A 57,671-nucleotide genomic window follows, 5' to 3' on the forward strand; every position below is an offset into this window, starting at 1 on the left:
GTCAGTTTGAAGTGAGCTGGACTTTCAGAGGAGGCATGGACCTAAGAGATGAAGTAATGGGAACGGAAGGAACCATATGGCTCAATAGTTTTTTAAGAACAGGTTTTGAAATGTTTACCACTGGTAAAGGTGGAGAAGCTTATGTTGCTGAGAAAGCAGAATCTACTACTGGATGGTTATTTCCAGTAGGAGACGAGGCTCATGAGCTTGGATATCCCCATATGTTTACAGATATGTTCTCTGCCATTGAAGAAGGTAGAGAGCCTCAAGAGACTTTCTATGATGGTTATGTGGTAAATGCCATTTTGGATGCTGCCCTGAAATCTGCCATAACAAAGTTATGGGAACCAATTATCCTGGAAGACTGGAGAGGAAATCCTGAAGATGCGATTGAAAAACAGTGGAATTCTTACAACGAAGAATACTATTTAATAAAAGAGGAAGTCCTTCCTAATGGAGATATAAAACTTATCCTAAAGGGGAAAAAGGATGGAAAAATAATTCAAAAAGTCACGAAAAAAAATTAAAGATAGAGGATGTATATAGGAAATAAAGGAACATATGAACATAGCTATGATGCCATTGTAATTGGCTCAGGAATTAGCGGAGGTTGGGCCGCTAAGGAACTATGTGAAAAAGGCCTTAAGACTCTCGTCTTAGAGCGGGGAAAAATGGTAGATCATATAAAAGACTATCCCACCGCAAGTATGCATCAATGGGAGTTTCCGCATAGAGGAATAATGCCCTATAAAGATCAGTTAGAAAATCCTGTAATTAATAGATGTTATGCCTATAGTGAGGCAACAGAACACTTTTTCGTCAAAGACAAAGATCATCCCTACCAACAAGAAAAACCTTTTGACTGGATAAGAGGCTACCAAGTTGGTGGAAAATCCCTTCTATGGGCCAGGTGGACACAGAGGTGGAGTGATCTTGACTTTGAAGCAAATGCCAAAGAAGGGATTGCGGTAGATTGGCCCATTCGCTATAAAGATCTTGCCCCATGGTATAGCTATGTAGAAAAATTTGCAGGGATAAGTGGTAATAAGGATGGCTTGCCGCAAATACCGGATGGAGAATTCTTACCGCCAATGGAAATGAACTGTCTGGAGAAACATGTTAAAGAGCAACTGACCAAAAAATTTAAGGACAGGCATCTCATTATTTCAAGGACCGCTAATTTAACCCAAAGGCATGAAGGGCGGGGCCCATGTCAGTATAGAAGCCTTTGCAATAGAGGTTGCCCTTTTGGGGGCTATTTTAGCAGCAATTCCTCTACCCTACCAGCGGCCGAAAAAACTGGTAATATGACTATTCGACCCTTTTCCGTGGTAGAATCTATAATATACGACGAGAATAAGGGAAAAGCCATCGGGGTACGAATCATAGATACCAACACAAAAGAAGTTATGGAGTACTTCTCTAAAATAATTTTTGTTAACGGCTCCACTATTAACTCCACTCTTATTCTTATGAATTCCATTTCTTCTAGGTTTCCAAATGGTCTGGGCAATGATTCAGGAGAATTGGGGCATAATCTGATGGATCATAATTACAATGCTATTATCAATGGTGAGTTTGATGGTTTTCAAGATAAATATTATTCTGGGCGAAGACCAACAGGAACTTACTTAGCGAGGTTCAGAAACTTTGGGGAGGACCAACAAAAAGATTTCTTACGAGGTTATGCGTACGCAGGCGGAGCATCCAGAGCTCCTATGTCAGAAATAAGCGATACTGCCGTAGGAAGTCCTTTAAAAAAGGATCTTACACAACTTGGGCCTTGGAAATTTAACCTCAGAGGGATGGGGGAATGTCTTCCATATCACGATAATAAGATAAGTCTAAGCAAGACAGAGAAAGACGAATGGGGAATCCCCCAACTAATAATCGATGCAGAATATAAACAGAATGAAAAAAATATGGTAAAAGATATGATTTCTTCTGGAGTAGAAATGTTAGAAAAACTGAATTTTAAAAATATTGAAGGCGTGGAAGACACCCGAAATATTGGTCTTAACATTCATGAAATGGGAACTGCAAGAATGGGAAAAGATCCTAAAACTTCAGTCTTAAACAAGTATAATCAAGTTTGGGGGGCGGAGAATGTATTTGTGACTGACGGGGCTTGTATGACCTCCAGTGCTTGTCAGAACCCCTCCATCACTTATATGGCAATTACCGCCAGGGCAGCAGATTATGCAGTAAATGAATTAAAAAAAATGAACCTATAACTAAACATATGAAAAGGAAATCGTTTCTAAATAATATAGGTCTACTTGGTGGTGGCCTTTTGCTGCTTCCGGGCAGTAGCCTTCTGCAAGGTTGTGAATATCAGCCAAGCGAAAGACGAACCTTAAAAGAAGAAGATATCCCCTTGTTAGATGAAATAGGAGAAACTATTATTCCAACCTCAGAGTCCTCACCAGGTGCCAAGGCGGTTAAAATAGGGGCTTTTATGTATAGCATTTATAAGGATTGTATGCCGCCAGAGAATCAGGCTATTTTCCTGTCTGGATTAAACGATCTGGATTTCAGAGCTGCTACTTTATACAAAACCTCTTTTTTGGAGATATCCGCTGATGAAAAGCTTGAACTTCTAGAAAAATTACAACTTGAAGCAATTGCTCTCGGAGAAAGTCAAGAGGGAGCAGACAAACCTGTGCCACATTATTTTGATCTCTTCAAAAGTTTAACTTCCTACGGATATTTTACCTCTGAAGTTGGGATGACCATGGCAAGAAATTATTTGCCAATACCGGGCAAATTTGAAGCTTGTATTAATTATAATAAAGGAGATCGCCCTTGGGCTACCTAATATGGATTTTTTTGGTACAACTTATATAATAATAGGCGGCACAACAGGTATGGGCCTTGAAGCCGCCATGGCTTTAAATAGTCGAGGTGCAAATGTTGCCGTTCTCGGAAGAAATCTAGATAGCGTTAAGAAAGCCAAGGCTGCTTTGGGTCCTAATGCACTTGTCTTAAGCGGAGATGCAACAGACCCAAATGCTGCTGAAGAATTAATAAAAAAAGCACACCAAAGCTTTGGAGTTGTCGACGGTTTATTTCACGTGGCAGGTGGAAGTGGCAGAAAATGGGGAGATGGACCCATAGATAAGCTAAGTTTAGAAGGGTGGAATAAAACACTAGAGCTAAACCTTACCTCTTTAATGCTGTCTAACAAAGCTATCATCTCCTATTTTTTAGAGCAACAGCGAGAGGGTGTAATTTTAAACATGGGATCCGTTTTAGGAGAATCTCCCTCCCCTAAGTTTTTTGTTACCCACGCCTATGCAGCAGCCAAATCAGCAATAGTTGGTTTTACTAAATCTATTGCTTCGTATTATGCACGTAATAACATTAGGATAAATGTAATATCTCCTAGTCTATTTGTTACCCCAATGGCAAAAAGAGCAGCAGAGAATGAAGATATCTTATCCTTCCTTAAAACAAAACAACCTTTGGATGGCGGAAGACCCGGAAAACCCTCTGATATCATTGGGGCGGTACTAATGTTTCTTCATCCTTCTAATAAATTTATTACAGGGCAGATTTTATCTATAGACGGAGGTTGGTCTATCAGTGAAGGACAATACCCTAATTAAGACTTAGTAATTATGCACTTTCTGGGAGTCGATATCGGGGGTACAAAAATCAAATATGTTTTATTTGACGAAGAGCTTGTAATTATTGAGAAAAACCAACTTTTAACCAAAGACAATTCTCAAGGCCTTCCACTTTGGAAGAGTACAATTTTAGACTTATTAGATAATAAAGCAGCAGCTTATTCAGGAAATCTTCTATGTGGCATATCCGCCCCGGGCTTAGTAGATAAAGAGAATAAAATGATTCTTCATATGCCTGAGCGACTAAGAGGTATAGAAGGGTTTAACTGGTCTGAAAACACAACTCAAAATATAAGTGTAATTAATGATGGTCATGCGGCTGCATTAGCCGAATACGAGTCTTTTTACAAGAATACACCTATAAAAAACATGTTGCTCTTAACCCTTGGGACAGGTGTCGGTGGCGGTATTATTTTAGATGGCGAAATATATCAAGGCGCTATGCAACGGGCTGGTCATGTTGGACATATGACTATAGATCATGCAGGGCAACCAACAATGACAAATATGCCAGGTAGTTTAGAGCAGGCACTGGGAAATTTTTCCATTGAAACCAGATCTCATGGCAAATATAAAAGCGTTCATCAATTAGTAAAAGCCTATAAAAATGGAGACCCTCTTGCCACCTTTTGGTGGTTGTCTTCCGTACAAAAACTTGCAACCGCGCTGGCCTCTTTAACTAATATTCTTGCGCCAGACATTATTGTTTTAGGAGGAGGTATCGCCGCTGGAGCAAAAAAGTCTCTACTAAGCCCATTAAAAGACTTTATGCAATTGTATGAGTGGCGCCCAGGAAAATATAAAACAAAAATAAAAACTGTAAAACACGGCAGTTATGCAGGGGCCATTGGTGCTGCCTTTTTTGCCAAAAACCAGAACAATAAAAAATGAGTATTACACAAGAATATCTAAGTAAGGCGAAAGATATTATCTCCTCCGTAGAACAACAAAAAACTGTAATCAGGGAGGTGGCAAATATATTTGCACAATCTATACTTGAAGGCAGAATGGTTCACCTTTTTGGTTCTGGTCATAGCAGAATATTGGTAGAAGAAATGTGGCCTAGATATGGTTCTTTTCCAGGATTTAATCCAATCGTTGAACTTTCACTAACATTTCACAATTTGGTGGTTGGTGCAAACGGTCAAAGGCAGGCAATGTTTTTGGAAAATGTTTCAGGTCTCGCTGCCAAAATACTTCGGAATTTTGATACCGATATCAAAGATACTGCGTTGATTATATCTTCTAGCGGTTGCAATGTTGTCCCCATAGAGATGGCAGAAGAATTTCAAAAACAAAATATAAAGGTAGTGGCCCTAGTGAGTAGAAAACATCTGGAGGGTAGTTCTTCTAAGAGAGAGGACGGAAAAAAATTGACCGACTTTGCAGATATTGTTTTGGATACCGGCGCTCCCCTAGGAGATGCAATGATATATCTTGATGGTTTAGATTCTCCTGTGGCCCCTGGGTCTACCCTGGGAGGCGTATTGCTTATTAATTCCTTGAAAGCCGAAATAGCCAATATTCTTCTCCTTAATGGCAAAATTCCGAAAGTATTAAGTAGCGGAAAAATTGTAGGAGAAAAAAGAGCATCAGAGCTATTTGAATCGGCTTACGATGAACACGCCCATCTAATGTCGAGATTGTACGAAAATGTTGGATCCATAAAATCATAGACATGCATTTTACTAAAAACATAACAAAAACCTATTCTACCGATATCCTTATTATTGGAAGTGGTAGTGCTGGATCTGTAGCGGCCATAGCCGCTTCTATGGGCAAGCACAAAGTGACTCTAGTTGAGCGCTATGGCTTTCCAGGTGGAACTTCAACACAAATGTTAGATACCTTCTATGGGTTTTTCACCCCTTCGGAAGAACCCAAAAAAATTGTAGGAGGTGTCCCGGACTTAATTGTAAATACACTCGCAAAATCTGGAGATGTTTTTCTTCGTCCAAACTCCTACGGTGCGGGGACTGGTGTCAACTATAATCCGGAACGCCTAAAATTAGTATGGGATTCTGCCTTTATACAGGCTGGTGTACAAACCTTTTATCACACCTCTTTAGTTGCTGTAGAAAAATCTGATTCTGAATCTAATTGTGTGTTTTTTAATAAGGGGATTGGCTTTTTTGTTATTAAGTCCAAAAGAATAATTGATGCCAGCGGGGATGGGGATTACGCGCATTGGGCGGGGATAGCTTATGAGAAAGCTGGAGAATTTGAACCGGCACAAAGCATGACTACGACTTTTCGAATGTCGAATGTAGACCTAAACAAATACAAAGAGGCAGGTGGTAAACAGATGATGAAGTCAAAAATGGCGAATGCCTATCAGACAGGTAGCTATCCGTTACCCAGAAAAGAAGGTTCGGCTCATGAAATGTGTCAGCAAAACTGTATATCAACGGTGGCCGTAAAGGTTACAGATGTAGATCCTTTGGATGTGGAAGGTATTACTCTTGCCGAAATAGAAGGGAGAAGACAGGCGTTTATTTTTGAAGAGTTTTTTAGAGAAGAGATTCCTGGTTATGAGAATTCCAAAATCATTGGTTTATCAAGCCAAATTGGCGTGCGTGAGACTCGAAGAGTTTATGGGGAATATCGTTTAACCAAAGAAGATTGCATGGAGGCCAGACGTTTTAAAGATGAAGTATTTCTCTGTGGGGCGCCTATTGAAGATCACAGAAAATCCCTTGACGGGAAGGAAGAAACTTTTTGGCAATACGTACCTAATGGGGGCACCTATGGTGTGCCGTACAGAACCTTAATCCCAAAGAATACTCTTAATACATGGGTAATTGGGAGGTGCTTTTCTGCCACACATGATGCCCATGCTTCTTGTCGTTCCATGGCACAAACCATGAGTATGGGACAAGCTGCTGGCTTTGCGGCAGTACAATCCTTAGACTATGACCAGGATGCAAATAACATCGATATTATTAAATTGAGAAAAAAATTAAAAGATCAAGGGGCTGTTTTAGAAACACCTTTAAAAAATGCAGATACTAGGCGTAATGGCTGGGCCAATAACTTTAAATAAAGACAATGGATTTTTTTAGAACTGTCTTGGGGGATCTCCCTACTTCAAAAATGGGGTTCACTTATTCGCACGAACATATCGTAATAGAAGATAGTTATATAACCGCAGCTAATCCCAAATTTTTGCTTAACAATACCGCCCTAATTTCAAAAGAGCTGCAAGCCTTCTATACGGCTGGCGGAAGAACAGTGGTAGATACCATGCCCTCTAATTGCGGCAGAAATGTTTTAAAATTGGCCGATGTTAGTCGTGCTAGTAAGGTGCAAATTATCGTTCCTACCGGGATTCATTTAGAAGTCTATTATCCAGAAAATCATTGGCGATATACATATTCCGAAGATGAGCTCACCAGGCTTTTTATTGCCGACATAGAAGAAGGAATAGATGAATTTGACTATTCAGGTCCCTTTGTAAAAAGGACTAAGCACAAGGCTGGACTTATAAAATTGGCTACCGGAGACGAAATATTTACCAAGCATCAAGAGAAAATATTTAATGCCGTAGTAAATGCACATTTGGAAACAGGGGCCCCAATTCTAACCCACACGAATTTTGGAAGGCAGGCCTTAGAACAGGCATTATTATTTAAGAAACTTGGGGCAAATGTAGAACACATTGTATTATCTCACGTAGATAGGGCAAAAGAAGTTGGCTATAATAGGGCTGTTCTTGACACCGGGGTAAAGGTAGAATATGACAGCGCCTTCCGATGGAAAAATCCCGAGCCTAATTACACCCTAAACCTATTAAAAGAATTATTGCCAGAATACCACAAACAGATAACCATGGGGATGGATATGGCTAAAAACAGCTATTGGAAAAGCTATGGTGGATCACCTGGACTTAACTTTCTTATAGAAACAATTCCTGCCTTTCTTAAGAAAAATAACATGGAAGAGTATCTGGACTTCATTTTTCATAAAAACCCCAGAAGCCTCTTCGCTTTTATGGACAGAACTTATAGAAAGTAGCTATTTCTTATAGGTACTGTTGACGTATTACAGTACAACTCGCTGTACAAAGTGAGTCCCTTTTTACTGGTTTTAAATCTGGCTGAAATATGTAAAACAGGATCTCCGCTTTTTAAGGATAAATTTTTAGCTATTTCACTAGTGGCCTTTTCTGCCCTAAGCTCTTGTTCAGATCCCATTATTTCAATTAAAAACTCTTGTTGAAGTGTTTTAAAAAAAGACCCCTCAACGAAATCATCCGCCTTAAGAACTTTTAAGGATTTAACAGAATACCAATTATGTTCTAACATTACGGCCTGCTTATTCATAAAACGTATTCGCTGAAAGTAGACACATTTACCTTTTTTTTCCGCCTCGGTTAGAGGAAATCCAATAGCGTCATCCCAATCTTGAATTCTTGGTTCTAGGAGAACAACGGTTCTGACTTGATAGTTAGTGACTTCTGAAAACCCTTTTACTGTTAAAAGCCCCAAGGCTTTTCTCCTTTGCAAAACCTTACTGCCCTTTCCTTGTTCTTTTTGAATATAGCCTTCTTTTAGCAATTCATCCAAAGCTTTTCTAACAGTGGTTCTGGTAGTTCCAAAATGTCTGCATATTTCATTTTCTGAAGGCAAATAGCTACCTATTGGATACTTCCCCGTCTGTATGCGTTTTCGAATATACTCCTGAATTTCTAAATATTTTTTTTGCTTCTTCAAAGCCTAGTTTTCCTTAATAAGTTACGAATAAAATTACAAGCCTTTTCGTTGATGCAATACGTCGGCAGCAATAATATTCCCGGGAGAACTTCCAAATTCTACGCGTATATAATTTAAAATATCTGCTATTTCCGTATCGCTCAAATTCTTATAGGCAGGCATCTCCCCTTCGTAGATTATCCCATCTACTTCAATTGGTTTACTTAGGCCCAACAGCATTACGTCGATTAACCTGCTCTTATCTCCTGACACCCAATCACTATTGATCATTGGAGGGATTTGACCCAAATTACCTTTCCCGTCTGGCCTATGGCAGGCTGCACAGTGAGTAAAGTACAATTTTTGGCCAGACATTATTTCGTCGTCACTGGCGTTTCTGTTCCAATTTTCATCAAGTAGAGCAAAGGGTTCTGGGTTCTCTTTTAAGAACATGAAGGTCTCATCTTTATTTGCGCTGCTAACAAATGATTTAGGAGCCACTTCTATCCTAAGTATTTTATCCCCATTTCTCTTTGGAAGAGAATCGTACATCCACGGCTGGTGACCTGGATGCCAATCTAAATTGCTATTGCTTACATATATTTCACCTCTACTCCCTACCTCAACATCACGAAGGCGGCCAAATGTTTTTTGGAGAAAAATTTTCTCGTCCTTTACTCCTCCATTAGAATCTAATTTTAGTACTCTAATTGATTGTGCTTTTAAAGTTACCAACAGCAGACTATTTTCCCATTCTGGAATTTGCTTATAGTTGTAATAGGCTAGTCCGGCTGTACCCAAGGTTGGTGTCCAAGCATAAATAGGTTCCCTAATAGAATGTTCCTTACAAAATTCCTTTTCAGGTTCTAAATCACAGAAGCCATGTACATCTGGCCAGCCATAGTTGTTCCCTTTTTGAATAATATTAATTTCGTCATCCGTAAGTGGTCCGTGTTCAGAAATGTATACTTTTTCATTCGCCTCGGTGATACCCTGAATATTTCTGTGCCCTACACTCCACACTGCAGAATTCGGTTGAATATTATCAGCTGGTAATGATCCATCTAAATTTATTCGAAGAACTTTCCCATTTAGGGTATTAATGTCCTGTGTCTGCTTATTATTTCCAACATCTCCCGTACCAATCCAAAGTATTAAATCTTCTGTAATCATCATTCGCGAACCATTGTGAAATGTATTGCCGGGAATACTATCTAAAATAACTAAGGGTTCTACGAGTTCATCCTTTGCCAAGGTAAATCGGACTATTTTGGATGCAATTATATCATTGAAATCCTTATCCTTTTGGGCGTATACATAGTGTACAAAGAGATGGGGGGTTTTTTTAAACTCAGGATGTAAAACCATACTGGCCAAACCTGTAGATTTTCTGTAGTAAACATCCGGAATTTTCCACATTACTTGTTTTTGACCGCTCCTTAAATGTACTCGGTTTATTGTTCCTTTCTGCTCCGTGAACCAAAGCCAATTATCTGGCCCCTCTTCAATATCCCATGGTACTTCTAAAGAATCTACTACTTCCGAAATCAATAATATCGTAGAATCTAGTTCCAGTTGAGCAATATAATTTCTATTTGGAATATCCGGGATTTTCTTTGTACAACCCGTTACGAGTATAATAAAAAGTAGTAACCCAACAAACTTTGTGCTCTTATCCATAATTCTTTTACGCAAGTACATTTTTCCAGTACAAGTTATGATTTTAATATCGTAAATTAGATGCTAGTTATACTTAAAAAAATAACATTACTATGGGTGAAATAAAAGATTTAGCAGAGGTACATAATTTAGTCTCCGATATATTTCATTATCCCAAAACCGCCGAAGAATGGGAGAAGTATAAATTAAGTGATGATCAGGTTTCACATTTTCATGAATACGGCTATGTTTCTGGGATAAAATTGCTGGAAGAGGATCAAATTGAAGTCCTTCGAAAAGAATTGGCAGAAATTAGAGATCCAAATCATCCAGGGCATCATTTATTCTACGAGTTTCACAGCAATGAATCTGAAGACTCCAACTCTGTTCTCTTTCATTCACTGGGACATTGGAGAATCTCCAAAGCCTTCCATGATGTCTTATGGAACCCGGCTTTTGTAATGGCTGCCCACCAATTACTAGAGTATAAGCCTGTACGTTTTTGGCACGACCAACTATTTAGCAAGCCCGCGAAACATGGAGGTGTTGTTGCCTGGCATCAGGATTACTCCTATTGGACCAGAACTGTGGCCATGCAACATCTAACTTGTTGGACTGGCTTAGATGATGCTTCAACAGAAAATGGATGCCTCCACTATATCCCAAAAAGTCATCTCTGGGGTCTTTTAGACGCCCCCTCTTTGGCGGGAGATATGAATGGCTTAATGGCCTATTTAACAGAGGAGCAAAAAGCAGAATTTAAACCCGTCCCTATAGAATTAAAAAAGGGGTATGGCACTTTCCACCATCCACTAATGGTTCACGGATCATACGAAAATAAATCCGAAATAAGTAGACGAGCTTTTGTATTAAACGTCTTTGCCGATGGCACAGTAAGTAATACTGACGATGAGTTATTGAAAGGAGTACCACCAATACCAAAAGGAAAGCAAATGCAGGGAAAGTTTTTTCCCTTGCTTTATAAAAATAAATAAAGAAGTCTTAGCAGTCCGTCTTACTCATCGAAGTGATAAAGGTCTGCCAACTTATAAACCAGAAAATTAATTATCTCGGTATCCGATGATCCTTTTCGAAACATTAAATAGGCATTTTCAAGTTGCTCTTGTTTAAAATAATCTAAATCGTCCGATCCATATTCACTAAAAGCATTCCACGATTTTAGCCCTTCTAACATTTCCCAGTGGGCTTCATATCTAAGTTTTGCGTTGGCCAATTCCTTTTTATAGTCCGATTTGTCCGTTCTGTTTTTCGAGTCTTTTAGCAGTCTATTATAGTCCGCTAACAGCCGCTTATCTGCATTTTGGGCTTCTTTTATTAACTTGTAATAGGCCCTAGAAACATAAGAATCATATAACTCAATAAACAGAGAAGCTCTTTCTCTATCTTTAGAACTCATGGTAGCTAACACAACTTCTTCTGTTGAGGAATATAATTCCTCAGCCGGTTCTGCTTCTGTCAATGGAGTTTTCTGTAGGGAGTTAAGCCAAGCTTCCGATTGAACCGTTTCTTTCCAAACTCTTCTGTATTCTTTTTTAAAATAGTTCTCGGAAGTACTACAAGAAGATAAGTTGACAATAAATACAAATAATAAAATATAGGGAAATCCCTTATTTCGATTTCTTTTTTTCATTTTCACAAAAAGTATTATAATTCAAAAATTATAGCACAATTATATCCCCTTGTTCTAAGAGAGAATACTCCTGGCAAGAAACAAAAAGAAACAAACTAAAAAAAAGAAATCACTTTAAAGGGGGTATTTCGTCGATGATTTATTAAAACGCCATTTAAATCAGATAGAGAAATCTTATTCAAAGAAGTGGTATAATCAAAAGACGTTTACAAATATTTTTCAATAAGTTGCTTTGTAGCAACTATTCCATCGGAATTACTCAGGTAACCTTCTTTACCTTGCATCTGGTAAATGCCACCTTCGTATTCAACACCGATATACCCGCTAAAATTAGCGTTTTTAATAATCTCAAACATCTTAGAAAAATCAATTTCGGTTTCCTTGCCTTCAGAGTCGAATTTGTGGGTCTTCGCGCTAACTCCTTTTGCATAAGGCATTAATTCTTGTACCCCTAAATACATATCATAAGTCTCTAAACATTTGGTATTCATATAACCTGCCAGGTCCATGGTCTCTGGTTTTGTACGTTTTAAGCAAAAATTACCAAAGTCGGGTAACACCCCAGCTCTTTTGTGATTTACTTCTTTCATAATACCCGCCAGCCACTTACCATTACAAGAATGTCCCACGTGGTTTTCTACAATTATATTCATATTGTTTTGCTCTCCAAAGTCTAGCAAACTACTATAACCTTCCAGAGCTGCAGCAGCAACTTCTTCTGCAGTCCCTTCTTGTTGTAAACTTCCAAGATTTACTCTAATTGAACTGCATCCTAAAATGTTTGCCGCATCAACCCACTTATAATGACTTTCAACTGCATGTTTACGCTTTTCTTTATCCAAATTCGCAATATTTTCATCATCAACCATTATCAGATGATTTGCGACCCCGAGATCTTCGGTACGCATTTTTAACTCTTTAAAAAAAGAAGCATCTTTAGCCTTATCTGCAAAAAACATAGAAACATATTCTACAGCGTTTATACCAAATTGCTCTTTTGCCCTTGCCGGAAACTCTAGCGTATTATGCTTGCCAGTAAAAAACTCAGAAGCAAAGGAAAATTGAGCTAAAGAAATTTCAATATCCAAGTCCTTAGAATATTCCGTAAACATGGAATACGGCATGCCACTTAACAATCCTGTTGATAGACCTCCCAGGCCCAATTGTTTTAAAAATGTTCTCCTCTTTCCCATATTCCAACTTTTTTTGAATGATTTACTATTTGGTTTAATTTTCAAATTTCCCAACCCATCGAATGGCGTTTTCTAGTATTTTTAAGTGTGTATTATCTTCAAAACTGACCGCAGAGTGTCCTAGCGAAGAATAAACAATTCTTGCATCCCCAAGTTGATGGTACCAAACCACGGGATGGTCTTCTCCCATACCCCAATCCTTATCCGATACCAATAGTGGCACGTTTCCATTTGGATCAATGTTGGTTTCGTCTAGGGTATACAATACTTTAAAACCATTTTTTCGAGGACTGTCGTAAAACATATACCATTCTTCTCTTAATTGCCAGCTCTCAGGCAAGTTCGTACTCAATGTTCTATTTTCTGCTTCTAAAAGCATTTCTCCTAGTTGGAACTGCTGCTTTATTGGGTGATGTGAAAACTGTGCCCCTAAAATTTCCTTTTCATACCAATCCCATTGATGGGAATTGTCTCCTGAGGCATGTATACCAATAAACCCCCCTCCTTTACCTATAAAATTTTTAAAACTTTCGCGCTGTTCTTCATTTAAAACTTTACCACTACAATTATTCCAAATAACCACATCAAATAAGGCTAATTGTTCATTATTAAATATGGCACCGTTATCTGTAGCATATATTTTCCACCCATTGTCTTGGGCTATTTTTTCATAAGCCGGTACGGATGCCTCAATGGCCTCTCCATGTCTAAATCCATTTGTTTTCGAAAATACTAAAACTGTTTTCCCAGAAATATCACTCGAAACCACTGGTGGGTTGCTGTCATAAAAATTAATTCCATAACGTGCCTTATAGATAAAAACGCCAAGAGAAAGAAAAACCAAAATCCCTAACCCAAAGAGACTCCAGAGAACTAGTTTTATTTTTTTCCACATAATACTATCCTTGTTTCTTTACTTCAAAAATCCATTTAACTAATGGTTGTTTAAGAATTCCAGCCAATCCATTATCGCCACAAGAGAGCCATCCTCTTCGTCAGATGACTTGAAAACCACATACAAATCTTGCATTCCTTCCAAAGGCTTGCTGAAATTTAAGGACAACTCTCTTAGACCAAATTCTGTTATTCCAACTTCTATTGGAATTATCCCTAGGAGTTCTCCATCCATAGCACCCAACCGAAATTCTACCTCTCCTCCTGCCACAAAGCCTGAAGCCATAGCGAAGGCACAGTTTACCCCGGTTACCCCGGTCATATCCAAAGTCTTAAATGCTAAATAACTGTCTTTCGGACCAATGGCAATGGAGAGATCCTCGTCTACACCTGGTGCAGTTCCTGCAGGCACATTCATTCTTGTTGATGTGCCTTCGTCAAAACTTTCAGCTTCTAACCTCGGAAAACGAAGTAAAATTGTTTCCTGTGCATTTAAGCCTTCTATTTCTCCCCCTCCCTTATCCGTGTAGCTAGCAGTTAATACATAAGTGCCTTTTGTCTGAGTTCTCAGATGCTCGTCGCTTCTAAAAACACCCCTAACCGGATATTTAGATTTTGGCGAGTTTGCGGTTGAAGAAAGGCTTAAAATATACTCCGCCATTTGTTTTGCCTCTGCCCGACTTAAGTCTGGATGTGCGGCCATGGTAATTTCTCCCCAATTTCCGCTGCCGCCATTAATGATTTTGTTTGCCAGCTCATTTGGAGCTTTGGTATCTGAGACATATCGCTCTGCGATATCTGTATAAGAAGGTCCAATAGATTTTTCATTAACCTTATGACAGGCAACACAATCGGATGAATTCACCAAACTCTCCCCAATAGTCGCGTATGCAGCATCGGCCATTTCGGAATGTTCTTTTGCGGCAATTACTTTATCAGCTCCTTGTTGTAAATAGTCAAATGTAACAACAACCTGAGAGGCGTCTAATGTATTATCGGACAACTTTCCATCTTCTGCATCGCTCACATCTACTTTATATTCTAATTCAACTGGTGTAGAAGGCCAATAAAAACTACTATTCCCTTTTAGAATTTTCCAGGATAGTTGTGGTAATTCATTCCCAACTAAAATTTCTGTTTCGGAACTTCCAATTTTACCCTCCTTGTCTGTTACTTCCAATCTTACCTTATACTTTCCAGATTCTTCAAACGTATAGGAAGTATTACTATCATAGGATTCTACATCCTTATCTCCAAAGGTCCATTTATAGGTTAGTTGGTCTCCATCATAGTCTATAGAATTCCTGGCAGAGAATTGCACTTCTAAAGGATCAGCTCCTATTGTTTTATCTGCTGTAATTACGGCTTTAGGAGAACGATTCCCTTTAATAAAATCTATACGTGACAGGGTAGCATTGGTATTATGAGAAAACCAACCCGTTCCATATTCTAAAAAGTACAATGCTCCATCCGGTCCAAATGCCATATCAATAATGTTATTAAACTTAATGTTTGGAACAATACGTGTCATTTTATCAAAAGAACCATCTTCCTTCATACTTACAGCAAATATCCAACCACGCATCCAATCATAGGCCAGGAGTTTTCCATCAAAATAATCAGGCCAACTACTTGGGTTTCCAGCATACTTATCACTGTAATAAATTGGACCCGCCATGGCGTTACGAGAACCTGTGCCTAAGGCAGGGAATTTCTCAGAAGTACTGTAAGGATAATATATCATTGCCGGCTGTGATGGGGGTAATTCTTTTAAACCAGTGTTATTTGGGGATTCGTTTATTGGTTTTAAGGTATCATATAGAATTCCCGTAGATTTTTTCACATAATCTCTGGTATTATAGGCTTGATTATCAGCTATTATATATGGCCAACCAAAATTACCAGCTCTTTGGGCCTGGTTAATTTCGTCGTATCCCTTTGGACCCAAACCGATGGAGTCATTGTTGGCATCCGGACCAACTTCTCCCCAATACAAAAATCCTGTTTTAGAATCTACTGATATTCTATAAGGATTTCTATTTCCCATAACATAAATCTCTGGTCTTGTTTTAGGATCATCGTCATTAAAAAGATTGCCCTGAGGAATACTATAGGTGCCGTCTGGCTCTGGTTTAATCCTTAGAATTTTTCCTCTCAAATCATTGGTGTTCGCCGATGACTTCTGTGCGTCCCAAGGATATCTATCTGGTCTATTGTCTAAAGGAGCATAACCATCGGCCCTCGGACTTGTATTATCTCCCGTTGCTATGAAAAGGTTGCCATTTGGCCCAAACTCTATTGAACCTGCAGAATGGCAACACTCTTCCCTTTGGGTTAATACCTGTAGTAGAATTTTTTCAGTCGATAAATCTAGAACATTGTTCTTAAGTTCGAAACGAGATAAGTTTTGTACATCTTTACCTTTATTTTCTGAATAATACATATATATCCAATTGTTTTCTTGGTAATTTGGATCTACTGCCAATCCTAACAAACCGTCTTCAAGGCCAGAGAAAACATCTAGTGTTAGAATAAGGGTGTCCCTTCCTTTAGTTAAATCATATAGATGCACGCCTCCTTTTCTTTCTATGTATAAAATTTTATCCTCCCCAATAAAATCAAGCTCCATTGGTTCATTTAAATTTTGTTTATAGGTAAGTCTATTGAAACGGTTTTCTTCAGGAACCAATTCGGCATAGGCCTTACTGTAATCTACTGGCTGGCCTAAACCAATTGCATATTTAATTCCTCCTAATAAATGGCTCAAAAATTTTGGTTCAGAAAATTGTTCTACGGTGTGGCCCATTCCTGTATAAAAGGCCTTGCCGCCATCGAATTCTTTATACCATGCGATGGGATGGTTTCCACCATTAGTGCCCCCTTGGTACGTAGACTCATCTACGGTTAGCAACACCTTGTTATCTAAGTTCATTGCCTTGTAATTATACCACTCATCAGCAATAGTCCATGAACTTGGCAAAGAATCTGTAGAAAGATGATTTGCTTGGACCACATTAACTTTTCCTTCTTGAACATTGGGATTCATTGGATGACTGTCGAAATAGGCTCCAACCAATTCTCCGTACCATGGCCAGCCGTATTCCGTATCGGTGGCAGAATGTATTCCTACAAATCCCCCTCCCGCCTGAATAAATCGCTCCATCTGACTCTGTGCCACAGGATCGAGGACATTACCTGTAGTGTTTAAAAAGATGATTGTCATAAACTCTTTCAGATAATCTTCATTAAAGTCCTCCGCGTTCTCCGAAGCAACAACAGTAAAATTGTTCTTTCTTCCTAATTCTTCTATAGCTTTAACACCTGCCTTAATAGATTCGTGCCTAAATCCCTCTGTCTTTGAGAATACCAACACCTTCACCTCAGCTGGTTGTAACATAAAATATGCACCAATAACAACCACGGCAATTATACCTGCTAGGGCGACTAAAATCCATTTAAACTTTTTTCTCATCCTTTGGTAAATTTATATTTGAGTGATTTTCACTCAAATATAAAGAATCTCTTTAAATATTTAATTAAGAAGTTTATATTCGTTTAGGAAATGCAAATCAAGTATAAATAATGGCCCAGTTAAATGAAGATGCTTTACGTAAACTTGATAATGACCTTCAAGGCTATATTCCTCAAATATCCATTAATTTAGTTATCTTCCGATTTAATGGGGAAGCCCTTGAGGTTCCCGGCGTATTGGTAGGCGACAAAAACTCATGGACCATCCCAGGCGGTTTTATAGACCAATCCGAAAACTTAGAAGATGCAGCCAGAAGAATATTAAAGGAGCAGATTGGCTCCGAAAAACTTCTATTAAAACAATTTGGATGTTTTGGGAATACCAGTCGTAACTTTGGAGCAGAAATCGAAAATTTTACAAACCACCAGCTTCCTAATTCTATCATAGATTGGTTTTCAAGGCGTTTTATTACCATTGGTTACTACACTGTGGCGCCTCCAGAGTTAAAAATTCTTAATGCAAGCCCTCTTTTCTTCAGTACGAAATGGGTTTGTGTTAAAGACACAAATACCCTAGCCTTAGATCATGCCAATCTAGTTAATGAGGCCTTAAAAATATTACGTTCCGACTTACTCAGCAAACCTTTATTAATAGATTTTCTGCCCGATAGTTTTACCATTCCTGAATTACAAAAACTTTATGAGGCTATTTTAGGGAGAACTGTTGATAGGGGTAACTTTCGACAGCGAATGCTAAAGCAAAATATCTTGACAAAACTAGGAGTCACTAAGAAAAAAACAAGTCGAAGACCTCCCATTCTGTATACTTTAAACAAACAGGAATACTTAAAATCGCTAACTGAAGATATTAAACTAGGTTTTTAGTTAAAAGTAAACTCCTTTCTTCATGATAAGATTCCCGCACCCTATTTCTAAGCCTTGTATTTTGCGTTCCAAAAAGAGCCAATGATAAAAGCTGTATAACTCTTTGAGATAATTTTTAACCGTTATCTTAGTAGAAACTCGAAAAACGGCTAAATCCAATGGGAAATACATATGTTGACCTAAATACCCTAAAGTATTTACTTTATTCTGTTCATGACTTAAATAGTGTACTTAAAAATTCTCGCTTTGCAGACTATGACAACGCTTCTGTAGACCTTTTTATTAATGCTACCAAAGACTTTGCAGACAAGGAGCTATTTCCATTCTTTAAAGAAATGGACGAAAAACCCGCCCATTTCAAAGATGGTAAAATCGTGGTACACCCACAAGTAAGAGAGTACATGAAAAAGGGTGGACAAATGGGTCTTATTTCGGCCCTTTTTGATTATGAAATAGGAGGCTTGCAAATGCCCAGTATGGTGGTTACTGCGGCTGCATATATTCAGGAAACCGCAAATAATCATTTGCCGGGATATATTGGATTAACCCTAGGTGCAGCAGAATTAATTATCCATTTCGGGTCCGAAAATTTAAAGGAGTCCTATGTTCCCAAAATGCTCACCGGAGAATGGGGAGGAACCATGTGCTTAACAGAGCCACAGGCAGGAAGTTCCTTGTCGGACATCGTAACAACTGCCATTCCAGATGGCAACCAATATACTATAAGCGGGCAAAAGATTTTTATTTCCGGCGGAGATTACGAGGGTGCTGAAAACATTGTTCATTTAGTATTGGCTCGTATTAAAGGAGCGCCATTGGGTACTAAAGGAATTTCCCTTTTTGTTGTTCCTAAAAACAGATTAAACAACGAAGGCGGTCTGGTTTCTAACGACGTAAACACCTTGGCAGATTTTGAAAAGATGGGCCAAAAAGGCTATTGCACTACACATCTTTCTTTTGGAGACAAAAAAGATTGCAAAGGATGGTTGGTTGGCGAAGCCAATCAGGGCTTAAAATATATGTTCCTTATGATGAATGGGGCTCGTATAGGTGTTGGTAGAGGGGCTGCCGCCATAACCATGGCCGCTTACCAAACCTCCTTGGCTTATGCCAAAGAAAGGCCACAAGGAAGAGCCCTATCTAGTACAGGAAAAAAAGATGCCTCAGAAAAACAAACGCTTATCATAAATCATCCTGATGTTAAAAGAATGCTGTTGCTACAAAAGGTGGTGGTAGAAGGAGGGCTGAGTCTAATCTTACTCGCGTGTAAATACCAAGATTTATCATTGACCCACCCAGAAGCGTCGGAGCGGACTAAATATATGTATCTTCTGGAAGTACTTACACCAATAGCAAAGACCTATCCTTCTGAAATGGGAGCCATTGCCGTTAGTAATGGTTTGCAAGTCTTGGGTGGCTATGGCTTTTGTACCGATTTTATTCTGCAGCAATACTATCGTGACATTAGAATTTTTTCTATCTATGAAGGGACTACTGGAATTCAGTCATTAGACCTTTTGGGCAGAAAAATTACCATGGATCACGGGAAAGCCCTTGAATTATTGTCTATAGAAATTATGACGAGCATTAAAGCCGCTAAGGAAACTGAAGGACTCTCAGAATATGCAAAAAGTTTAGAAGCAAAACTAGGCCTGGTGAAAAAAGTACTAGCTTTCCTACTTCCCTTTGCCCAACAAGGGGATTATAAGCGTTATCTTTCTGATGCCAGTATTTTTATGGAATTTATGGGGAACATCATTATAGCGTGGTTATGGTTAGATATGGCCAGACAAGCCAAAATGGATCTTCTTTCCAAAGAGATTACTTATAAGGAGGAATTCTATTTATCGAAAATTCACGCCATGAAGTTTTATTATAAATATGAGCTTCCCAAAACAAAATACTTAGCTGACGTGCTAATGAATAAAGAAGTCTTAACAGTAGATATGGAGCCTAGTTTATTTGAATAAAGAGCTTATTTAATCCCTACCTAAAAGATAAAAATATGAATACGATTAAATCTAAATTTAGCCTTGAAGGAAAGGTGGCCATAGTAACTGGATCTAGTAAGGGTATTGGTAAGTCTATTGCACAAGGTCTGGCGGAACATGGAGCTAAGGTTGTAGTTAGTAGCAGGAAACAAGAAGCTGTAGCCTTGGTAGTTGAAGAATTTAAGCAAGAAGGACTAGAGGCAATTGGTATAGCATGCCATATTGCAGATTCCGGACAGCGCGAGAATTTGGTTGCTAAAACACTTGAAAAATTCGGAAGAATAGATGTCCTAGTAAATAACGCTGCAATTAACCCTTTTTATGGCCCATTGGAAGGAGCTGATGATGTTGTTTTTGATAAGATAATGGATGTCAATGTAAAGGCCCCATGGTTGCTTTCTAATTTAGTTTTACCTCATATGAAAAGTACGGGAGGTAGTATTATAAATATTTCCTCGGTAGAAGGACTACGACCAGGTTTTGGTTTAGGCCTTTATAGTGCCACAAAATCGGCCTTAATCATGTTGACGAAAAATCAGGCCAAAGAATGGGGTAGATATGGAATTAGAGCTAATGTGGTTTGTCCGGGTCTAATCAAAACTAAGTTTAGTGAAGGTCTCTGGGCCAATGAAAAATTGGTAGAACAATACACCAAAACTATTCCTTTACATCGGATTGCTCATCCAGAAGAAATGGCTGGTTTGGTTATGCTTTTGGCATCTGATGCTGCTTCTTACATGACCGGCGGCGTTTATGCCGCAGATGGAGGTTATATGATTTCCGGATAACTATTTGTAAGACTAATAAACGATAATATGAATTTTGAACATAGTGATAAGTCCTTGGAGTTTCAGAATAAACTGAAAAATTTTATTTCGCTACATTTAGAGCCGGCAGCTCAAGAAAGGGAGGTTTTTCATCAGAATCACCAGAATTTATGGAAAAAATGGCCAGGTTTGGAGGCCCTAAAACAAAAGGCTAAAGATGCTGGTCTATGGAATCTATTTCTACCTGCGGCTTATGGGAACTTAAGTCCGGGTTTAACGAATCTAGAATACGCTCCTTTGGCTGAAATTATGGGTCGCCTGCCATGGGCTTCTGAAGTATTTAATTGCAGTCCTCCGGATACTGGCAACATGGAAGTTTTAGCCAAATATGGTTCTGAACTGCAAAAGGAAAAATGGCTCAAACCACTAATGCGCGGAGAAATAAGATCGGCCTTTTTAATGACCGAGCCAGAAGTGGCTTCTTCAGATGCTACCAATATTGAAACTTCCATTGAAGCAGACGGAGAGAATTATATTATTTCAGGGAGAAAATGGTGGTCTTCTGGTGCTATGGATCCACTGTGTAAAATAGCCATTGTTATGGGGAAAACAGATTTCAATGCTCCCAGGCATTTACAGCAAAGTATGGTTTTAGTGCCTATGGATTCTCCCGGATTAAAGGTTGTTAGGCCCTTATCTGTTTTTGGTTATCTCGATTCTCCAGAAGGACATGCAGAAATTATTCTAGACAAGGTGGAGGTCCCTAAAACCAATCTATTGGTTGGAGAAGGAAAGGGTTTTGAAATTGCCCAGGGGCGTTTGGGTCCAGGAAGAATTCATCATTGTATGCGCCTAATTGGTATGGCGCAGAAATCTTTAGAGTTGATGTGTGAAAGAGCCTCGACTAGAGTTGCATTTGGTAGAGAATTAGCTAAATACAGTAGTATTAGACAAGCTATTGCCCTTTCTGTATGCGAGATAGATCAAGCGAGATTACTTGTATTCGCGGCGGCCGATAAAATGGACAAGTCTGGAAATAAGGAGGCTAAAGATTTAATTGCCATGATAAAAGTTACCGCACCAAAAATGGCTTTAAAAGTAATAGACAGGGCAATACAAATAATGGGCGGTAAAGGTGTAAGCAGCGATACACCCTTGGCACATTTCTTTGCCGCTGCCCGTACCTTAAGATTGGCCGACGGTCCAGACGAGGTTCATATGAGTCAGCTCGGCAAGAATACCATATTAAAATATACGGAAAGCTAAATGTCCAAAAAAGAACTAACAAGCGAAGTACGGAAGGGGGAAGAAATTCCCACAGAACCTCTAAAAGCATTTATGGTCGATGGGGGTTTAATAAAGGATAAAAAATGTTCCTTAAAGATAGATCAATTCTACAATGGATACTCCAATCTTACCTATTTATTAACTGCGGAAGACCAACAGTTTGTCCTTAGAAGACCCCCTTTTTCTGCTCCAAAAAGAGGGCATGACATGGGGAGAGAATTTAAAGTTCTTCAAAGTTTACATCGGGTATTTAACAAAGCACCAAAAGCCTATTTATATTCGGATAATTCAGAAATACTAGGCGTTCCATTTTATATAATGGAGAAAATAGAAGGGATAATCCTAACGGCTAAGGAGGCCAAAGAGCGACTTGTAAAACCTAATGAATTCGCTATTATTGCAGACACCTGGCTCAATTCTTTTGTCGAATTACATCAGGTAGACTATAAGGCCGCAGGCCTAGAAGAACTTGGGAGGCCTAAGGGATATGTAGAAAGACAAGTTATTAACTGGGGTAAACAATATCTGGCTGCCGCAACGGAAGAAGTTGTATCTGCAAAAAGAGTAATGCAATGGATGGAGAGTCATCAGCCCAAAGAGTACTCCTTTAGTTTAATTCATAACGACTATAAATACGACAACCTTGTTTTTACAGATAGTAGCTGGACAAATACTGCGGCAATATTAGACTGGGAAATGTGTACCCTTGGGGACCCTTTGATGGATTTAGGCACCTCTTTAGGTTATTGGACTACTGCAGATGATCCAGAATTTATGCAAAATGGACTGCCATCGCCGACAATTATGAAAGGAAACCCCAGTCGTTCCCAATTGGTAGAGCAGTACGCCCTAAAAAGCGGGAAAAACATAAAACACTTGACATTCTATTTTGCTTATGGCCTCTTTAAAATTGCAGTGATAGCACAGCAAATCTATTATAGATACAAACATGGATATACCAGCGATAAGCGTTTTGCAAGTTTAAATAAGGTTTCAGCCTTATGCTGTGATACGGCCTGGCAAGCTATTCAAACTAACAATATCGACAAACTATTTAGGTAATTTTTTATAATTCATAGCTTATTATGAACCACAAATCATATTTAAAAGGAAACCCAGAAGTGTTTAAAAGTTTAACTAAGCTGGCTACAAAGGAGCCTTTGTTAATGTTAAACTATTTGAAATACAAGGATCATGTGTCAGAAACCGGACTTTCTGGAAAAGTTTCATACCAGTTGTATTTAAAGGCCGCTGCACCGTATATAAAAAATGCAGATGCAGAATTAATCTTTTACGGAAGTCCACAGCTCATGCTTATCGGTCCGGAAGATGAAGCCTTATGGGACGAAATATTAATTGTAAAATATGAAACTCTTCAGGGGTTTCTGGATATGGCATTTAATAAGGATTATCCCTCTGAACTCAGAGAACAAGCACTGGTAGATTCGAGGTTGGTCTATTGTAAGCCTCAAAGTTTGAATCCTTAGAATTCCTGAAGTAAGACTCTTAAACAATGGATTTAAAAAACAAAATAATACTCATCACCGGAGCCGGAAGCGGAATAGGAGCTGCAACAGCGAAGCTATTAAGCTCCTATGGTGCCCAAGTAATCGTTGCCGATATAAATAGAGATAAAGTAGAGGTAGTTGCTACAGAAATAAATGCAAATAACGGTAAAGCCTTGGCAAAAAAACTAGATGTAACCCAGTATGAGGAATTTACCTCTTTAATCGAGTGTATTGTAAATAACTTTGGAGCATTAGACATCTTGGTAAACAATGCCGGGATAGGAGGAGAACATCAGAAAAAGACAGCGGAACACACCATGGAAGATTGGCACAATGTAATAGCTGTAAACCAAACTGGGGTTTTTTACGGGATGAAAGCAGCACTAAATCAAATGAATAAGCAGGGCTATGGAAATATAATTAATGTAGCTTCTCTGGCTGGCTTAAAAGCTTCGGGTTATAACCTATCTTATAGTGCCAGTAAGTTTGCTGTAGTTGGCATGACAAAATCTGCCGCATTAGAATATGCACATAAGAAAATAAGAATAAATGCGGTTTGTCCCGGCTATACCAATTCAGCATTGCTAGACAAGCTACTTTCCTTTAGGCCCGATATGGAAGAAAGACTCAAGAGAGTAATTCCGATGAATAGGTTTGGTGAAGCGGAAGAAATTGCAGAAGCCATTGCCTGGTTATCCTCTAATAATTCAAAATATATAACAGGACAAACCATAACTCTGGATGGAGGAACCTCATTGATTTAAAACAATACAAGAATTTATGAATACACTGGAAATTGAACACAAGGAAAACTATGCTGTAGTAAGCATGAAAAGAGGAAAGGTTAATGCCATTAATCACGAAATGGTTAGCGAGCTAAGTGAAGTATTTGGAGCGATTGAAAATAGCGACTTGCAGGGCGTGATTCTCAGTGGACAACCCCACTTTTTCTCAGCAGGTTTAGACCTTATAGAGTTAATCGCATACAATGAAGGAGAGATACAATCTTTTTTTAGAGATTTTGGGGCTTTGTATCAGCAATTGGTTCGTTTCCCTAAGCCATTTATTTCGGCCATCACAGGACATGCTCCAGCAGGAGGCTGTGTTTTAGCAGTAACAAGTGATAACAGGTTTATGGCCGAAGGAGAAAAATATCGTATTGGTCTCAATGAGGTGGCCGTAAACATTCAAATTTCACAGGGCTTAATCGATGCTTATACTTATTGGATCGGAGAAGGGATGGCCAATCGATATATTTTAGAAGGTAGGCTTCTTACTGCTGAGGAAGCTCAAGTAGTGGGTCTTGTAGACGCTTTGGTTCCTTTAGAAAAAGTGTTGGAATCTGCAGAAAACAAACTAAAATTATATTTAAAAGCTGATCAAGAAATATGGCTTGCAACCAAAAAGAAACTTCGTTCCCAATGGTTAATGAAATTAGAAAGGGAAGGGGAAGATTCCTTGCAAGAGGCGGCAAGGCTCTGGTGGAAGCCAGAAATTAGAACAAAAATGGAAGCCTTTGTAAAGAGTTTCTCTAATAAAAAATAACACTACAAAACAAAAAACATGAACAAACAATTACTCTTTGTAAAAAGACCTGTAGGCCCCGCAGAAGCAGACACTTGGTCTTTAGTAGATACGGAAATTCCAGATTTAAAAGATGGAGAAATTCTAATTAAACAACATTATATCTCCTTAGACCCGGCTATGAGGGGATGGATGAACGATTCTAAATCCTATATAGAACCGATGGCTTTGGGCTCTGTGATGCGAGCCGGTTCGGTGGGTGAAATAGTAAAGGTAAATAATCATCCTAGTTTTAAAATAGGAGACTTTATCTCTGCCTACGGTGGCGTACAAAAATACGCCGTCTCCAATGGACAGGGATGTTATAAGGTAGATCCCAAATTAGCCCCCTTACCAACGTATATCGGTACCTTAGGCATGCCAGGTATGACGGCCTACTTTGGCATTCTTGAGGTAGGAAAAATAAAAGAAGGAGACGTTGTGGTGGTTTCAGGAGCTGCAGGGGCTGTAGGCAGTATTGTTGGCCAGATTGCCAAGTTAAAAGGATGCCATGTAGTGGGAATTGCCGGAGGGCCTGAGAAATGTAAATATATTATAGACGAACTTGGCTTTGATGGAGCCATAGATTATAAAAATGAGGCTGTTAGAGCTAGGCTTAAAGAAGAGTGCCCTAAAGGCTTGGACGTTTATTTCGACAATGTTGGAGGTGAGATTTTGGACATCGCTTTAAGCAGATTAAAAATGAGGGCAAGAATTGTAATCTGTGGAGCCATATCCCAATACAACAATAAAATGGCGATTAAAGGTCCAAGTAACTATCTTTCCCTTTTGGTGAATAGAGCAAGCATGCAGGGCATGGTAGTTTTTGATTGGGCAGATCGCTACGGAGAGGCTGCTAAAGTGATGGGTACCTGGCTCGCAGAAGGAAAACTCAAAAGTAAGGAAGCTGTTTTTGAAGGAATTGAAAACTTTCCCGAAACTTTTAACAGGCTTTTTAGCGGGGAAAAGCTTGGTAAATTAGTTTTAAAAGTAATCGAAGACTAAACCCTATGCTAGCTATTCGATGCAATAAATATGGCCCCCCCTCTTCCTTAGCTATAGAAGAACTTCCAAGTCTGGTCCCGGGACCTAAAGAAGTAGTGGTACAAGTTAAGGCTTGTAGTATTAACTTTCCAGATACACTTATTACACAAGGATTATATCAGATTAAACCGGAACTCCCTTTTACCCCGGGGAGCGATTTTTCTGGTACTATTAAAAAAATAGGCAAGGAGATAACCAATTTTGTTATTGGCGAGGAGGTTTTTGGTTTTGTCCCTTTTGGAGCTTTGGCGGAAGAGGTAATTGTCTCAGTGAGCACCTGTTTTCCCAAACCAAGAAACATGAATTTCCCCATTGCAGCCTCTTTTATGATGGCCTATGGTACCTCATACCATGCCCTAAAGGATAGAGGACAATTAGAAGAGGGACAAACTTTATTGGTGTTGGGTGCTTCCGGGGGCGTAGGTTTGGCCGCTGTTGAGCTGGGAACACTAATGGGGGCCAAAGTTATTGCAGCAGCTTCATCTGACGAAAAATTGGCTCTGTGCAGAAAATATGGAGCACAGCTTACAATCAATTACAAAAAAGAAGATCTTAAAAGTAGGATTAAAGAGCTTACAGAAAATAAAGGAGTAGACCTCATTTATGATCCCGTAGGAGGTGAGTTTTCAGAGGCTGCATTTCGGGGAATTGCATGGAAAGGCAAATACCTGGTAGTAGGTTTTGCAGCCGGAAGCATTCCAAAAATCCCATTAAACCTACCTCTTTTAAAAGGAGCCTCCATAGTTGGTGTTTTTTGGGGAGGTTTTGCCATGAAGAACCCAAAGGAGAATATGAAAAATACCCTTAGCCTAATGCAGTGGTATAATGATGGCAATTTAAAACCTCATATTCATAAGACATACAAACTGGAAGAGACCTCAAAAGCTCTGGAAGAAATGATAGCTCGTAAGGTTAAGGGCAAAGTAATCGTACAAATAAATTAATACGTTTTAAGATGAGATTAAAAGGAAAAATAGCCATTGTAACAGGAGGTGCAGGAGGAATTGGACAAGCAGTTTCTGAACTTTTTGCCCAAGAAGGGGCCACAGTAGTGATCATAGATCTCTTGCCCATAGGGAAGGAAGTGGCTGATAAAATAAATGACACAGGAGGCAAGGCTGTGTATCATTCGCTGTCGGTCACGGACAAAAGTGCCGTGGAAGAACTTTTTAATGAGGTTGCCGAGAGCTATGGAAGAATAGATATACTTATAAATAATGCCGGAATTACAAGAGACAGAACTCTGGAAAAAATGAGTGAAGAGGAATGGAATGCTGTTGTTGAAGTAAACTTAAAAGGTGTTTTTCTATGTACGCAGGCGGCAGTCCCTTATATGAAAGCACAGAAATATGGAAGGATTGTAAGTGCCGCTTCAAATGTTGGATTAAGAGGTAATTTTGGGCAGACAAACTACGCCGCTACTAAGGCAGGTGTAATTGCCATGGCCAAAACCTGGACGGTAGAATTAGGAAAGCACGGGATTACGGCGAACGCTATTGCTCCCGGCTTTACCATGACAGATATGGTGAAAAAAATACCAGAAGAACACTTTGATGCCATAAAGGCCAGCATCCCATTAAGGACCGTAGCAGAACCAATAGATATTGCTTATGGCTATCTTTATTTGGCTTCCGACGAAGCTCGTTTTGTCTCTGGAATCTGTTTAACCATTGATGGAGGTACCTCTAGATAGACACGAAATGGCAAAATTAGAAGTAACAGATTTTACGGAATTTAAAAAACTGCAGGGCGAAAAACTCCCCGCAGGGGATTGGCTTAGAGTTAGCCAGGAAATGATAAACGATTTTGCAAAGGCAACTTTGGATTTTCAATGGATTCATACCGATATTGAAAAAGCAGAAAAATATTCCCCTTTTAAAAAAACTGTGGCCCATGGTTTTATGTCGCTTTCTCTAGTTTCTAAGCTTCTTGGAGACCTAATTCAGGTAAAGTCTGCTATAATGGGTGTGAATTATGGTCTTAACAAAGTTCGCTTTCCCAGCCCCGTTCTGGTAAATAGCCAATTAAGAATTTTAGGGAATATTAGAGATATAGAATCATATGGGGAAAATGGGTTAAAAATTACCTGGAATATTGTGATTGAAAGTGACCTCCAAAAAAAACCAGTTTGTGTTGCAGAATTTATTAGTTTAATGTTTGAATAGCAGTATTACTGCTATTTAGCATAGGAATTATTTTGTATCTTCCTAGAAACTAAACCAATAAACCAACCCATGACCAGACTATTTGACCTCCTTGACTATCAATTAGAAAATGAACCTATCGCGGCGGCAGTAAACAGCCGGAATGCAGATGGAAGTTGGAGAGCGTATAGCTCTCAGGAAGTCGCAGAAACAGCCAATAAGGCTGCCGGAGGTTTATTAGCCCTTGGTTTAGTGCCTGGCGATAAAGTTGCAATTGTAGCTTATAAAAACAGGCCCGAATGGCTTATCATGGATTTTGCAATTCAATTAGCCGGCATGGTTAGTATTCCGTTGTACCCTACAATCAGTATAGGTGAATATGAGTATATCTTAGGCGAAGCCGAAGTGAAAGCGGCCTTTTGTGGAGGTTTAGATTTGTTTGGCAAGCTTTCCAAGACGCAAGATAAGGTACCCAGTTTTAATCAACTTTTCTGTTTTGATAAAACCGAAGGCCAACCCTATTGGGAAAGCATGTTCAATACTTCCAAAACCGAAGAACTAAAACTAATTGGCGAGAAGATAAAAGAAGAAGATCTTGTAACTATTATCTATACCTCTGGTACTACCGGCAATCCGAAAGGCGTAATGTTAACCCACAAAAATATTATGCACGTAGTTGTCTCCACTTCCAATCTAGTAGAATTATATCCCGGGGAAAAAACTCTAAGTTTCCTCCCCATGTGTCATATTTACGAAAGAGCCGTTTCCTTCGTCTATTATTATAAAAGAGTATCTATTTATTTTACGGGTACAGACAACCTAAGTGGACCAAATGGAGATCTTGCCGAAATTAAACCGGTAATGTTTACCACCGTGCCCCGATTACTCGAAAAAGTCTATGAAGCAATTTACAATAAAGGCTTATCCCTGGAAGGTATCAAAAGAAAGCTGTTTTTTTGGGCATTAAGCCTAACGGATGCTTTTGAACTAGACCAAAAACTTTCCACTATGGAAAGGTTTAAATGGAAGCTTGCAGATAAACTTATATTTAGCAAATGGCGAGCTGCTTTGGGAGGTAACATCCGAACCATTGTTACTGGAGCTGCACCCTGCCCACTTAAAATACTACGCGTATTCTGTGCTGCAGGTATTAATATTAAAGAGGCATATGGCCTTACTGAAACCTCGCCTACTCTTACTGGTAATACTCCCGAGGCAACCATGTTAGGTACAGTTGGCTACGCCGTTAAAGGAGTAGAATTATATATTGACACTACCGCAGGAGACTATGGCGAGGGAGAAGGGGAAATCTTAGCTATAGGACCTAATGTAATGCAGGGCTACTACAAAAAGCCAGAACTAAACGCCCAAATTTTTAAAGAAATAGATGGGAGGACATGGTTCTGTACAGGCGACATAGGCAAGCTGATAAAAGGTCCAGGCGGGAAAGAGTTTTTAAAAATAACCGATAGAAAAAAAGAGTTGTTAAAAACTTCGGGTGGAAAATACGTGGCCCCTGCACCCATGGAAAACAAGTTTAAGGAGGACTTTCTAATTGAACAAATGATGGTAATTGGCGACAAACAGAAATTTGTATCCGCCTTGATTATTCCTGCAGAAGGAGCCTTAAAAAGCTGGTGTCTTCATAAAAAAATGGCATGGACCTCTTTGGAGGAAATGATTCAAAAGAAAAAAGTGATTCGCAAATATCAGAAAATAATAGACCGCTACAATCCTGAGTTTAGTCATATTGAACAGGTCAAAGAATTTAGATTGCTCTCTACACCCTGGCTTCCTATCCATGAAGACGAATCTGAGGCAGAACTAACCCCAACTTTAAAACTTAAAAGACGGGTAATACGAAAAAAATTTAGCAAACAAATAGCCGATATTTACGCCTAATAACTTAGGATAAAACCAACAAAACGACTACTTTCTTAGCAATTATGTTATTTTAATATCTCAAATGGTATATTTTTATTAAGTGCATTTTATTAATAATACCACTTAGTACTATTATGTTATTTGTCTGCTACTATCCGTAGTATCTTCCCGCCGTCTGCTGCTATATACAGGTTTCCGTCCGGACCCTGCTTTACATTTCTAATTCGCATTTCAAGATCTTCTAAAAGTCGTTCTTCGCTAACCACTTTACCGTTTTTTATTTCCAGCCGATTCAAATGCCTAAGGGCCAGGGCACCTATAAAAAGACTGCCATTCCATTCTGACATCTCATTTCCCGTATAGAAATCCATTCCGCCCGGAGCTATGGAGGGAGTAAAATGATATAATGGCTGTTCTAGCCCCTCTTGATGGGTAATTCCTATTCCTATTGGTTCTCCATCATAATCTATCCCGTAACAAATTATGGGCCAGCCATAATTTTTTCCCTTTTGCAGAATATTCACCTCATCCCCGCCTTTTGGTCCGTGTTCATTCTCCCATAGTTCTCCTGTTACCGGATGGAACAAAAGCCCGTGAGGATTTCTATGGCCAATAGACCATATCTCAGCTAATGCGCCAGGAACGCCTATAAAAGGATTGTCGGCAGGCACAGTTCCGTCTTCTTTTATACGCATAATTTTCCCTAAATGATTTCCAAGGCTTTGGGCAGAATCAGGAAGGTGGTATCTATCTCCCATACTAAAATATAGATATCCGTCATCCAATGCCATTCGTGTTCCGTAGTGATTGGGTTTATTAAAATAGGGCAGAATAGTGGCAAGTTTATGCACATTAACCACAGAGTCTCCAACTATTTGAAATCTTTTTATGGCCAGCGTACTTTTCGCAGAATCCCCGATGGAATGTGCAAAATAAATCCAGCCATTTTTTTTATAATCGGGATGTGCAAGAATGTCTAAGGCACCTCCATCGCCATTAGCAAAAGAGGAAGGAACTCCTCTAAGGCGCTTCTTAATACCTCTATTCACATCTACCATAAAGACAGCTCCACTGGGGCGATCGGTAACCAGAAGCAAACTGTCTGCTAAAAAAGTCATCCCAAAAGGAACAGGAATCTCATCAACAATAAGTTCAAGTTTCAATGGACCCGCAGAAGAATTACTAATACGAATCTCTGTGCTATCGTCACATCCACCAATGACAACTAGGAGAAAAAGAAAAATAATAACTCTTGCCTTGGTATTTCTACTTGTAGACTTCTGTATCATACTAAATAGAACTTAAGTATTCGCTCATTTTATTTCTCTGCTGAATCGTAGGTAATGGTCCATAACCGGCTTTTACATTATCTACCATATGGTGAGGTTTAGCGGTACCGGGAATTACACAGGTAACGGCCTTATGAGATAAGATAAATTTTAAAAAGTATTGGGCCCAACTTTCAACCCCAATATCCTTAGCCCAGGAAGGTAGGTCTTTACCAGAGGTCTTTCTAAACAATGAACCTCCATTAAAAGGCTGGTTAATAATCACCGCCGTCTGGTTCTCTTGTGCAATATCCAGAAGATACTTTTCTGCATGCCTGGAAGTGATTGAATAATTAAACTGAACAAAATCTGGCCTTTCAGAAACTATAATATCCGAAAGCTGCCTATGAGAAGAATCTACATAATGTGTAATTCCCCAATATCTAATTTTTTCTTTTTCTTTCCATGCCCGCAATGTCTTTATATGGGTTTTCCAATCGGTAAGATTGTGTATCTGCATCAGGTCTAGCTGCTTTCTTTGCATATAGTTAAACGACTGTTGCATTTGTTGTATTCCAGCCTCCTTTCCGGTAGTCCAAACTTTTGTAGCATAGAAAAAGTCGTTCTGAAACTCCAGTCCTTGGGTTAGATCCCCAACCACCTTTTCAGAACTTCCGTACATAGGAGAAGAGTCTATAAGCTCGCCGCCATAGTGGTTTAACACCTGCAAGACTTTCTTTAAATTTTTTCGCTGCTCTACGTCGTTGTGGGCGTCAAAAGTCCGCCAAGTCCCTACTCCAACAATTGGTAAAGCTTCCCCAGTGGCTGGAATTGTTCTTTTAATCATTTTTTCCCTATCAGAAAAAGAGAACAAAGTAGGTAGCACTCCAAGGCCTAGGCCACCCAACAAGCATAATTTCAAGGCTTCTCTCTTGGTATACAACTTGTTTGTGTGCATAATAATAAGGTTTAACAATTCTTATAAATCATCAGAATCTATGCAAACCTTCAAAGGTTTGCCGCTCTAGTTTTAATCTGCTTCATCGTTATTATGAAGCAATTAATACAGGCTTAAAAAAATGCTTCCCTGCAATATCCAAAATGAATTGTTAGCAGAAAAGAATTTTTCCTATTACCTATGATGCATTTATAAATCACTCATTATCTCTGTAAAAAGAAGGGGTAACTCCTGCTACCTTTTTAAATGCCTTATTAAAAGAAGACAAGGAATTAAACCCACAATCATGGGCAATACTGGCGATTTTTAAATGAGTAAATTCCTTCTTCTTAAGTAAACTTTGAGCCTCTTGAATACGGTAGTAGTTTATAAAATCAGGGAAGTTTTTATAAAACTCCTTATTTATAACATGGGAAACTACATAGACAGGCAGTTCCATGTTATCCGCTATCTCACCAATAGAACAGTTATTAGCTAAATACGGCTTCTTCTGAGTCATTAAATTTAGGATTCTTTCTTTGTATTGTTGTACTTCCAAACGGCTCAAATGAATATTGCGATATTTCTTTTTGCCTTTGTCTGAATGGAAAATTTGCGGGTTGTTCCATCCGAAGAAACTTATAAAGTATATAAAAATTCCATAAGCCACAGGGCCCAGAAGATATGGTGTTAATCCTAATATATAATTAGTGAAATACGCTGTTTGAATAACAAAAGCACAGCCAACTAAAAGTAACAGCCACCATCGGTTTTTCTTGTCTGTAAAAGCTGCTGTAAAGCTGTTCTTTCTATTTAAGGCGTATATTAAGAGGCCAATACTTGCCAGTCCATAAGCCAACTGCTGAAATAAGAGCAATGCATAACCCCCAGCATACCAGAAGTTTTGCAAGGTTAGAGAAAACATTCCTGCCAACAAGAGTGCCGACGGAAGAAAATGCCAAACGCTTTTCAAAGAACCCTTGCAATTAGAAATAAAGCTATAGCTATACAGAAACAGCAAAGGGCCAGAAGCAGAATGTGCTATAAACCCCAAATTAATAAGCCAATCCGGGATGGCATCCAAGTAAACCCAAAGGAGCGACTTAAGAATCCGAAGCGTAAGTGTTACAAAGAGAAAACCCAAAAGCACATTCTTATAGTTTTTATGCCTTCTCATAAGCATATACACACTGAGAAATATTCCCTGGGCCGCCCCCACAACACCTAATAACAATTCTACTTCTTTTGAGATTCGGAGTGTTTTCATAAGACAATAAACAAAAGTGTTAAGCGACTAAAAAGGTAGTCAAAGTATTCAAGATATGAAAAATTATAGTTCCTGCAGAGATCTCAAAATCCGTGAAGACTACGCTATATTGTGGAATAACTCATGGTGCTTTCTAATTAAAATTTGAATCCCCTAGGCAAACAATTTCCTCTTTTAAAAATAAGCCCTATCTTAAACCACTTAAGGATTTACTGTACCAAACTAAAAACTAAAAAAATGAAAATTAAATATGCTTTAGTCATTACCCTATTTTTTGTGGCTTTTACCTTGCCTATAAATGCGCAAAAGACCCTTTCAAAAATTATTAAAAACGGAGAGATCCGTGTTGGACTCAGCGGTAATCAACCGCCCTATAGTATGAAGTCCAAAACAGGGGAACTAATGGGTCTTGAAGTAGACCTGGCCAATGCTCTTGCGAGTGGAATGGGGGTAAAGCTAGCAGTGGAAGTTATGCCCTTTTCAGAATTGCTGCCGGCCCTCAAGGCTGGGAAGATAGATGCGGTAATGTCGGGAATGACTGTTACCACGGCACGAAGTGAAGACGTTTTGTTTGCCGGGCCGTATACTGTATCTGGTAAATCTATTCTTGCAAAAACGTCTGTTTTATCCAATATGAAGGGCACAGAACAGGCCAACAACGCCGCATATAAGATAAGCTTCTTAAAAGGATCTACCAGCGAGACTTTTGTAAAGAAATATATGCCCAAAGCACAGGCCATGCCAGTTGAAAATTATGATGAAGCAATTGCTATGGTCTTAAACGATGAGGTGGATGCAATGGTAGCGGATTATTCTATCTGCGTGATTACCATAATGCGTAACCAAGGGAAAGATTTGGTAACCTTAGAAAGTCCCCTGAATATAGAGCCTATTGCCATGGCTCTCCCTGCTGGAGATCTACATTTTCTAAATCTGGTAGAGAACTATCTGAAAGCCTTTGATATGGCTGGAGCTCTAGACTTGCTGGATAAAAAATGGTTGAAAGACGGAAGCTGGTTATTTAATATGGAATAACAAATCCCATTAGCTTTCTTTTAGTTATTTATGCATTCCCTTACGGAACTATTACATTGTACCTTATGATAGATTGCTTCAGTATCGCTTTGGTTAAGCAGAGTTCTAACGCATTCATTGGAAACTTCTACTCGGAGCGTAAGCTTTTTGCAGGGTTTGCTAGTGCTGCTTTAAATGCCTGAAAGCTTACCGTAAGCAAGGCAATACAGATAGCTACAAGACCAGCAAATACAAAAACCCAAAGGTCAATACTAATACGATAAGCAAAGCTTTCAAGCCAATTTTGCATTAACCAATATGCCAAAGGACCAGCTATAAATAGAGCAACCAAAACCAATCGCATAAAATCTTTAGACAACAATTGTACAATACCTACAACCGTGGAACCAAGCACCTTGCGTACTCCAATTTCCTTCTGTCTTTGTTCCGCGGTATAGGCCGCCAGCCCAAATAGGCCCAAACAGGAAATAATAATTGCCAACAATGCAAATAGTTGGGAAAGACTTCCAATAAGCCTCTCACTTTTAAAACGCGCATTAAAGGCGTCGTCCACAAATTCGTATTCGAAAGGAAATGCTGGGTTGTGTTTTTCTAAAACCTTTTCCATTGTAGCAAGTGTGATTGACAAATCTGTCTCTGGCTTCAACCTGGCATATAAATAGCGAGCATCCCCATGATAGTTAAAAAACATAACCGGATCGCTCTCTCCGTACATATCGCCATACAAATAATCCTTCACCACGCCAACCACCGTATAATTCTCATCTCCCCTTCTAACCGTCTTCCCCAAAGGGTTTTCTTTGTCAATTAATTTGGCAAATGCTTCGGTAACCAAAATATTATTCTTGGCATAGTCTATAGCATCCTTAAAACCCCTTCCCTTAACAATTTCCATACCTGCGGTATCAAAAAAACCCGAACTGATATATCTAAAAGATATAAGTACATCCTCTGTGTCTGTGCCTCCCGGCCATTCCAACCCAGATCCATTATTGCCTCCTGCAAGAACCTCAGAATTATTCAATCCTATATGTTCCACTACGCCGGAGGCAATCATGTCTTGCTTAATTGGCTCAAAATTTTTGATTATATCCCCATTGACTGAAATTTTTAGAAGATTCTCTTTAGCAAAACCAAGGTCTCTGCTTTTCACATGTTTTACTTGCTGGTACACAATAATGGTGCTCACAATAAATACTATAGAAACAGTAAACTGGGCTATCACAAGACCTTTTCTTATCCTAGTGGCACTACCCTCTTTAGACCTGATTCCTTTTATTACCTCCACTGGTTTAAATGACGATAAATAAAAAGCGGGATACCATCCGGCCAGAAGACCACAAATTAATGTGATGGCGAGTATTGAAATCAGATGTGCGGATTCTAAGAACCCAAGCTCTAATTGTTTTTCAATAAGAATATTAAACTGTGGCAAAAGAATACTCAATAAGATAATCGTTGCCAGACTTGCCATGATTGCAGTAAGCAATGCTTCAGCAATAAACTGAGAAATCAGTCTTTTTTTACCAGAGCCCAGGACCTTCCGTACACCTACTTCCTTGGCTCTTTTTTCGCTTCTCGCAGTAGACAAGTTCATAAAGTTAATGCAGGCAATCAACAAAATAATAAGGGCGATAAAAGAGAATAAACGTACATAGACTATTTGCCCTCCAACTTTCTTCCCGCCTTCAAAATTAGATCGTAGGCGCCAATCTTTCATAGGATGTAAAAAGGCATAAACATCCTTATTTTCTGTAATTGCAGGAAGCATATTTCTAACCTTGGCATCCACACTTGCAAAATCTGCTTCCGGGGAAAGTTCTACAAAGGTGTCTGAAAAATTATTCCCATATTCTGTCATCCATTCTTTATCTGCCACAAATCTTTCGAAGGGAGCAACCCATTCAAAACCATAGGTCACATTGGTCGGCAAGTCTTCAAAAACCCCAGTGATTATGTAGTTAGTATTATTGTCTACTCTAACCACTTTCCCCAATACCTGGGTATCTTCTCCATAGAGGTGTGTAGCTGTTTCCTTAGAAATAACAATTGCATCGTACTCGGAAAAAGCTGTTTTAGGATCTCCTTCCAAGAAAGTCAGGCTAAACATCTCTATAAAATCCGGATCCACAAACCTGCCATATTTATTTAGCGAATTATCTCCTACTTCAAATAGCAACGCTTCTCCTTTAGTTCTGGCACTTCCCACGATCTCTGGAATTTCTGCTTTTAAAACTTCAGCCAAGGGCCCGGGCGTAGACTGATAAAACGTCCGCCACTCTCCTTCATATTGCTGATTTGTGGGCAGGTAATACACCTGATCTTTTTTAGCAAAGTTTTCATCAAAACTCAGCTCGTCTTCAACCCAAAGTAATATTAGACTGGCACAGGTAATTCCGATGGTTAAGCCAAAAATATTAAGTGCACTGTAGGCCTTGTTTTTGATTAGATTCCTCCAGGCCGATTTTAAATAGTTCTTAAACATGGTTTCTTAGGATTGGTGTTTGGTAGACAAGCAAATCGCAAAGTGCAATTACTGTCCTTCAATGCTTTCAATTGTCTATACCGATATTTATGCCAAAAAGATAACTCCCTTGTTATCAATTATTTAGATCTATTGTGGTTTTTAGAAAAAAGCCCTCTATGTAAAATATCTTTACAGAAAGTGTACAATATTTTTACAGTATTACAGAGGTGTCGCAACTCAAAAAGGTTGTTTTAAGCACCTTGTTTTCTTTAGAGACTTCGGGTTTTTAGAATTGTGACAAAGAAGCAGTTGTAGCCTAAACTTTATCCTTGGGATGGATAAAGTTCCATATATGTTTAGCCGAATAAAATGCCATCAATTTTGTACTTTAGTGAGGCAGGATTCTTAAAAAGGGATGAAGAAGAAATTAGAAAATTTGGAAAATCAAATAGGCCAATTGTTGCTTGTGGTACTTATCGTACTACTTTTCGTTAGTTGTTCCAGTTCAGATGAGGGGAAAGGAGATCCGGAACTAACTCCCCTTGCTGTATCCGATTGTGTTGAAAATGGTGCTTTGGGAAATATCGAACTAAATCACGGGCACGAACTTTCAATCAGCAAAGAGGACATAATAGCGGCCAAAGAAAAGACCTACAACATTCAGGGTTTCTCAGAGCACAACCATACTATTACGATAAGCTCCGCGGATTTCAGCGAATTAAAGAAACCCACTCGACTTAGAGTGGTAGACATTTATTCTTCTACCTTTGAGGACCACAGACATTCTGTAATAATCTTTTGTTCACCTTAAACCCAATTCGTACCATCATTAGAGCCCTTCCCTGACCTATGCCATCGTTCTACAAACCAGCCACATCCTTTGCGTATTTAGTATTTATCTCTATTAGCTTTACCATCTTTCAGGTTTCCTGCAGGAATCCAGGGTTAAAAACAGAGAAAGTAAGCGGAAAAGTCATCTCCATTGCAGATGGAGATACGTTTAGACTTCTTAAAAGTGATAATACCATTATCAAAGTTAGAATTGCCAACATTGATTGTCCGGAAAGAAAACAGCCCTTTTCTGCCAAAGCCACCCAATTAACTACCAAGCTTATTTTTGAGAAAAACGTTACCCTTAACATTTTAACGAAAGATAAATATGGCCGAAGCGTTGCAGAGGTTAAATGTAAGGGGAAGAATGTTGGAGAAGAGCTTCTTGCCAATGGCCTGGCTTGGCATTTTGTAAGGTATTCCTCCAATGCAAAACTACAGGCATTAGAAGATAAGGCCAAAAAAAAGAAGCTAGGCCTTTGGTACGATAAAAAACCCATCCCGCCATGGGATTGGCGTAGAGGAGTGCGCTAATAAATTTTAGTTTTAACCCAGTTTATTCTAAAGCTAGGCGTAAAGAAAATAGAATTGATGTTTATTAGCTTTTCATTGGCTTAAATGCCAATTTTTCATTAGTTTTAGTGAGTACTAAAAACATAATTAAATGGGAAAGTTTGCAATAAATACAGACAAAGGAGGAAAGTTTAGATTTAATTTAAAAGCGACTAATGGCCAGGTTATTTTAAGTAGCCAGGGGTATGCTACCAAAGCGAGTTGCGATAATGGAATTGAATCTGTTCGAAAAAACTCGCAGAGTGATGAGCGTTTTGACAGAAAAACTGGAAAAAACGGCAGCACTTATTTTAACCTTATGGCTACTAACGGACAGGTAATTGGAACCAGTCAAATGTACTCCAGTCCTGCGGCTATGGAAAATGGTATTGCATCCGTTAAAACTAACGCTCCCGATGCTAGTGTAGAGGAAGGCGAATAAGACTATTATGGTGTTCTTTTAGAGAACATTGTATTTAAAGGCAGCTATTTTTATAGTTGCCTTTTTTTGTAGCATATTTTAGATTAAAAAAGTGTGCTCAGTTTCAAATAATCTTTTATTGAACCTTTATGCTGTTAGCGTGTATATTAAGAAAACAGACAACATAAAAATAGAACTTATGAAATATTTAAAAGTAAAACTACTGGAGCTTGGATTACTTTGCATTGCATTTGTACTAGTATCCTTCACTTTTGCATCTGACGAAAGAATAAAAGGATGGTTCCTGGCAGGAAGTACACCGGAATACTACAAGATAGGGCTTGAGGATAATTCTGAAAAGGGCGGCAAGGTTGCTTACCTAAGGTCTACTAGAAAAAAAATAGAAAATGGGTTCGGAACTATTATGCAGAACTTTGAACCTACAGACTTTTTGGGTAAAAAGGTGAAACTCACAGGAAGTATTAAATCTTCAAACCTAGATGATTGGGCAGGAATGTGGATGAGAGTGGATGGTAATAAAGGTCGAAAAAATAAAGTCTTAGCTTTTGACAATATGCAAGACAGGCCAATAAGGGGAACTACAGATTGGACAGATTATGAGATTATTTTAGAGGTCCCTACTAATGCAAAAGGAATTTCCTACGGCGTTTTTATAAATGGAACCGGAAAGGTTTTAATACATCACTTTAATTTTGAAATCCTGACTGATACTGCGGAAAGCACAGGAAATATGATGAAATTAAAAAAACCTACGAATACTAATTTTGACGAGTATAATTAATTCTAAAGCTTAAGCTATTGCCTTTTCAATTTAATATTGATTATAAAAACATATCAGATGAACAATTAGTGTTCTATGTTACCAAGGGAAGGGAAAAAGCATTTAATGAAATTTATAGAAGGTTTTCAGGACCCCTGTTTCTGTTCTTCTATCAAAGACTATGGCAAAATAGAGACAGGGCTGAAGATTTTGTGCAAGATTTATTTCTTAAAGTAATAGAAAAAGCAGAATTTTTTGATCGAGACAGAAACTTTAAAACATGGATATATACCATTGCCTATAATATGTGCAAGAATGAATACAGAAGAAATAAGGTTAGAGATATAGATATCCGCTTATCAGAAAAAGGCCTTCAAGAATTAAAGAGTATGGATTTGGCTCCTGTTGACAAATCTCTCGACCTATCTCTTTTTAGCCAAAGGCTGCGTTTGGAACTTGATCGATTGGATCAGAAATATAGCCTAACATTCATCCTCCGTCATGAACATAACTTATCCATTAAAGCCATTGCAGAAATAATGAATTGTCCGCCAGGAACTGTAAAGTCTAGATTATTCTATGGGACAAAACAATTGTCGAGCCGGTTAAATATGTTTAGACCAACAAAGTTGTATAAATGAATAGTAAATTAGAAAATTTTCTCCTCACCAAGGATTATAAGGATCTTTCTCCTCAAGAAAAACTATACGTGAGCTCTTTTATTAAGGAAATAGAGTACACAGAATTCCGCGGTTTTTTGAAGAAATCCAGAGAAGCATTTCGGATGGAGAAAGCAACTGTTGTGGAACCAAATATTAATAACGGAATTCTTCTTCAATCCCTCAGGGAAAGGTATCCAATTAAAAAATATGCTTCTATTAAAGGTAGCCTTAAGCGTTTTACAGATTATTCAACCCCAAAATATTTAGCACTTGCTGCAACATTAGTCTTATGTATATCCATTCTTGCGGTTTATATAAACGTCAAAATGATGGATATAGAGTCGGACGTTGCAACGGAGTATCTGCTGGAAGGAAAAGAAACGATTGCCAACCCGAAATCCAGTAATGAAATCTATTCTCCAGAAGTTACTAACTTATATTCCAAGGAAAACGATTCGCTTAACAGAGAATTAGATAAGATGAACGAACATTTAGTGATAAAGACCCAAGGCTTAGACGTGGAAATTATTAATCCTGCGGAAGAATTGTAGAAAGCCTGGCTTAGGTAATAGACTTATGAAGAATCAAAAGGGACTTATCCATCCGATGATAAGGAAGGTTATTCCAAAGTTTTCTGCTTGGATCTATATATTTTCCGCAAGAGGAAGGCCTATGGTAGGAGAGGAAATAATATTTTAAAATTAACATTTAGGGGGTATTGCCTATTTAATGGCAAGGGTATTAGAAAAATATATTAGTAATCTTTTTAATCTATGGAGAAAAAATTATCAGCTCACCTATTTTTTCTTTTTCTTTTTCTGCTTACGGCCAAGCTTTTTGCCCAACAACAAGAATATATTGCCGGTAGACTGTTTGATTCTCAAACAAATGAACCTTTGGTATTTGCGAATATTAGAATAAAGGAGAGGGCCTTGGGCATAATTACCAACGCAGATGGCAGCTACCGAATTCCTCTGAAGTACAAAGATTATGGCGATATCATTGAGATATCTTCTATGGGCTACGAAACCAAGGAAATCGCAATAGAAGAACTCCTGTTGAATGACTTGAATATAACTACTTTGAATCCGGCCGTATTCGATTTGGATGAAGCCGTAGTAAGTGCTGAGGGTAAACGAAAACGAAATTTGAATGCCAAACAAATAGTACAACGCGCTATTGATGCAATCCCCAGAAATTTTCCTTCTTCTTCTTTTTCTACCATAGGCTATTACCGTGACTACCAGTTAAAGGATGGCTCATACGTAAACCTGAACGAAGCTATCCTTGAGGTTTTTGATCAGGGTTTTGATCAATTAGACGATGGAACTTCAGAAACCAACCTATTTCATTTCGCTTTAAACGAAGATTTTGAACAAGACTCTCTGGCTCGAATAGCATATGATTATCAATCGTATACAAAGACTATTAAAAAGGCACACCTAGATGCCCATGGCGGTAATGAATTTAGAATACTGAGAATTCATGATGCGATTAGAAATTACAATGTGGGTTCCTTTGATTTTGTTGGCACCCTAAAAACCGACTTTATAAAAAAACATTTTTTTATGAGGAGTAGGGATACCCGTGTTGATAATGAAGAGCTGTATTCAATTAAGTTTTGGGTGTTCTACCCCAATTATCGTGCAAATGGAACCATATACATTTCCAAATTAGATTTTGCCATTTATAAATTGGAATATACCATGTATGACGACAAGAAACGGAATAATTCCCGGAAGAAAAACAAGCATGGTCATATACAAAAGGTAATTTATGACATTACCACTGATTATAGAAAACTAGATAATAAAATGTATTTAAACTATATCTCTTTCCATAATAGTTTTCAAATAAGAAAGCCCCCCAAATTTGTCTTAGATTCTACCCTTGTTAATATGCCAGGCGGCTATTACATGTTATATTTTAATAATCCTGTGGATTCCTTATCGGCCGTGAAGCATAAAAATTATGATATTCGATTCGATCAACAGAAGTTTAAAATTGAGGAAATAATAGTATCCAAAGACTCCGTTAAACTTTATGGGGACAAAAGTTTTTTAAAAGCCTTAGATAATGTGAGGGGCCTGACCAGCGGTTTAATAAATAAAGGGCGAGCTTCTGAAGTTGCACAAATGTTTAAAGTAATGGTAAAAAATATCAGAGACGTTGATGGTAATTTAGTTAACGAACATGAAATTCAGGAATACCAACAGTTCAGAGAGTTTTTTTCACAGCGCATCAAACCCAACAGAAACGCTCCGACTGATATTATATTTATGGATAAAAGAAAACCTATATTCATTGATCAGCCTTTATCGAGACCCGAGAATTACAATGATTTTTGGATGAATAGCCCTTTAAAAGAGACTTTAAATTAAGGATGTTTATCAGAAAGGCTGTGATCAGCTAAGAATATGCTGGTTTACACTTTAGTCTTTAAAGGCATAGACTGGGTTGTGTTCTTGTCGTAAAATAACATTTCTAACCGAGCCTGCTCCTTCCATATGAATGCTTATTCCAATAATTTTTTTAGGGACTTTGGGCACCTCAGTAGAGAAGACCAACCTGCCATCTATAGAGACATCTAACTTCTGGTTTTTAGATATACACTTTAAATCCACATAATCGCTAAAGTCTACACCGAATCCGGATAAGTCGTTCTTCTTGCCGTCAAAAAATTTTTCAAATGCCATTAAAGTCAATTCAGAGATACAACCTTTTTTAGACAGGGGTATCCCAATTGCACCGCCCTCGTAAAGAACATATACCAATGCTCTCTGGCATGCACCACTAAGCCCTTCCCCAAAGTCGTTTTTTAGAGTTACTGACATTTCAAAACTATTGGTATCCAATTCACCAAAGTCTTTCACCTGATAAAAACTGACAAATATTTCAGATGCCCTTGGATCCAGATTATGGGCGGAAACAACTTCGGGGGAAATGGCTAATTTACCTTCTTTCAAAATATCGGAAGAATTCAGATAAATTGGGCGAGGTTCCTGTTCAATCATGCCCAACCAATCTTCTGTGGTTATAAAAACATCATTCTCTTTAACTATACTATCGTCTACGACTAACTTTGATTTAAAAAATCCGGGGTGATAGTAGATAGAAGTCGCAATACTGTCTTTTCTAGCTAGGCTGATTCGCTTACTATCATCCCAACTTTGCTGAATTTCAATTTTCGAATTATCGTCGGCAGCAGAAACGTCGTATTCAAAAATAACCGAATTGGGAATTCCTTTACTGACAGGTCTACTTTTAAAAACAAAATTTTCCGGTTGTAAGGAAGCAGTAATTCTTGGGCCATCCGATTTTTTTTGCCAAAAAACCCATACTAGAGTGCTTATAAGGATCAATGCCGCGAAAGAAATCCCAATCTTTACAAGCTTAGATTTTCTTAAGGTTTTTTCTTTTGGCCCCTGTAATTTCTTCGCCTGTACAAATGCCCTCCAGTGTTCGTAGCCCAAAAATTCGGATAGAATATCTAAGGTAACGGCGCTGGGGTTGGCCACCCATTCGGCACGGCCCCAAATTCTTTTCAGAGTGGTAACACTTAGTCTTTTACTTGTGGTATCAAAAATCAGCTGACTTAGCTTTTCAAAGTCCTTGTTACTCCATGTATCGCCTGCACCCCAACCCAGATGACTTTCGATTGCCATTACCAAATGCTCTTTCATGTATAAAGTTGATTTATCCATAAATGTAAAAAGGGCTTAGCAAGTGACAGAGTTTGAACAGAATTAAACAAGATTGAACAAGGTGAACGAAGGCCTGAATACCGATTGGGTATTATTTTTAGCCAAAACCAAATTTAGTTTTTAAATACAACTAGTGCAAAATTAAGAATATGATGAGAAAGTTAGGAATTGGATTAAGCATGCTATTACTCGCAGGAATGGCATACGGGCAAAAGAAAAAAGAGGAAAAAGAAATCCTTGTTCCCATGGATGAAAAACATTGGGCGTCAATGACCGATAATGTTGAATTTATCACCTATAAATCTGTTTCGGCCGTTCGCAGCAAAGACAAGGAAGGTTTTGGCATACTACTTAAGGATCTGATTTTTACAGATGGAACCATTGAATTTGATGTGGAGTTAAAAGGCAGTGGATTTCCGGGAATTGATTTTAGAATAAGTGAGGACACTTTGAATTCAGAAAAATTTTATATCCGGTATTTCGGAACTCCAGATGGTTTAAAAAGAACAACACTTCAGTATGCCGCCGTCCTAGACAGAGTAAATATGTGGGATGTTACCGACGACTACCAGGCAGCAGCCAAAATTTACGAGGGGAAATGGAACCATGTGAAATTGGTTGTTTCAGGAAAACAAATGAAGGTCTATGTAAACGATATGCAAAGGGCTGCCCTTCACATACCAGCGCTCGAGGGCATAAGCAACTCTGGAGCAATTTCTCTTAGCGGAAATGTCATCTATGCAAATCTGGTGATCAAACCGAATGCGACTGAAAACTTAGCTCCAAACGAAGGATATGACCCAACCTATAATGATTCGCGCTACTTGCGAAATTGGCTGGTGACAGAACCTATTGACTTCCCTTTTGGCAGGGATGTAATAAAACCAGATTCCGGCACCCTCATTGATACTGCATTGTTAGATAGCACCGCGGTTTGGAAACCTTTAAGAGCCGATCGCAGGGCCTTGGTTAACCTTACCAGATTATATGGCGAAACAGAAGAAGGCCAACGGAAACTGGCTTGGGTAAAAAAGACCATTTCCTCAGACACAGATCAAAAAAAACGTGTCGATATGGGCTTTAGCGATGAGATTTGGGTGTTTATTAATGGCCAGCCTTTGCACGTCGATAAAAACTATTATGGGTCTCCCGGTATGAAAGAGCCTAGAGGAAGATGTACTATAGAGAATACGTCCTTCGTATTACCTTTGCAAAAAGGGGAAAACGAGGTCTTGATTGGGGTAAGCAACTACTTCTTTGGCTGGGGCTTAATTGCACGTGTTCAGGATACGGATGGTTTGGAATTTGATTAAGGCTTCTTCACATTAAATAGTGTTTCTATTGAACTTTGAATATTAATAACAGAAGAATTAAAAAAGGGCAACATTTCTATTGCCCTTTTTTTTAAGATGAATTTCCATAAATGCGCACTCAATTATTGTTTTACCGCTTGCCAATAACTTGTATTATTGGATCAATATTTTCATTAGCTGTACTTTCTAACAAAGTACAACTTTTCAGGCACACTGATTATCTTGATAACACATCCTTATTGCCGTGATTCCCTTTTTAAGGTTTGGTCGAAGGTTTGATAAAAATACTCATGCTGGCTTCCAGAGTATATAGTATTATTTAGATATCGCAACTATTTTATTTGCTCGCTTCTCATATATGGGATGAACTTCACTGACATGTGCAATTTAAAATTGGAAAATATCATAGATGGGAGAATCAAAATTCGAATAAGAAAAGGCCCTAATTACAAGCCCCCCGTGTATAATTATCTATGCCATTACATTCGGCAGTAGAAGGATTATCATAAGTAACCCCGTTGCATCCGCAAACCGGGTCTAGTTCAAAAGTTACTACACAACTTTCTTTCTTTTGCTCTCTGCATTCTTCATTAATTTCATCATCCTCATTACAGCTTACACCAATTAGCAAAATGGCAACCATTATAGTAAATCTTCTTTTCACAACGTCTTATTTAATTTTATACACTTAACTTTTTTGAACTTCATTTCTTTGCCAATTATTTAACCTTTCCCAGAACAATCCATTTTCACACCTTATCTATCATATTCCATATACTCAGCAGTTTGTTCCGCAGTTTTCTTTCCTAAAAGTTTTTCTACAATGTGAAATGATAAATCAATTCCGGCAGAAATACCTCCTGAGGTGTAGATGTTTCCCGAATTCACGAATCGCTTTCTGTGCTGAGGTTTCCCTGTAGGCACAAGCCTTTCAAGGTCATCGTACACTTGATGGTGGGTGCAGTAAGGTTTATGATCTAAAAGACCTAGTTTACCTAACAAACGAGCTCCTGAACAGATGCTTAGTATCAGTTCAGTTTTTTTGGAAACTTGGTTTAACCAATTCAAAACCTTCCTATTTTCCATCAATTTTCGCGATCCTGATCCTCCAGCGATTATCAAGATGTCAATAGTGGGGCAAGTATTAAAATCATATTTTGGGTTTACCGATAACCCATTAACCGCAATTACTGGTTCTAGGTTCTCACCTACTGTGAATACTTCAAACGGTACAAAATTATTCAGTTCCGAGGTCACAGAAAACACTTCAAACGGACCAGCAAAATCTAAAACTTCTGCATTATCAAAAATTAAAATTCCAATATTCCTTTTCTTCATCATTTGTATTAATTGTTAGCTATTTAATCCAGCATTTATCGGTAAAATCATCCTCTATAGCTCTTCCAAAACAGACCTGCCTCTAGATCTGTCACCAGAGGTCCACTCCCAAGTCTCGTAGAGGCGTATCTTTCCATTTAGCATAACCTCTGGTTTTGAGGAGCATTTTCCCGTCCTCAATTCACCATGAACATTTACTTGATGGTAGCGCATTTCAATTGCACCATCATTATTAACTAAACCAATGAGATGACCTTGTATGATTTTACCTCCACTGTAATTAGAAGTTAGTATAGAACCATCTTGTTTATACTCAAAAACCATTTTTTCAGAAGTTTCTGCATTTATGCTATTCTCTAAAAGTCTAAACCTTTTGTTGTTGTAATTCATAACGCAAATAAGTTATTCGAATTCTTCAAAATGACGAATCTTCAATTCTTGCCAATCTTCTCTAATTATGCTGTAGTAAACATCATGTCTACTTTTACCCGTGGAATCAACATAGTTGTTCCTGAAAATACCTTCTTTTTTGGCGCCTAACTTTTCAATGGCCTTTTGTGAGCGTATGTTTTCCAAATCGGCGCTAAACTGAATCCGCCTAAACCCTATGACTTCAAACCCATATCGCAAAAGTTCATATTTACAGGCTTTGTTTAAACCAGTTCCCTGAAAATCTGCACCGTACCAGGTCCAGCCAATTTCACATTTCTCACTGGCTAAGTTGATGTTTCCAAAACGAGTGCATCCTGCAACGGCATCTTTTGTTTTATCAATAATGACAAACGGATAGCAGATGCCATCTTCTTTTGATTTAATTGTGTTTTTTTTATAGATTTCAAAGTCTTTTTTGTTGCGAATGTACATGCCCATGTATTTCCATATGTTGTCATTAAAAATAATTGATTTGAGTTCCTGCTCATGAGTCTCTTCAAAGGGTATTAACCGCACCCGATCATTTTCTAGTTTTATTTGAGAATGTAGTAGTTCCTTTTTCAGTTTAATAAGCGACATAATTAAGCTCTTTGCCAGTTTTGTAATTCAATTAAATTTCCTTCAGGGTCTTTGGCATAAACAAAGGTCAGAATTCCAATATTTTCCACTTCTTTTTGCGTGACTTCTCCCGTTGTTTTACCACCATTCGCAATTAAGGTATTAAGCAATTTTTCCACATTCTCCACCTCAAAGGCTATGTGTCCATATCCATTCGTATTCGGAGCTCTGACACCTTGATTATCTATGAGTCCATACTGATAAATTTCTAATGTAGGTCCATTTTCATCATATCCAGGAAGCAATAGATGTGCACCTTGTAAGTGTGCGTTCTTAAGTCCTGTACCCTTGTCCAACCATGTGCCAGATTGTTCCCGAATGGGTGGGACGAGTTTACAATTGAAAGTATTGATATAAAAGTCTGCAAGAGCTTTCCAATCATTACTGACTATATTGATATGCGCAAATCTCATGAGTACTACTTAAATTTTGTCTAAATCAGCTAGGGTCAAGTTATTGTCTACATTTCCCGTATTTAGGGTGGACGAGGGTTCAAATAGCATTATATGAACTTCGTCGGGTGCATAAGGTTTGTGGTCCGTTCCTTTAGGAATAATAACAAATTCACCCGCCTTAAGATTAAGTGTTTGATCCTCTATCTCAATAAACAATTCTCCATTTATAACATAGAAAAATTCATCCTCATTATCGTGATGATGCATGACAAACTCGCCTTTAAACTTTGCAATTTTGACCATTTGTTGGTTAAGTTCACCCACTACCTTAGGAGACCAATATTCACTAAAAGATTTGAGCTTTTGCGCAATGTTTACCTTTTTTATCTTCATAATTTTAGGTGTGTTTGTATTCTTCTTCTTTAAAACTTGAGAAAAAATCTTTTTTTTTAGCTGTGGCACCTATGCGTTGATAAAACTGAGGAGCCTCTAATGTTTTCAGAATTTGAAAAGAACAGCTAACATTGTATTCCCATCCTCATTATGACAATTAATTTTAACTCTTTTTCAAAATCCATTGCATTAGCTCCTCCTTATCTATGCTATTCCAGGTTGACTGAGTATTCTTTTTTTGGGAAATATCTTCATCTGATTGTAACACAACGAGTTCTGTGTCATTATTTCCAATCAGTTGTAATTCAGCTAAAAACCCAACCATATCTGTTGAATTGTTTTCATACAAAGTTCTGAGGTACTTCTTTAATCTATACTTTATCGCCGGGTCAATGTAAGCTCTCACCGCGTATTCCTTGTAATTCTCAATATTCCTATTTTTTTCATCAAAGTAGCTGTATGATGAAAAAATATGATAATTCTCTGGTGCCGTTTTAGGTGTTCCCTTTAAATGTGTTTCCAACATGTAGTTTATGAATCTAGCCTCCCAAAGGTCAATATGATTAATTCTAATATCACGTTTATGCTGATACCATTTTCTAGTCCAATCCATTGTTAAATTACTAATGACAATTCCTTTGATGTTTAACCGAAAACTGTCACTTTCTTTGTCAATAGATTCTATATATTTCAAGGCTCTATGCCCTACCAGACCTGTACCTAAAAAAAATATATTTTCATTCGGCAAATCATATTTGGAAAAAGCTTTTTGAATTTGGACGGTTGTGGAAAATGAAGATTGGTCAGAAAAATAAAAATCAAAAGGAATTTCGGTTGAAACAGATAATACCGCAAAACCTTTTTCAGAGGCATGCTTATAAAGCTGCTTGCCATTTTTATTCTTTTGATCAAATCCCGAATCCTCCAGAAAAATAAGCACCCCTTTAAGGCTTTTTTCTTCTGGAAGCATTAGCGTAAAGCCACTCTGAATGTAGGGTAAAAAGTCATTGCCCATTCCAATTCTAAGACTATCATTCGTTATTGGCTGATAAGATTCAACAATTTTTTGTGAAAAGGACTTCAGGCTCAAAATGGTAACAAAGAATAAAACAAATAACCTACAAGGTAGTTTCATAATAGTTTATTTTTAAATCTGTGCAAAATGCTTTTACAGTAGTTGTGATAATTTCACTATAAACCGATAATTTAATAATACATATTTACATCTTTTTTCCAACGGACCATAAAACACACACTTTTTAGTACTATTCGTTTTTCAGTTTATTAATACTATTAATCATCCCTTCGTTATAATGGTATTCGTTCTTTTCATTTAAGCGCAAAGCTTTCTCATAATACTTAAGTGCATTTAAAGTATCTCCTTCTATTTCATAGGTTTCAGCCAAGCCTGCAGATGCAATCCATGAATTTGGATAGGCATCTGCATACATTTTGAATACTTGAAGAGCTTTTTTAGAATTGTCATTCCACACGTGAGAATTTCCAACTCCATTAAAGTTGCTTTTTAAGTTATCAAAGCGAGAGTTTGGATTTTCTTGATTTAGTTTCTTTAATAATTGGGCAGCTCTATCAAATTCATCATTTAGTACCAAATCCATAATATCTTCTTCAAGAGTTAATCCTCTACCCTTCAATTCTGGTAATACAATTCTAGCAACATCATTAATTATTATATCAAAGGCAGGAGTTTGATACCCATTACTTAGTAGCATTATTGTCGTATTGCTTTTAGGAAAGAATCTGTAAGCTGTAGAATTTCCCCCTGAGAAACCATAAGACTCCAAACCATTTACATAATATCGACCCCAACCATGCAGAAAATCATCTTTTTGGTACTTAAAGTTATTTGTAAATGCGAATGGAGACCACATAGCCGATTTAACCTCTGGGCCTATTAGTACATCAGCTTTTAATTGTTTATCCCATTTTATGAAATTGCTGAGGGTTATATTCAGCCCATTTCCCGAATGGCCTCTTATACCAGAATTATTTGTGTCTTTTACAAACTTCTTATTTCTATCACTATAATAATATCTAGTTGCTCGATTTGGAATGCCCTCGAGGGCATTGGACGAAAACAAAACACCATTAAAGGAACCATCGAATTGATTTTTAAGAATATATTCTTCAAACTGATTTCCTGTAATTTTTTCAATTATTTGAGCCAGAAACCAATAATTGGTTTGGTTATAACTAAATTGATACCCCGTTACAAATTGCATCTTCTCCTGCAATAGTTTTTCCATCAACTCTTCGTCTGATAGGGTACTTTTATATCTCATGATATCTGGTAAACCTGAAGAATGACTTAATAGGTTTTTGATTTTGATTTGTTGCCATTCCCTAGGCAAACCATCCAAGTATTTCGATAGGTCATCCTCTACTTTTAACTCTCCATCTTCGATAAGTTGAAATATCCCTGTAGCCGTTATTAGCTTGGTAGTTGAAAAAACTCTAAACAACGTATTCTTATCTACTAAGGTGCTATCTTCTATAGAGGCGTTTCCAAAATAATTTTCATAGACTATTTTGTCTCCCTCAACTATAGCCAAAGCCAAGCCAGGGATATTGTGCAAATCCATTAAACTAATAAGATATTCATCAATTCTTACCTCATTCTCGTACTCCTTGGATTTTTTTTCTGAATTAGAACAAGAAAAACTGATAAACAAAAGCAAAAGGATGGAAAGAGTATTTAATAGTTTCATTTTTAAATTCTGATTTTTATTGCATTGATAATGTCTAATACCAACTTTTCTAATGTTCGAAACTCTTAGACTTTTTAAACGATATTTTGGCCTCCTCCTCATTCCCTGCTTTTAGATACGCATCTCCCAAATTTTCCCAAGCACTAGAAGAAGAAGGAAATAATCTTGTGACAAATGAAAAAACACCTATCCCCGCCTGAATTGCAGGCATTCTTCCACTCTTAACCAAGTGCGCTCCCGCCTTGCTAATTTCAGACTCAAAATCAAAAAAGTCATATCTCTCATCTTTAATCATTTTTGGCACCTCTTCATCCAATTGTTGTATTTCGCCTCTTACGAACATGTCGGTGATGTATCTCATTGGGTTGGGTTTAAAATTGGCATCTGAAAAAGCTAAGGCCGCATCCAATACAGGATCTTTATTGGTTGAATATTCCGCAAAACTTATATCAATTGGAATGGCTGGTGCCAACCATTCAGCATTTTGCCATGCAGGTTTGTCTTGCCACCAGGCAAATGATATATAAACCGGATGAAGTGTGTTCGGTAAGACTAGCGGCCGACTATCCCCATAGAAATTAATATTCTCAGCCGTTGGCTCACCCAAAAAAATTACATTAGTATAATTATCTAGTTCGTTAACTAGATTCTGACAAGCAGAAAATGTTCTTCTACCTATAATGACAAAAAGACTTCCAACCGTATTTATCTTCTTGTTCTCTATGATTTTTGTAACCAATGATCTATTCTTAAAGTTGTTCCCTCCACCGTTTAATCGAACGTCAATAATTAATTTTTCAACATCTTCCTTTTGAATAAAATCAAATAAGCGAGAATAAAAAGTTTCCAACTTTTCGGTTGGATCATCCTCTATTTGGCTTAGTCTTACAAATACTGCTTTTTCTTGGGGTAAATGTTTAAAAAAATACATTTTATCTAGATGATCCAGATATAATGGAATGGTATTTTGTGTCCGGGATTCAAACCAGTTTTCATCTTGAAACACATAACCATATTTTCGAGGTACTTCTTGCCCAACTGGCAATGCATTGAATTCCTTTTGAAATACTTCACCATTCTTCTCCAGAGTGAAACTAACCGAATTCTCAAGATTAGAAGTGATTCCTTGGGCATGCAACACCTCTGTAATTGTTAAAAAATTTATTCCATTACTTTTAAAGTATTGTGTATTCTCCGCACTAACTACTGGATAAACCTTTTCCAAAGCATCCATTATAGGTATTCCATTTACTTCTAGAACTTTGGCACCGACGAAGTCTTTATAATTTTTATGAACACCTTGCAGATAAATCCCATCAGAAAACTGATATAAATTTAAAGGCAAATAGTGGAATTTGAAAGGTTCGATGTTAAAGGCAACAGCCATATGTCCATATTCAAATAGCCCGATGATTCTAGACAAACCAACTATTATTTCATGACTTTCCAAAGAGGGTATTTGGTTGAATAACTTCTCCACTTCAGCATCAAAGATTTCCGCTGTTGTTTTAACAAATAGGAAGGAATAGTCTTCATGTATAGTTTTTTGCAAAAACATAAGGTCATTTTGCCAATCCTTTACGGTTGGTGTTTCCTGGGCAAATATCAATAGTGATACAAGTATAAAAAATAGAGTGCTTAGCTTTTTCATGATTTAATTAATGTTATTCTTAATGCTTTTCTGTTCTAATTACCTTTTACTTTAGTATGATTTGTCCTATCCTTCAAAAAAAATGAAAAATAGTTCACACCATGCTTAATGACTTCTTCATCCACCATGAATTCGGAGGTATGAGGTAAGGCAACGATTCCTTTATTTTTATTGGAAGCTCCCAATAGAAACATTACTCCCGGTACCTCATATTGATAGTAAATAAAATCTTCGTTGGAATAAGGCACTTGGCCATAAAAGGTCGTTACCCGTTCATCGCCATACATATCCTTTAAAGCAGCCAAACTCTCGTAGGTTAACTTTGGATCATTGACAACGGTTGGCCTCTCGGCGGTAAATGATGTTTCCAGAAGATATTTACCATATTTGGAATTTTCTACTTGGTGGGTAATTTCTTTAGTTATTGTCTCCAATCGGGTAGAGTCAGTCTCGTAATATGTGCATTCAAACGAAGTTTTCTTATTGCCTTTATCGATAGCGATATTCGAACCAATAATGAAAAAATTCTTATAAATCGTATTCGGGTTCTCCAATCCATAATCTGGATGCGTTAAGTATTTCAAGGACCATGGAGCGCTTTTTGACTTATGCCGCACAAATTCTTGTATTGTATTCTCGAAGAAGCTTTTAAAGCCCTTTTCATCAATTGATTTATCAAATATCAATTTGATTCTCCTTTGGTAGGCAAACAGTTCGCCGGGTTTTGAACTAACAGTACCTACTTCCGTGGGAAAAACATGAAGTCCAAATATTTCATCTGGTTGGATTTCTTTAAATAGCCCATTTTCAATCATATTTTTTGCTCCCTTAAAAGACTCTTCGGCTGGTTGGAAAATAAAATACACTGTACCTATACTGTCTTTAATTTTTGATAGCATGTTGGCGATGCCAAGACCAATTGTAGTATGTACGTCGTGCCCGCAAATATGCGCAGCTTGGGGGTTAGCATTAGGTTTATTGTTGAAGGTATGGAGTGCGGCATCCATGTCAGCTCTCCAAGCAACCTTCTTTCCATTTTGTATTTTGCCTTTTAGAATTCCAACCACCCCATATCCGCCAAAACCAGTTTTAACTACTAAGCCCAAATTCTGTAAATATTCTTTGACAATTATAGAAGTTCTTTTTTCACTTCCTGCCAGTTCAGGATTGTCGTGTAAATCATTTCTTATAGCCACAAGCTCCTCAAAAATATCTTCCACTTGAATTGAAGAAACATTGTCGAAATTTTGCGCCCTTGAATCATATAACCCACTAAGGAGAAAAACTAAACTACATATAGTAAATAATACTAATTTCATACTCTTCATTCATTGCATACTAATTCCTCAATACATCCTCTCTATAAGTACGTTCTTATTGCTATTGTAGTGAGGGAACCAATTATTTTAAAGTTTTAGACCAACAAAGAAAACTTAAAAATATTCATCAATTTTAGACGATTGACGATCGAGAAAAGAATATGATTAAAACGTAGATTTTGGGATTAGAACACAAAAATTATGCTAATCGTGTAGGCTAGAGTTTATTTGTTTATAGTATTTATAAGATAAAGGAACAGATATTTCGCCTAGTTTAAATTCTAGACTAGCGTTATGGGAGTTACCATTCACTGCTTTGATATTCGACAAGTTTATCAAATAAGATCGATGACATCTTTTTAAAAAAGGGGCTTGTTTATTTATTTCTCTAAGGGTGTTTCTAAAAGTCGAATGATTTAAGGAGCCATCTTGCTCGTAAAAGATTTCGACATAATTTTCAGATGATTTTACAAATAAAACATCATTTTTTAAGAGAACAATCTTCTCTTCCTTATTCAGACCCATAAAAGTGATTTCATCCGGTGATTCACTACTTGAACTCTTTCCCACTCTATTTCTGAAATACAGGTAAAAAGGAAAAATAAAAACCATTATTGGAATCAAAGAATTTGCAAAAAACCAAATACCGTGTTCGATATAGCTATCAAATCCCAAGTTGCGACTAAAGAAATTATTTAGAAATATTTGATTATAGGCATGTATGGGGACACTGGAAATTAAAACTAAAGAGATAAAAGAAAAAACCTCATCTTTAATTGTCCATACATTTTTATTAAGAATGTACCACCTTCTCTCGAGTCTTGCGTTAATCAAATAAGCTAGAGAAAAAAGAAAACCAAAGCCGCTTAAGGTCAGGTTTCTGAATTCGGAATCAAATCCATCAGTATCAAAGGGTCTCAAAAAAATCATAATAGAAGCAAGTATGCAACCTAACAATGCAGCGATTATAGCCTGACTTTTAAAGTCATGATTAAAAGGAATCTTTTTGTTAACAAATTCCTTCATGCCTAATTTAGACTTGTCTCCCATTATCTATTAATTTCCTATATGTGCCCTACAATGCCGAAATCTGTTATTCATTAAAATACTATAACGGAAATAAAGATAAATAAACTACTCGCGCATCCACATCGCTGGCCACCCATATACTTTAGATATAGCACGGACAATTTCATGACTCAATGGAAATCCATTATCAGAATTGGTCATTACAACTACGCCTCTGCCCTTTTCTGCAAACGAAACAGCATAACAAATAAAGCCGACATTTCCACCAGAATGTCTAAATCGAAATGCATCTCCCTTACCATCTATTCCAATTCCTGTTCCTCCTGCGTTGGGCACTCTCTGCATCATCATTTTGGCTGATTCTTGTTCTAATATTCCACCATTTTCACCACGATACGACTTACCCAATGCTATCATAAACTTAGCCAAATCGGATGGTGTAGTCCAAAGTCCGGCAGCTGCTTTCTCAGGATATAGGTGATATCCACCACTGACAACCTTCCCCTCGGAATCATAACCGTTTGAGATAAAATTATTCAATTTTTTAGACATAGGATGGTTAAACGTACTACCACGCATCCCTATTGGTTCAAAAATCAATTCTTCGGTTAATTCAGAGAACTTTTTACCACTAACATCTTCCAATAGTAATTGTAAAACCTGCATTCCGCCTCCCGAATAATACTCGGACTGACCAGGTGTTTGTATTACCCTTACAGGATCTGAATTAGTAATTTCACTACCATCTAATATTTGCACCAAGGTTGGGATAGAATCGTTTCTATGATATCCTTGAAATCCAGATGTACCTAATCCTGAAGTATGGCTCATTATTCGGCGTGGTGTTACCTTCTCTGTTATAGTAAATTTATTCTCAGGTACTTGCCAACTCATAAGCTTTAAATTTACATCTTCATCAAGAACTATTAATTCTTGCTCGGCAAGCATAAATGCCGTTACACTAGCTATGGGCTTGGAAATTGAAGCAGCTTGAAAAAGCGTATTCTCATTTACTTTTTGACCTTCTTTTTTATTCTTTAAACCATATCCTTTTGCCCAAAGAATTTCATTGTTGTCAAAAACGGCGATACTGACACCAGGAATATTTAATTCTTTCATGCGAGCTTCGATTGTGAGAGATCCCGTATCACTCTTACCGTTTTCATCTATTCGGCAAATATTCTTTTCCATTAGGTTTTGGAGTGAAACATCATCTACTTTATTGGAAGAACTCGTTATCTCCTTCTTGTTTCCCGATTGGCAGGAACAAATCAAAAAAACCATGAATATCAAATGAAATTTTGATTTAATCATTTTGAAAAAATTGCTATAATTCTGTATATATTTATTATTGTGATTTACGTAATCAAGAACTTTCTTCTTAGCAAAATTTCTTTCTACTTCTTTTGTAAGTCACTAATAAGATTCGTTAATTCTTCATTGTAATATCCTTCATTTTTTTCATTGAGTGATATTGCCTTTTTATAATATTTTATGGCATTCAAAGTGTCTTTTCGGGCTTCGTATACTTCACCCAAACCAGAAAAGGATATCCACCAGTCTGGATTTGCTTCTGCATTCAATTCGTAAACTTTCATTGCTTTCTCTGTCTCATCCTCCCAGGCATAGGAATTTCCAATCCCATTAATATTCCATCTTAAATTTTCAAATCGAGACTTTGGATTTTCTTTTTTGAGTTTTTTGAAAACCTGTAATGCCTCATTAAACTCATTTCTTTCAATAAGGCCTAAAACGTTATATTCTAGTGTACAACCCTTGGTGCGCAATTTTGATATTGCAAGTCGAGCAATATCATTTACTATAATATCATAGACAGGACTCACATAGCCGTTTGATAGGAATATTATTGAAGTATTACTATCAGGGAAAAACCTATAGGCTGCCAAGTTTCCACCAGAAAAACCAAACGATTTTTGATTATTCATAGGATAATTACCCCAGCCATGCAAAAAGTTTTCTTTTTGATAATTGAAATTGTTCGTGTAATTAAATGGGGACCACATTTTGGATTTGGTTTTTTTATCCAATAGAAGATTTTTTTTCAACTTCTCGTCCCATTTGATAAATTCATCAAGGGTAATGTTTAAACCGTTTCCTGAATGTCCTCTAACACCACTGTTATCTGTTGCCTTAATATACTCTTTTCTTTTTCCATTGTAAAAATATCTTGTCGCTCGATTTGGTAATTCTTCTTGTGAGTTAGATGAAAAGATGGCACCTTCATTGGTATTTGAAAATTGATTTTTG

The 57,671-nt window shown here is 37.8% G+C and carries 55 protein-coding genes (2 of these 55 only partly in view); 31 read left to right on the top strand and 24 right to left on the bottom strand.

The features are described 5' to 3' along the window. The 8 genes in view from PXG98_RS02855 to PXG98_RS02890 are tightly spaced (at most 12 nt apart) and all read left to right on the top strand, a layout consistent with a single transcriptional unit that may run on beyond the window. A protein-coding gene (locus PXG98_RS02855) for a Gfo/Idh/MocA family protein (RefSeq protein ID WP_276388893.1) crosses the window boundary here: on the top strand, positions 1-527 show its 3' portion. The gene continues 673 nt to the left of window position 1, outside the view; the window shows 527 of its 1,200 coding nt (coding positions 674-1,200); its start codon lies off the left edge, out of view; its stop codon occupies positions 525-527. 9 nt (positions 528-536) lie between these two features. Beyond that, on the top strand, positions 537-2,234 hold the full coding sequence (locus PXG98_RS02860) for a GMC oxidoreductase (RefSeq protein WP_276388894.1): 1,698 nt from the start codon (positions 537-539) through the stop codon (positions 2,232-2,234). Positions 2,235-2,242: 8 nt separating this feature from the next. Continuing rightward, entirely contained in the window at positions 2,243-2,818 is a 576-nt protein-coding gene (locus PXG98_RS02865; protein ID WP_276388895.1) for a gluconate 2-dehydrogenase subunit 3 family protein, read from the top strand. Then, positions 2,769-3,608: an SDR family NAD(P)-dependent oxidoreductase gene (locus tag PXG98_RS02870; protein ID WP_276388896.1), complete on the top strand. Its 840-nt coding sequence runs from the start codon at positions 2,769-2,771 to the stop codon at positions 3,606-3,608. The genes PXG98_RS02865 and PXG98_RS02870 overlap by 50 nt, the downstream gene beginning before the upstream one ends. 12 nt (positions 3,609-3,620) lie before the next feature. After that, positions 3,621-4,520, top strand: a complete 900-nt coding sequence (locus PXG98_RS02875) for an ROK family protein (protein WP_276388897.1) — start codon at positions 3,621-3,623, stop codon at positions 4,518-4,520. Continuing rightward, positions 4,517-5,305: an SIS domain-containing protein gene (locus PXG98_RS02880; RefSeq protein ID WP_276388898.1), complete on the top strand. Its 789-nt coding sequence runs from the start codon at positions 4,517-4,519 to the stop codon at positions 5,303-5,305. Before PXG98_RS02875 ends, PXG98_RS02880 begins: the two co-directional genes overlap by 4 nt. 2 nt (positions 5,306-5,307) lie before the next feature. Then, complete coding sequence (locus PXG98_RS02885) at positions 5,308-6,672, top strand: FAD-dependent oxidoreductase (protein ID WP_276388899.1); 1,365 nt, start codon at positions 5,308-5,310, stop codon at positions 6,670-6,672. Between the two features lie 5 nt (positions 6,673-6,677). Continuing rightward, positions 6,678-7,643: a phosphotriesterase family protein gene (locus PXG98_RS02890; RefSeq protein ID WP_276388900.1), complete on the top strand. Its 966-nt coding sequence runs from the start codon at positions 6,678-6,680 to the stop codon at positions 7,641-7,643. On the opposite strand, the gene PXG98_RS02895 is transcribed toward PXG98_RS02890, so the two are convergent. Continuing rightward, entirely contained in the window at positions 7,631-8,341 is a 711-nt protein-coding gene (locus PXG98_RS02895; protein ID WP_276388901.1) for a GntR family transcriptional regulator, read from the bottom strand. The genes PXG98_RS02890 and PXG98_RS02895 overlap by 13 nt on opposite strands. Positions 8,342-8,374: 33 nt before the next feature. Further along, positions 8,375-10,000 (bottom strand): PQQ-dependent sugar dehydrogenase, encoded by a 1,626-nt coding sequence (locus PXG98_RS02900; RefSeq protein WP_276388902.1) that lies wholly within the window; start codon positions 9,998-10,000, stop codon positions 8,375-8,377. A 92-nt stretch (positions 10,001-10,092) separates the two neighbouring features. Between PXG98_RS02900 and PXG98_RS02905 the strand changes: the two genes are divergently transcribed. Beyond that, the gene (locus PXG98_RS02905) at positions 10,093-10,974 is read left to right on the top strand and encodes a phytanoyl-CoA dioxygenase family protein (protein ID WP_276388903.1); all 882 of its coding nucleotides are present in this window, start codon (positions 10,093-10,095) and stop codon (positions 10,972-10,974) included. A 20-nt stretch (positions 10,975-10,994) separates the two neighbouring features. Here the strand turns inward: PXG98_RS02905 and PXG98_RS02910 are convergent, their stop codons facing one another. From PXG98_RS02910 to PXG98_RS02925, 4 genes are all read right to left on the bottom strand, one after another. Further along, on the bottom strand, positions 10,995-11,630 hold the full coding sequence (locus tag PXG98_RS02910; RefSeq protein WP_276388904.1) for a hypothetical protein: 636 nt from the start codon (positions 11,628-11,630) through the stop codon (positions 10,995-10,997). 206 nt (positions 11,631-11,836) lie between these two features. Continuing rightward, positions 11,837-12,823 carry a sugar phosphate isomerase/epimerase family protein gene (locus PXG98_RS02915; protein WP_276388905.1) on the bottom strand — a complete coding sequence of 329 codons (987 nt, stop codon included), beginning with the start codon at positions 12,821-12,823 and terminating at the stop codon, positions 11,837-11,839. A gap of 34 nt (positions 12,824-12,857) precedes the next feature. Continuing rightward, positions 12,858-13,718: a ThuA domain-containing protein gene (locus PXG98_RS02920; protein ID WP_276388906.1), complete on the bottom strand. Its 861-nt coding sequence runs from the start codon at positions 13,716-13,718 to the stop codon at positions 12,858-12,860. A gap of 39 nt (positions 13,719-13,757) precedes the next feature. Then, complete coding sequence (locus PXG98_RS02925; RefSeq protein WP_276388907.1) at positions 13,758-17,189, bottom strand: ThuA domain-containing protein; 3,432 nt, start codon at positions 17,187-17,189, stop codon at positions 13,758-13,760. A 110-nt stretch (positions 17,190-17,299) separates the two neighbouring features. On the opposite strand from PXG98_RS02925, the gene PXG98_RS02930 reads away from it, so the two are divergent. From PXG98_RS02930 to PXG98_RS02990, 13 genes are all read left to right on the top strand, one after another. Next, positions 17,300-18,073: an NUDIX hydrolase gene (locus PXG98_RS02930; protein WP_276388908.1), complete on the top strand. Its 774-nt coding sequence runs from the start codon at positions 17,300-17,302 to the stop codon at positions 18,071-18,073. A gap of 158 nt (positions 18,074-18,231) precedes the next feature. Next, complete coding sequence (locus tag PXG98_RS02935; RefSeq protein WP_276388909.1) at positions 18,232-20,043, top strand: acyl-CoA dehydrogenase family protein; 1,812 nt, start codon at positions 18,232-18,234, stop codon at positions 20,041-20,043. Between the two features lie 35 nt (positions 20,044-20,078). Continuing rightward, complete coding sequence (locus tag PXG98_RS02940; RefSeq protein WP_276388910.1) at positions 20,079-20,852, top strand: SDR family NAD(P)-dependent oxidoreductase; 774 nt, start codon at positions 20,079-20,081, stop codon at positions 20,850-20,852. 27 nt (positions 20,853-20,879) lie between these two features. Next, positions 20,880-22,097: an acyl-CoA dehydrogenase family protein gene (locus tag PXG98_RS02945; protein ID WP_276388911.1), complete on the top strand. Its 1,218-nt coding sequence runs from the start codon at positions 20,880-20,882 to the stop codon at positions 22,095-22,097. Further along, the gene (locus PXG98_RS02950) at positions 22,098-23,180 is read left to right on the top strand and encodes a phosphotransferase family protein (RefSeq protein ID WP_276388912.1); all 1,083 of its coding nucleotides are present in this window, start codon (positions 22,098-22,100) and stop codon (positions 23,178-23,180) included. A gap of 23 nt (positions 23,181-23,203) precedes the next feature. Beyond that, complete coding sequence (locus tag PXG98_RS02955; RefSeq protein WP_276388913.1) at positions 23,204-23,605, top strand: hypothetical protein; 402 nt, start codon at positions 23,204-23,206, stop codon at positions 23,603-23,605. Between the two features lie 26 nt (positions 23,606-23,631). Further along, positions 23,632-24,390 (top strand): SDR family NAD(P)-dependent oxidoreductase, encoded by a 759-nt coding sequence (locus tag PXG98_RS02960; RefSeq protein ID WP_276388914.1) that lies wholly within the window; start codon positions 23,632-23,634, stop codon positions 24,388-24,390. A gap of 16 nt (positions 24,391-24,406) precedes the next feature. Further along, positions 24,407-25,171 (top strand): enoyl-CoA hydratase/isomerase family protein, encoded by a 765-nt coding sequence (locus PXG98_RS02965; protein ID WP_276388915.1) that lies wholly within the window; start codon positions 24,407-24,409, stop codon positions 25,169-25,171. A gap of 18 nt (positions 25,172-25,189) precedes the next feature. Continuing rightward, positions 25,190-26,194, top strand: a complete 1,005-nt coding sequence (locus tag PXG98_RS02970; protein ID WP_276388916.1) for an NADP-dependent oxidoreductase — start codon at positions 25,190-25,192, stop codon at positions 26,192-26,194. 5 nt (positions 26,195-26,199) lie between these two features. Then, on the top strand, positions 26,200-27,177 hold the full coding sequence (locus tag PXG98_RS02975; RefSeq protein WP_276388917.1) for an NADPH:quinone oxidoreductase family protein: 978 nt from the start codon (positions 26,200-26,202) through the stop codon (positions 27,175-27,177). A gap of 11 nt (positions 27,178-27,188) precedes the next feature. Next, the gene (locus PXG98_RS02980) at positions 27,189-27,926 is read left to right on the top strand and encodes an SDR family NAD(P)-dependent oxidoreductase (RefSeq protein WP_276388918.1); all 738 of its coding nucleotides are present in this window, start codon (positions 27,189-27,191) and stop codon (positions 27,924-27,926) included. A gap of 7 nt (positions 27,927-27,933) precedes the next feature. Continuing rightward, positions 27,934-28,398, top strand: a complete 465-nt coding sequence (locus PXG98_RS02985; RefSeq protein ID WP_276388919.1) for a MaoC family dehydratase — start codon at positions 27,934-27,936, stop codon at positions 28,396-28,398. 69 nt (positions 28,399-28,467) lie between these two features. Further along, on the top strand, positions 28,468-30,279 hold the full coding sequence (locus tag PXG98_RS02990) for an AMP-dependent synthetase/ligase (protein WP_276388920.1): 1,812 nt from the start codon (positions 28,468-28,470) through the stop codon (positions 30,277-30,279). Positions 30,280-30,398: 119 nt separating this feature from the next. On the opposite strand, the gene PXG98_RS02995 is transcribed toward PXG98_RS02990, so the two are convergent. The 3 genes from PXG98_RS02995 to PXG98_RS03005 form a co-directional block, all read right to left on the bottom strand. After that, positions 30,399-31,550 carry a PQQ-dependent sugar dehydrogenase gene (locus PXG98_RS02995; protein WP_276388921.1) on the bottom strand — a complete coding sequence of 384 codons (1,152 nt, stop codon included), beginning with the start codon at positions 31,548-31,550 and terminating at the stop codon, positions 30,399-30,401. Between the two features lies 1 nt (position 31,551). Then, positions 31,552-32,487: an aldo/keto reductase gene (locus PXG98_RS03000; protein ID WP_276388922.1), complete on the bottom strand. Its 936-nt coding sequence runs from the start codon at positions 32,485-32,487 to the stop codon at positions 31,552-31,554. Between the two features lie 196 nt (positions 32,488-32,683). Further along, on the bottom strand, positions 32,684-33,733 hold the full coding sequence (locus tag PXG98_RS03005; RefSeq protein ID WP_276388923.1) for a helix-turn-helix transcriptional regulator: 1,050 nt from the start codon (positions 33,731-33,733) through the stop codon (positions 32,684-32,686). Between the two features lie 237 nt (positions 33,734-33,970). On the opposite strand from PXG98_RS03005, the gene PXG98_RS03010 reads away from it, so the two are divergent. Next, the gene (locus PXG98_RS03010; RefSeq protein ID WP_276388924.1) at positions 33,971-34,768 is read left to right on the top strand and encodes a transporter substrate-binding domain-containing protein; all 798 of its coding nucleotides are present in this window, start codon (positions 33,971-33,973) and stop codon (positions 34,766-34,768) included. A gap of 127 nt (positions 34,769-34,895) precedes the next feature. On the opposite strand, the gene PXG98_RS03015 is transcribed toward PXG98_RS03010, so the two are convergent. Further along, positions 34,896-37,253: an ABC transporter permease gene (locus tag PXG98_RS03015; RefSeq protein ID WP_276388925.1), complete on the bottom strand. Its 2,358-nt coding sequence runs from the start codon at positions 37,251-37,253 to the stop codon at positions 34,896-34,898. A 397-nt stretch (positions 37,254-37,650) separates the two neighbouring features. Here PXG98_RS03015 and PXG98_RS03020 point away from each other — a divergent pair, with 397 nt between their 5' ends. From PXG98_RS03020 to PXG98_RS03050, 7 genes are all read left to right on the top strand, one after another. Continuing rightward, positions 37,651-38,046 (top strand): hypothetical protein, encoded by a 396-nt coding sequence (locus tag PXG98_RS03020; protein ID WP_276388926.1) that lies wholly within the window; start codon positions 37,651-37,653, stop codon positions 38,044-38,046. A gap of 38 nt (positions 38,047-38,084) precedes the next feature. Next, positions 38,085-38,600, top strand: coding sequence for a thermonuclease family protein (locus PXG98_RS03025; protein WP_276388927.1), 516 nt, complete (start codon positions 38,085-38,087; stop codon positions 38,598-38,600). A gap of 130 nt (positions 38,601-38,730) precedes the next feature. Continuing rightward, positions 38,731-39,060, top strand: coding sequence for a YegP family protein (locus PXG98_RS03030; RefSeq protein ID WP_276388928.1), 330 nt, complete (start codon positions 38,731-38,733; stop codon positions 39,058-39,060). Between the two features lie 178 nt (positions 39,061-39,238). After that, entirely contained in the window at positions 39,239-39,841 is a 603-nt protein-coding gene (locus PXG98_RS03035; protein ID WP_276388929.1) for a hypothetical protein, read from the top strand. Between the two features lie 17 nt (positions 39,842-39,858). Further along, positions 39,859-40,461 carry an RNA polymerase sigma factor gene (locus PXG98_RS03040; protein ID WP_276388930.1) on the top strand — a complete coding sequence of 201 codons (603 nt, stop codon included), beginning with the start codon at positions 39,859-39,861 and terminating at the stop codon, positions 40,459-40,461. Then, positions 40,458-41,033, top strand: a complete 576-nt coding sequence (locus PXG98_RS03045) for a hypothetical protein (protein WP_276388931.1) — start codon at positions 40,458-40,460, stop codon at positions 41,031-41,033. Before PXG98_RS03040 ends, PXG98_RS03045 begins: the two co-directional genes overlap by 4 nt. Positions 41,034-41,255: 222 nt before the next feature. Further along, the gene (locus PXG98_RS03050) at positions 41,256-42,863 is read left to right on the top strand and encodes a carboxypeptidase-like regulatory domain-containing protein (RefSeq protein WP_276388932.1); all 1,608 of its coding nucleotides are present in this window, start codon (positions 41,256-41,258) and stop codon (positions 42,861-42,863) included. A gap of 51 nt (positions 42,864-42,914) precedes the next feature. On the opposite strand, the gene PXG98_RS03055 is transcribed toward PXG98_RS03050, so the two are convergent. Continuing rightward, the gene (locus PXG98_RS03055; RefSeq protein WP_276388933.1) at positions 42,915-44,186 is read right to left on the bottom strand and encodes a hypothetical protein; all 1,272 of its coding nucleotides are present in this window, start codon (positions 44,184-44,186) and stop codon (positions 42,915-42,917) included. Between the two features lie 149 nt (positions 44,187-44,335). Here PXG98_RS03055 and PXG98_RS03060 point away from each other — a divergent pair, with 149 nt between their 5' ends. After that, on the top strand, positions 44,336-45,499 hold the full coding sequence (locus tag PXG98_RS03060; RefSeq protein WP_276388934.1) for a LamG domain-containing protein: 1,164 nt from the start codon (positions 44,336-44,338) through the stop codon (positions 45,497-45,499). A gap of 442 nt (positions 45,500-45,941) precedes the next feature. Here the strand turns inward: PXG98_RS03060 and PXG98_RS03065 are convergent, their stop codons facing one another. The 13 genes from PXG98_RS03065 to PXG98_RS03125 all read right to left on the bottom strand — a co-directional run. After that, positions 45,942-46,163, bottom strand: coding sequence for a hypothetical protein (locus tag PXG98_RS03065; protein WP_276388935.1), 222 nt, complete (start codon positions 46,161-46,163; stop codon positions 45,942-45,944). A 92-nt stretch (positions 46,164-46,255) separates the two neighbouring features. Further along, positions 46,256-46,840 carry a DJ-1/PfpI family protein gene (locus tag PXG98_RS03070; protein ID WP_276388936.1) on the bottom strand — a complete coding sequence of 195 codons (585 nt, stop codon included), beginning with the start codon at positions 46,838-46,840 and terminating at the stop codon, positions 46,256-46,258. 51 nt (positions 46,841-46,891) lie between these two features. Next, on the bottom strand, positions 46,892-47,227 hold the full coding sequence (locus PXG98_RS03075) for an avidin-fold protein (RefSeq protein WP_276388937.1): 336 nt from the start codon (positions 47,225-47,227) through the stop codon (positions 46,892-46,894). 12 nt (positions 47,228-47,239) lie between these two features. Continuing rightward, the gene (locus tag PXG98_RS03080) at positions 47,240-47,848 is read right to left on the bottom strand and encodes a GNAT family N-acetyltransferase (protein WP_276388938.1); all 609 of its coding nucleotides are present in this window, start codon (positions 47,846-47,848) and stop codon (positions 47,240-47,242) included. Positions 47,849-47,850: 2 nt separating this feature from the next. Further along, positions 47,851-48,300 carry a VOC family protein gene (locus tag PXG98_RS03085; RefSeq protein WP_276388939.1) on the bottom strand — a complete coding sequence of 150 codons (450 nt, stop codon included), beginning with the start codon at positions 48,298-48,300 and terminating at the stop codon, positions 47,851-47,853. 9 nt (positions 48,301-48,309) lie between these two features. Further along, on the bottom strand, positions 48,310-48,675 hold the full coding sequence (locus tag PXG98_RS03090) for a cupin domain-containing protein (RefSeq protein ID WP_276388940.1): 366 nt from the start codon (positions 48,673-48,675) through the stop codon (positions 48,310-48,312). A gap of 163 nt (positions 48,676-48,838) precedes the next feature. Next, positions 48,839-49,810, bottom strand: a complete 972-nt coding sequence (locus PXG98_RS03095) for a hypothetical protein (protein WP_276388941.1) — start codon at positions 49,808-49,810, stop codon at positions 48,839-48,841. Positions 49,811-49,940: 130 nt separating this feature from the next. Further along, positions 49,941-51,404 carry a serine hydrolase gene (locus tag PXG98_RS03100; protein ID WP_276388942.1) on the bottom strand — a complete coding sequence of 488 codons (1,464 nt, stop codon included), beginning with the start codon at positions 51,402-51,404 and terminating at the stop codon, positions 49,941-49,943. Between the two features lie 49 nt (positions 51,405-51,453). Beyond that, positions 51,454-53,055 (bottom strand): S41 family peptidase, encoded by a 1,602-nt coding sequence (locus PXG98_RS03105; RefSeq protein ID WP_276388943.1) that lies wholly within the window; start codon positions 53,053-53,055, stop codon positions 51,454-51,456. 35 nt (positions 53,056-53,090) lie between these two features. Next, the gene (locus PXG98_RS03110) at positions 53,091-54,374 is read right to left on the bottom strand and encodes a M20 metallopeptidase family protein (protein WP_276388944.1); all 1,284 of its coding nucleotides are present in this window, start codon (positions 54,372-54,374) and stop codon (positions 53,091-53,093) included. Between the two features lie 204 nt (positions 54,375-54,578). Next, positions 54,579-55,424: a LytTR family transcriptional regulator DNA-binding domain-containing protein gene (locus PXG98_RS03115; protein WP_276388945.1), complete on the bottom strand. Its 846-nt coding sequence runs from the start codon at positions 55,422-55,424 to the stop codon at positions 54,579-54,581. A gap of 84 nt (positions 55,425-55,508) precedes the next feature. Beyond that, positions 55,509-56,717, bottom strand: coding sequence for a serine hydrolase domain-containing protein (locus PXG98_RS03120; RefSeq protein ID WP_276388946.1), 1,209 nt, complete (start codon positions 56,715-56,717; stop codon positions 55,509-55,511). 83 nt (positions 56,718-56,800) lie between these two features. Then, positions 56,801-57,671, bottom strand: the 3' portion of a protein-coding gene (locus PXG98_RS03125) for a serine hydrolase (RefSeq protein ID WP_276388947.1). The gene runs 590 nt beyond the window's last position; the window shows 871 of its 1,461 coding nt (coding positions 591-1,461); its start codon lies beyond the right edge, outside the window; the stop codon is at positions 56,801-56,803.

It is taken from the genome of Eudoraea chungangensis, from assembly GCF_029360665.1.
GTDB classification, from domain to species: Bacteria; Bacteroidota; Bacteroidia; order Flavobacteriales; family Flavobacteriaceae; genus Eudoraea; species Eudoraea chungangensis.

Coding starts and splice junctions, on each gene's coding strand:
- PXG98_RS02960 (WP_276388914.1), top strand. CDS start 23,632: ATGGATTTAAAAAACAAAATAATACTCATCACCGGAGCCGGAAGCGGA.
- PXG98_RS03010 (WP_276388924.1), top strand. CDS start 33,971: ATGAAAATTAAATATGCTTTAGTCATTACCCTATTTTTTGTGGCTTTT.
- PXG98_RS03075 (WP_276388937.1), bottom strand. CDS start 47,227: ATGAATTACAACAACAAAAGGTTTAGACTTTTAGAGAATAGCATAAAT.
- PXG98_RS02955 (WP_276388913.1), top strand. CDS start 23,204: ATGAACCACAAATCATATTTAAAAGGAAACCCAGAAGTGTTTAAAAGT.
- PXG98_RS03120 (WP_276388946.1), bottom strand. CDS start 56,717: ATGATTAAATCAAAATTTCATTTGATATTCATGGTTTTTTTGATTTGT.
- PXG98_RS03115 (WP_276388945.1), bottom strand. CDS start 55,424: ATGGGAGACAAGTCTAAATTAGGCATGAAGGAATTTGTTAACAAAAAG.
- PXG98_RS03105 (WP_276388943.1), bottom strand. CDS start 53,055: ATGAAAAAGCTAAGCACTCTATTTTTTATACTTGTATCACTATTGATA.
- PXG98_RS02890 (WP_276388900.1), top strand. CDS start 6,678: ATGGATTTTTTTAGAACTGTCTTGGGGGATCTCCCTACTTCAAAAATG.
- PXG98_RS03080 (WP_276388938.1), bottom strand. CDS start 47,848: ATGTCGCTTATTAAACTGAAAAAGGAACTACTACATTCTCAAATAAAA.
- PXG98_RS02925 (WP_276388907.1), bottom strand. CDS start 17,189: ATGAGAAAAAAGTTTAAATGGATTTTAGTCGCCCTAGCAGGTATAATT.
- PXG98_RS02875 (WP_276388897.1), top strand. CDS start 3,621: ATGCACTTTCTGGGAGTCGATATCGGGGGTACAAAAATCAAATATGTT.
- PXG98_RS02900 (WP_276388902.1), bottom strand. CDS start 10,000: ATGGATAAGAGCACAAAGTTTGTTGGGTTACTACTTTTTATTATACTC.
- PXG98_RS02985 (WP_276388919.1), top strand. CDS start 27,934: ATGGCAAAATTAGAAGTAACAGATTTTACGGAATTTAAAAAACTGCAG.
- PXG98_RS02975 (WP_276388917.1), top strand. CDS start 26,200: ATGCTAGCTATTCGATGCAATAAATATGGCCCCCCCTCTTCCTTAGCT.
- PXG98_RS03055 (WP_276388933.1), bottom strand. CDS start 44,186: ATGGATAAATCAACTTTATACATGAAAGAGCATTTGGTAATGGCAATC.
- PXG98_RS03085 (WP_276388939.1), bottom strand. CDS start 48,300: ATGAGATTTGCGCATATCAATATAGTCAGTAATGATTGGAAAGCTCTT.
- PXG98_RS02980 (WP_276388918.1), top strand. CDS start 27,189: ATGAGATTAAAAGGAAAAATAGCCATTGTAACAGGAGGTGCAGGAGGA.
- PXG98_RS02930 (WP_276388908.1), top strand. CDS start 17,300: ATGGCCCAGTTAAATGAAGATGCTTTACGTAAACTTGATAATGACCTT.
- PXG98_RS03035 (WP_276388929.1), top strand. CDS start 39,239: ATGAAATATTTAAAAGTAAAACTACTGGAGCTTGGATTACTTTGCATT.
- PXG98_RS03030 (WP_276388928.1), top strand. CDS start 38,731: ATGGGAAAGTTTGCAATAAATACAGACAAAGGAGGAAAGTTTAGATTT.
- PXG98_RS02940 (WP_276388910.1), top strand. CDS start 20,079: ATGAATACGATTAAATCTAAATTTAGCCTTGAAGGAAAGGTGGCCATA.
- PXG98_RS03025 (WP_276388927.1), top strand. CDS start 38,085: ATGCCATCGTTCTACAAACCAGCCACATCCTTTGCGTATTTAGTATTT.
- PXG98_RS03005 (WP_276388923.1), bottom strand. CDS start 33,733: ATGAAAACACTCCGAATCTCAAAAGAAGTAGAATTGTTATTAGGTGTT.
- PXG98_RS03000 (WP_276388922.1), bottom strand. CDS start 32,487: ATGCACACAAACAAGTTGTATACCAAGAGAGAAGCCTTGAAATTATGC.
- PXG98_RS03095 (WP_276388941.1), bottom strand. CDS start 49,810: ATGAAACTACCTTGTAGGTTATTTGTTTTATTCTTTGTTACCATTTTG.
- PXG98_RS02865 (WP_276388895.1), top strand. CDS start 2,243: ATGAAAAGGAAATCGTTTCTAAATAATATAGGTCTACTTGGTGGTGGC.
- PXG98_RS03060 (WP_276388934.1), top strand. CDS start 44,336: ATGATGAGAAAGTTAGGAATTGGATTAAGCATGCTATTACTCGCAGGA.
- PXG98_RS03015 (WP_276388925.1), bottom strand. CDS start 37,253: ATGTTTAAGAACTATTTAAAATCGGCCTGGAGGAATCTAATCAAAAAC.
- PXG98_RS03070 (WP_276388936.1), bottom strand. CDS start 46,840: ATGATGAAGAAAAGGAATATTGGAATTTTAATTTTTGATAATGCAGAA.
- PXG98_RS03090 (WP_276388940.1), bottom strand. CDS start 48,675: ATGAAGATAAAAAAGGTAAACATTGCGCAAAAGCTCAAATCTTTTAGT.
- PXG98_RS02990 (WP_276388920.1), top strand. CDS start 28,468: ATGACCAGACTATTTGACCTCCTTGACTATCAATTAGAAAATGAACCT.
- PXG98_RS02880 (WP_276388898.1), top strand. CDS start 4,517: ATGAGTATTACACAAGAATATCTAAGTAAGGCGAAAGATATTATCTCC.
- PXG98_RS03045 (WP_276388931.1), top strand. CDS start 40,458: ATGAATAGTAAATTAGAAAATTTTCTCCTCACCAAGGATTATAAGGAT.
- PXG98_RS03020 (WP_276388926.1), top strand. CDS start 37,651: ATGAAGAAGAAATTAGAAAATTTGGAAAATCAAATAGGCCAATTGTTG.
- PXG98_RS02915 (WP_276388905.1), bottom strand. CDS start 12,823: ATGGGAAAGAGGAGAACATTTTTAAAACAATTGGGCCTGGGAGGTCTA.
- PXG98_RS02950 (WP_276388912.1), top strand. CDS start 22,098: ATGTCCAAAAAAGAACTAACAAGCGAAGTACGGAAGGGGGAAGAAATT.
- PXG98_RS03100 (WP_276388942.1), bottom strand. CDS start 51,404: ATGAAACTATTAAATACTCTTTCCATCCTTTTGCTTTTGTTTATCAGT.
- PXG98_RS02885 (WP_276388899.1), top strand. CDS start 5,308: ATGCATTTTACTAAAAACATAACAAAAACCTATTCTACCGATATCCTT.
- PXG98_RS02920 (WP_276388906.1), bottom strand. CDS start 13,718: ATGTGGAAAAAAATAAAACTAGTTCTCTGGAGTCTCTTTGGGTTAGGG.
- PXG98_RS03050 (WP_276388932.1), top strand. CDS start 41,256: ATGGAGAAAAAATTATCAGCTCACCTATTTTTTCTTTTTCTTTTTCTG.
- PXG98_RS03110 (WP_276388944.1), bottom strand. CDS start 54,374: ATGAAATTAGTATTATTTACTATATGTAGTTTAGTTTTTCTCCTTAGT.
- PXG98_RS02995 (WP_276388921.1), bottom strand. CDS start 31,550: ATGATACAGAAGTCTACAAGTAGAAATACCAAGGCAAGAGTTATTATT.
- PXG98_RS02965 (WP_276388915.1), top strand. CDS start 24,407: ATGAATACACTGGAAATTGAACACAAGGAAAACTATGCTGTAGTAAGC.
- PXG98_RS02945 (WP_276388911.1), top strand. CDS start 20,880: ATGAATTTTGAACATAGTGATAAGTCCTTGGAGTTTCAGAATAAACTG.
- PXG98_RS02970 (WP_276388916.1), top strand. CDS start 25,190: ATGAACAAACAATTACTCTTTGTAAAAAGACCTGTAGGCCCCGCAGAA.
- PXG98_RS02935 (WP_276388909.1), top strand. CDS start 18,232: ATGGGAAATACATATGTTGACCTAAATACCCTAAAGTATTTACTTTAT.
- PXG98_RS02910 (WP_276388904.1), bottom strand. CDS start 11,630: ATGAAAAAAAGAAATCGAAATAAGGGATTTCCCTATATTTTATTATTT.
- PXG98_RS02860 (WP_276388894.1), top strand. CDS start 537: ATGTATATAGGAAATAAAGGAACATATGAACATAGCTATGATGCCATT.
- PXG98_RS02905 (WP_276388903.1), top strand. CDS start 10,093: ATGGGTGAAATAAAAGATTTAGCAGAGGTACATAATTTAGTCTCCGAT.